At 70.5% G+C, this 56954-nt stretch carries 50 protein-coding genes, 1 tRNA gene, 1 other RNA gene and 1 pseudogene (1 of these 53 running past the window's edge); 38 read left to right on the forward strand and 15 right to left on the reverse strand.

All coding sequences use genetic code 11. The features are described from left to right. The 3 genes and pseudogenes from BGN98_RS10010 to BGN98_RS10020 all read left to right on the forward strand — a co-directional run. Positions 1-456: pseudogene (locus tag BGN98_RS10010) on the forward strand (squalene cyclase); the annotation flags it as partial. 103 nt (positions 457-559) lie between these two features. Continuing rightward, positions 560-1870 carry an O-acetylhomoserine aminocarboxypropyltransferase/cysteine synthase family protein gene (locus BGN98_RS10015; RefSeq protein ID WP_061682666.1) on the forward strand — a complete coding sequence of 437 codons (1311 nt, stop codon included), beginning with the start codon at positions 560-562 and terminating at the stop codon, positions 1868-1870. After that, positions 1867-3183 carry an LLM class flavin-dependent oxidoreductase gene (locus tag BGN98_RS10020; protein WP_288121248.1) on the forward strand — a complete coding sequence of 439 codons (1317 nt, stop codon included), beginning with the start codon at positions 1867-1869 and terminating at the stop codon, positions 3181-3183. The genes BGN98_RS10015 and BGN98_RS10020 overlap by 4 nt, the downstream gene beginning before the upstream one ends. Positions 3184-3315: 132 nt before the next feature. On the opposite strand, the gene BGN98_RS10025 is transcribed toward BGN98_RS10020, so the two are convergent. The 4 genes from BGN98_RS10025 to BGN98_RS10040 are packed head-to-tail and all read right to left on the reverse strand — an operon-like array spanning position 3316 to position 6505. Then, entirely contained in the window at positions 3316-4245 is a 930-nt protein-coding gene (locus BGN98_RS10025) for an ABC transporter substrate-binding protein (RefSeq protein WP_288121249.1), read from the reverse strand. A 36-nt stretch (positions 4246-4281) separates the two neighbouring features. Beyond that, positions 4282-4995, reverse strand: a complete 714-nt coding sequence (locus tag BGN98_RS10030; RefSeq protein ID WP_204947621.1) for an ABC transporter permease — start codon at positions 4993-4995, stop codon at positions 4282-4284. Further along, a complete protein-coding gene (locus tag BGN98_RS10035; RefSeq protein ID WP_204947619.1) occupies positions 4992-5684 on the reverse strand; it encodes an ABC transporter permease in 693 nt (230 codons plus the stop codon). The genes BGN98_RS10030 and BGN98_RS10035 overlap by 4 nt, the downstream gene beginning before the upstream one ends. Next, positions 5681-6505, reverse strand: coding sequence for an ABC transporter ATP-binding protein (locus BGN98_RS10040; RefSeq protein WP_204947617.1), 825 nt, complete (start codon positions 6503-6505; stop codon positions 5681-5683). The genes BGN98_RS10035 and BGN98_RS10040 overlap by 4 nt, the downstream gene beginning before the upstream one ends. A gap of 93 nt (positions 6506-6598) precedes the next feature. Between BGN98_RS10040 and BGN98_RS10045 the strand changes: the two genes are divergently transcribed. Then, entirely contained in the window at positions 6599-8026 is a 1428-nt protein-coding gene (locus BGN98_RS10045) for a dihydrolipoyl dehydrogenase family protein (RefSeq protein ID WP_288121251.1), read from the forward strand. Positions 8027-8054: 28 nt separating this feature from the next. Here BGN98_RS10045 and BGN98_RS10050 read toward each other — a convergent pair whose 3' ends face one another. Then, positions 8055-8915 (reverse strand): NmrA family NAD(P)-binding protein, encoded by an 861-nt coding sequence (locus BGN98_RS10050; protein ID WP_005051352.1) that lies wholly within the window; start codon positions 8913-8915, stop codon positions 8055-8057. A 95-nt stretch (positions 8916-9010) separates the two neighbouring features. Between BGN98_RS10050 and BGN98_RS10055 the strand changes: the two genes are divergently transcribed. Beyond that, on the forward strand, positions 9011-9373 hold the full coding sequence (locus tag BGN98_RS10055; protein WP_288121252.1) for a winged helix-turn-helix transcriptional regulator: 363 nt from the start codon (positions 9011-9013) through the stop codon (positions 9371-9373). 9 nt (positions 9374-9382) lie between these two features. Here the strand turns inward: BGN98_RS10055 and BGN98_RS10060 are convergent, their stop codons facing one another. Then, entirely contained in the window at positions 9383-10051 is a 669-nt protein-coding gene (locus BGN98_RS10060) for an NADPH-dependent F420 reductase (protein WP_288121343.1), read from the reverse strand. 49 nt (positions 10052-10100) lie between these two features. On the opposite strand from BGN98_RS10060, the gene BGN98_RS10065 reads away from it, so the two are divergent. Together BGN98_RS10065 and BGN98_RS10070 are read left to right on the forward strand one after the other, a co-directional pair. Beyond that, complete coding sequence (locus BGN98_RS10065) at positions 10101-10481, forward strand: DUF3054 domain-containing protein (RefSeq protein WP_016464421.1); 381 nt, start codon at positions 10101-10103, stop codon at positions 10479-10481. Positions 10482-10508: 27 nt separating this feature from the next. Next, positions 10509-11789, forward strand: coding sequence for a M18 family aminopeptidase (locus tag BGN98_RS10070; RefSeq protein WP_288121254.1), 1281 nt, complete (start codon positions 10509-10511; stop codon positions 11787-11789). Between the two features lie 12 nt (positions 11790-11801). On the opposite strand, the gene BGN98_RS10075 is transcribed toward BGN98_RS10070, so the two are convergent. After that, positions 11802-13037: an MFS transporter gene (locus tag BGN98_RS10075; RefSeq protein WP_204947608.1), complete on the reverse strand. Its 1236-nt coding sequence runs from the start codon at positions 13035-13037 to the stop codon at positions 11802-11804. 246 nt (positions 13038-13283) lie between these two features. Between BGN98_RS10075 and BGN98_RS10080 the strand changes: the two genes are divergently transcribed. The 3 genes from BGN98_RS10080 to BGN98_RS10090 all read left to right on the forward strand — a co-directional run bounded on the left by BGN98_RS10080 (position 13284) and on the right by BGN98_RS10090 (position 16484). After that, on the forward strand, positions 13284-14612 hold the full coding sequence (locus BGN98_RS10080; RefSeq protein WP_233449542.1) for an MFS transporter: 1329 nt from the start codon (positions 13284-13286) through the stop codon (positions 14610-14612). Positions 14613-14674: 62 nt separating this feature from the next. Next, positions 14675-15571 (forward strand): SDR family oxidoreductase, encoded by an 897-nt coding sequence (locus BGN98_RS10085; RefSeq protein WP_061682689.1) that lies wholly within the window; start codon positions 14675-14677, stop codon positions 15569-15571. 79 nt (positions 15572-15650) lie between these two features. After that, positions 15651-16484, forward strand: coding sequence for an SDR family NAD(P)-dependent oxidoreductase (locus BGN98_RS10090; RefSeq protein WP_061682691.1), 834 nt, complete (start codon positions 15651-15653; stop codon positions 16482-16484). Between the two features lie 72 nt (positions 16485-16556). Here the strand turns inward: BGN98_RS10090 and BGN98_RS10095 are convergent, their stop codons facing one another. Beyond that, positions 16557-17591: a lactonase family protein gene (locus BGN98_RS10095; RefSeq protein WP_061682693.1), complete on the reverse strand. Its 1035-nt coding sequence runs from the start codon at positions 17589-17591 to the stop codon at positions 16557-16559. A gap of 36 nt (positions 17592-17627) precedes the next feature. On the opposite strand from BGN98_RS10095, the gene BGN98_RS10100 reads away from it, so the two are divergent. From BGN98_RS10100 to BGN98_RS10120, 5 genes are all read left to right on the forward strand, one after another. Further along, complete coding sequence (locus BGN98_RS10100) at positions 17628-18275, forward strand: NAD(P)H-binding protein (RefSeq protein ID WP_061682695.1); 648 nt, start codon at positions 17628-17630, stop codon at positions 18273-18275. A 37-nt stretch (positions 18276-18312) separates the two neighbouring features. After that, positions 18313-18492 carry a hypothetical protein gene (locus BGN98_RS10105; RefSeq protein WP_036286225.1) on the forward strand — a complete coding sequence of 60 codons (180 nt, stop codon included), beginning with the start codon at positions 18313-18315 and terminating at the stop codon, positions 18490-18492. Positions 18493-18562: 70 nt separating this feature from the next. Next, positions 18563-19117 (forward strand): NYN domain-containing protein, encoded by a 555-nt coding sequence (locus tag BGN98_RS10110; protein WP_036286430.1) that lies wholly within the window; start codon positions 18563-18565, stop codon positions 19115-19117. Positions 19118-19202: 85 nt separating this feature from the next. Next, positions 19203-19775, forward strand: coding sequence for a PadR family transcriptional regulator (locus BGN98_RS10115; RefSeq protein ID WP_036286431.1), 573 nt, complete (start codon positions 19203-19205; stop codon positions 19773-19775). Between the two features lie 6 nt (positions 19776-19781). Continuing rightward, complete coding sequence (locus BGN98_RS10120) at positions 19782-21467, forward strand: ABC1 kinase family protein (RefSeq protein WP_061682697.1); 1686 nt, start codon at positions 19782-19784, stop codon at positions 21465-21467. 5 nt (positions 21468-21472) lie between these two features. Here BGN98_RS10120 and BGN98_RS10125 read toward each other — a convergent pair whose 3' ends face one another. Then, entirely contained in the window at positions 21473-22372 is a 900-nt protein-coding gene (locus BGN98_RS10125) for an ATP-grasp domain-containing protein (protein ID WP_061682702.1), read from the reverse strand. A gap of 105 nt (positions 22373-22477) precedes the next feature. On the opposite strand from BGN98_RS10125, the gene BGN98_RS10130 reads away from it, so the two are divergent. The 3 genes from BGN98_RS10130 (at position 22478) to BGN98_RS10140 (ending at position 23954) form a co-directional block, all read left to right on the forward strand. Beyond that, entirely contained in the window at positions 22478-23182 is a 705-nt protein-coding gene (locus BGN98_RS10130) for an NUDIX hydrolase (protein WP_061682704.1), read from the forward strand. Positions 23183-23400: 218 nt separating this feature from the next. Next, complete coding sequence (locus BGN98_RS10135; RefSeq protein ID WP_051498752.1) at positions 23401-23742, forward strand: hypothetical protein; 342 nt, start codon at positions 23401-23403, stop codon at positions 23740-23742. Between the two features lie 123 nt (positions 23743-23865). Further along, positions 23866-23954: transfer RNA gene (locus BGN98_RS10140), tRNA-Ser, on the forward strand. A 1-nt stretch (position 23955) separates the two neighbouring features. Here the strand turns inward: BGN98_RS10140 and BGN98_RS10145 are convergent. Together BGN98_RS10145 and BGN98_RS10150 are read right to left on the reverse strand one after the other, a co-directional pair. Continuing rightward, complete coding sequence (locus tag BGN98_RS10145; RefSeq protein ID WP_231860835.1) at positions 23956-24303, reverse strand: GNAT family N-acetyltransferase; 348 nt, start codon at positions 24301-24303, stop codon at positions 23956-23958. Beyond that, positions 24300-24647: an ArsR/SmtB family transcription factor gene (locus BGN98_RS10150; protein ID WP_288121261.1), complete on the reverse strand. Its 348-nt coding sequence runs from the start codon at positions 24645-24647 to the stop codon at positions 24300-24302. Before BGN98_RS10150 ends, BGN98_RS10145 begins: the two co-directional genes overlap by 4 nt. A gap of 88 nt (positions 24648-24735) precedes the next feature. On the opposite strand from BGN98_RS10150, the gene BGN98_RS10155 reads away from it, so the two are divergent. The 3 genes from BGN98_RS10155 (at position 24736) to BGN98_RS10165 (ending at position 28108) form a co-directional block, all read left to right on the forward strand. After that, positions 24736-26058, forward strand: a complete 1323-nt coding sequence (locus BGN98_RS10155) for an FAD-dependent oxidoreductase (protein WP_288121263.1) — start codon at positions 24736-24738, stop codon at positions 26056-26058. Positions 26059-26077: 19 nt separating this feature from the next. After that, positions 26078-26482, forward strand: coding sequence for an arsenate reductase ArsC (locus BGN98_RS10160; RefSeq protein WP_005051312.1), 405 nt, complete (start codon positions 26078-26080; stop codon positions 26480-26482). Positions 26483-26695: 213 nt separating this feature from the next. Next, positions 26696-28108 carry a dicarboxylate/amino acid:cation symporter gene (locus BGN98_RS10165; protein WP_016464432.1) on the forward strand — a complete coding sequence of 471 codons (1413 nt, stop codon included), beginning with the start codon at positions 26696-26698 and terminating at the stop codon, positions 28106-28108. 22 nt (positions 28109-28130) lie between these two features. Here BGN98_RS10165 and BGN98_RS10170 read toward each other — a convergent pair whose 3' ends face one another. The 3 genes from BGN98_RS10170 to BGN98_RS10180 are packed head-to-tail and all read right to left on the reverse strand — an operon-like array spanning position 28131 to position 32641. Continuing rightward, positions 28131-30371, reverse strand: a complete 2241-nt coding sequence (locus BGN98_RS10170) for a transglutaminase TgpA family protein (RefSeq protein WP_288121265.1) — start codon at positions 30369-30371, stop codon at positions 28131-28133. Next, on the reverse strand, positions 30358-31647 hold the full coding sequence (locus BGN98_RS10175) for a DUF58 domain-containing protein (protein ID WP_288121267.1): 1290 nt from the start codon (positions 31645-31647) through the stop codon (positions 30358-30360). Before BGN98_RS10175 ends, BGN98_RS10170 begins: the two co-directional genes overlap by 14 nt. Positions 31648-31660: 13 nt before the next feature. Then, a complete protein-coding gene (locus tag BGN98_RS10180; protein WP_288121269.1) occupies positions 31661-32641 on the reverse strand; it encodes an AAA family ATPase in 981 nt (326 codons plus the stop codon). Positions 32642-32723: 82 nt separating this feature from the next. Here BGN98_RS10180 and ffs point away from each other — a divergent pair. From ffs to BGN98_RS10205, 5 genes are all read left to right on the forward strand, one after another. Next, an RNA gene (gene ffs, locus BGN98_RS10185) (signal recognition particle sRNA small type) lies at positions 32724-32820 on the forward strand. Between the two features lie 129 nt (positions 32821-32949). Beyond that, the gene (pta, locus tag BGN98_RS10190) at positions 32950-35100 is read left to right on the forward strand and encodes a phosphate acetyltransferase (protein ID WP_061682718.1); all 2151 of its coding nucleotides are present in this window, start codon (positions 32950-32952) and stop codon (positions 35098-35100) included. Beyond that, positions 35097-36287 (forward strand): acetate/propionate family kinase, encoded by a 1191-nt coding sequence (locus BGN98_RS10195; RefSeq protein ID WP_061682720.1) that lies wholly within the window; start codon positions 35097-35099, stop codon positions 36285-36287. The genes pta and BGN98_RS10195 overlap by 4 nt, the downstream gene beginning before the upstream one ends. Before the next feature lie 35 nt (positions 36288-36322). Then, positions 36323-37063 (forward strand): HAD family hydrolase, encoded by a 741-nt coding sequence (locus BGN98_RS10200; RefSeq protein ID WP_061682722.1) that lies wholly within the window; start codon positions 36323-36325, stop codon positions 37061-37063. A gap of 29 nt (positions 37064-37092) precedes the next feature. Further along, positions 37093-39636: a glycoside hydrolase family 65 protein gene (locus BGN98_RS10205; RefSeq protein ID WP_288121274.1), complete on the forward strand. Its 2544-nt coding sequence runs from the start codon at positions 37093-37095 to the stop codon at positions 39634-39636. A 6-nt stretch (positions 39637-39642) separates the two neighbouring features. Here the strand turns inward: BGN98_RS10205 and BGN98_RS10210 are convergent, their stop codons facing one another. Continuing rightward, complete coding sequence (locus tag BGN98_RS10210; RefSeq protein ID WP_288121276.1) at positions 39643-40794, reverse strand: NAD(P)-binding domain-containing protein; 1152 nt, start codon at positions 40792-40794, stop codon at positions 39643-39645. Positions 40795-40865: 71 nt separating this feature from the next. On the opposite strand from BGN98_RS10210, the gene BGN98_RS10215 reads away from it, so the two are divergent. The 12 genes from BGN98_RS10215 to BGN98_RS10270 all read left to right on the forward strand — a co-directional run. Beyond that, positions 40866-43025: a DNA polymerase III subunit gamma and tau gene (locus BGN98_RS10215; protein WP_288121277.1), complete on the forward strand. Its 2160-nt coding sequence runs from the start codon at positions 40866-40868 to the stop codon at positions 43023-43025. Positions 43026-43028: 3 nt separating this feature from the next. Next, positions 43029-43622 carry a recombination mediator RecR gene (recR, locus tag BGN98_RS10220; RefSeq protein ID WP_036286253.1) on the forward strand — a complete coding sequence of 198 codons (594 nt, stop codon included), beginning with the start codon at positions 43029-43031 and terminating at the stop codon, positions 43620-43622. Continuing rightward, a complete protein-coding gene (locus BGN98_RS10225) occupies positions 43622-44536 on the forward strand; it encodes a DMT family transporter (protein ID WP_288121280.1) in 915 nt (304 codons plus the stop codon). Before recR ends, BGN98_RS10225 begins: the two co-directional genes overlap by 1 nt. A gap of 150 nt (positions 44537-44686) precedes the next feature. Beyond that, entirely contained in the window at positions 44687-45187 is a 501-nt protein-coding gene (locus BGN98_RS10230; RefSeq protein ID WP_061682733.1) for a hypothetical protein, read from the forward strand. Further along, positions 45184-46887 (forward strand): protein kinase domain-containing protein, encoded by a 1704-nt coding sequence (locus tag BGN98_RS10235; RefSeq protein WP_288121282.1) that lies wholly within the window; start codon positions 45184-45186, stop codon positions 46885-46887. Before BGN98_RS10230 ends, BGN98_RS10235 begins: the two co-directional genes overlap by 4 nt. A 184-nt stretch (positions 46888-47071) precedes the next feature. Next, positions 47072-48091, forward strand: coding sequence for a phosphate ABC transporter permease subunit PstC (pstC, locus tag BGN98_RS10240; RefSeq protein ID WP_112930905.1), 1020 nt, complete (start codon positions 47072-47074; stop codon positions 48089-48091). Next, positions 48091-49368 (forward strand): phosphate ABC transporter permease PstA, encoded by a 1278-nt coding sequence (pstA, locus tag BGN98_RS10245; protein WP_005051275.1) that lies wholly within the window; start codon positions 48091-48093, stop codon positions 49366-49368. The genes pstC and pstA overlap by 1 nt, the downstream gene beginning before the upstream one ends. Continuing rightward, positions 49365-50921: a phosphate ABC transporter substrate-binding protein PstS gene (gene pstS / locus BGN98_RS10250; RefSeq protein ID WP_005051273.1), complete on the forward strand. Its 1557-nt coding sequence runs from the start codon at positions 49365-49367 to the stop codon at positions 50919-50921. Before pstA ends, pstS begins: the two co-directional genes overlap by 4 nt. 209 nt (positions 50922-51130) lie before the next feature. Continuing rightward, positions 51131-53662 carry a hypothetical protein gene (locus BGN98_RS10255; RefSeq protein ID WP_288121284.1) on the forward strand — a complete coding sequence of 844 codons (2532 nt, stop codon included), beginning with the start codon at positions 51131-51133 and terminating at the stop codon, positions 53660-53662. A 62-nt stretch (positions 53663-53724) separates the two neighbouring features. After that, positions 53725-54885 (forward strand): hypothetical protein, encoded by a 1161-nt coding sequence (locus tag BGN98_RS10260; protein ID WP_005051268.1) that lies wholly within the window; start codon positions 53725-53727, stop codon positions 54883-54885. 37 nt (positions 54886-54922) lie between these two features. Then, positions 54923-56521, forward strand: coding sequence for an Ig domain-containing protein (locus BGN98_RS10265; protein ID WP_288121286.1), 1599 nt, complete (start codon positions 54923-54925; stop codon positions 56519-56521). Between the two features lie 240 nt (positions 56522-56761). Continuing rightward, positions 56762-56954 carry the start of a COG1470 family protein gene (locus BGN98_RS10270; RefSeq protein WP_231860836.1) on the forward strand. The gene runs 863 nt beyond the window's last position, so only the first 193 of its 1056 coding nucleotides appear in the window; its start codon is at positions 56762-56764; its stop codon lies off the right edge, out of view.

Raw genomic sequence — 56954 nt, forward strand, 5'->3', positions numbered from 1 at the left:
TCGGTGCGCTCATCGTTCCACTCGACGATCAATGCCGTGCGCGGCCTGCTCGCGTACGAGGAGCTGACCGGTGACAGCTCTGTGGCGGCCTCGCGGCGACGAGGCGAGGAGTACCTGCTCGCCCGGCGTCTGCGCACCCGACTCTCCACGGGCGCACAGGTCGGACCGTGGACGGACCTGCTCGTCTATCCCTACCGTGCGCCCTTCAGCGCGCTGAAGGCGGCCGATCATGTCACCGCCGCAGCGGCGCACGACGGCATCCCGCTCGATCTGCGTGCCGCGGACACCCTCGAGATCGTGCGTCGCGCACGTCAGAGCGACGGTCGCTGGCTGCAGGGGTTTCACTTTCCCGGCGAGGTGTGGTTCCCCTTGGATGTCGAGGTCGGTGAGCCCTCCAGATGGGTGACGTTCCTCGCGCTGCGCGCGCTGTCGCGGGCGGGAGCGGCGTCGGCCTGAGTGGGCCGTCACACGACGAAACGCGATTGGTCCTCCACCTCGCCTGACCGCGACGATGGGTCGGTCATCGACGCCCGATCCGTCGATGCCGACAGGAGGACCCGTGAGCAGGCGAGCATTCACCACACGGCAGCTGCATGACCGGCCGCGGCGAGACGACGGCGCGATCGCGGCGGCCCGTGCGACGCCGATCTATCTCACCGCGGGGTTCGAGTTCGGCGAGTACGACGACGCCGCCGCGCATTTCGGTCGGGGAGAGGGCTACGCGTACACGCGCATCGGCAACCCCACGATCGACGCGGTCGAGCACACCCTCGCCGCGCTGGAAGGCGGCTCGCAGGCGCTGCTGCTGGCCAGCGGACAGGCGGCCACGACGGTCGCGCTGCTCTCGCTGCTCGAGGCCGGCCAGCACATCGTCGCCTCGACGCACATCTACGAGGGCACGCGCGGGCTGCTGCGCGAGAACCTGCCGCGCTTGGGCGTGACGACCGACTTCGTCAGCGAGATCGACGACCTCTCCGCGTGGGAGGCCGCCATCCTCCCGACGACCCGTGCTCTGTTCGCGGAGTCGATCTCGAACGCGAGCAATCGACTCGTCGACATTCCGGCGCTCGCCGCGCTCGCGCATCGGCACGGGATCGTTCTGGTCATCGACAACACCTTCGCCACTCCGTACCTCGTCCGGCCGCTCGAACTCGGCGCCGACGTCGTCGTCCACTCGGCGAGCAAGTTCCTCGCGGGCCACGGCAGTGTGCTCGGCGGCGCGATCGTCGACAGCGGCCGGATCGACGCCGCCACGGTCGCGCACCGGTACCCGCATCTGGTCGCGGCGGGTCGCGGCGGCGCGCCGAGCCTCTTCGAGCGGGTGGGACAGGACGCGCGCATCGCCTATGCCCGTGAGTCGGTCGCCCCGCGATTCGGGCCCACGCCGTCGCCGCTGAACGCCTTTCTGATCGGGCAGGGCATCGAGACGCTCAGCCTGCGCGTCGAGCGCCAGAGCGCCAACGCCCAGGCCCTCGCCCAGTGGCTGGAGAGCCGCCCGGAGATCGCTTCGGTCGACTACGTCGGCTTGGCCTCGCATCGCGACCACGAGCTCGCGGTGCGAGACCTCACAGACGGGTTCGGAGCCGTGTTCAGCTTCACCCTCCGTGGCGACGTCGAGACGGCGCGCCGGTTCGTCGAGGCTCTCGAGGTCTTCACGCACATGACGCACCTCGGCGATGTCCGTTCGCTCGTGCTGCACCCGGCATCCACCTCGCACGCGGCTCTGACCGACGCCGAGCGCACCGCCGTTGGCGTGCACCCCGGAACGCTGCGGGTTTCGATCGGCATCGAAGATGTCCACGACCTGATCGACGACCTTTCGCAGGCGCTGTCGGTCGCCAGCGACGTTCCCGTCGCGGTGCTCGCGTGAGCCGTCTCCAGCACTTCGGATGGTTCCTCGCGCGCGGCTTCGGCCCGCACGGCTGGGGCCATCCGTACCTGGACTGGAACTGGCAGTGGACGCGTCCCGAGCTCTATCAGCAGTCGGCGCGAGAGCTGGAGCGTGCCGGTTTCGAGTTCGTGCTGATCGAGGACGCCCCGTCGCTCGGTTCGCCCGACACCATCGACCTGCGGGTGCGGCACGCCTTCGGCGGTCCGAAGCTCGACCCGCTGCTGCTGGCCCCGTACCTCTTCCAAGCGACGACCCGCCTGGGTGTGATCCCGACGGTCAACCCGGCCGCGTACCTTCCCTACACGGCCGCCCGCCAGTTCGCGACACTCCAGCATCTGAGCGGCGACCGGCTCGGCCTCAACGTCGTGACCGACACCGGAAGCGCCCGCCATTTCGGCGACGCCCCGCAGCTGAGCCACGACGCCGCCTACGACCGCGCGGAGGAATGGCTTGACGGCATCCGCGCGCTCTGGAACTCCTGGGGAGAGGGCGCACTCGTGCGCGACACCGCGACCGGCGTCTACGCCGACGGCACCAAGCTGCGTTCGGTACGCCACCGCGGCGAGTACTTCGCTTTCGACGGTCCGCTCAACGCCGTGCCGTTCGAGCGCGGCGAACCCGTCATCGCCTCACCCGGCGGTTCGGGGCGGGGTCTCGGCTTCGCGGGCGCGAACTCCGACGTCCAGCTCGCCCTGGCGCCTCTCACCGAACAGAGCGTGCGCGCCTACCGGGCCAAGACCCACGCCGCCGCGATCGAGCGCGGGCGCTCACCCTCGGACATCACGATCATGTTCGCGATCCAGCCGGTCATCGTCTCCTCGCCGGAGGAAGCCGACCGCGTCGTGGCGGCGTCGGCCCACCCCGACGATGCGGTGTTGCGCGTGATCGCGCAACGGCAGTCCAGCGACCTGGAGACCGACCTCACCGTGCTCGATCTGGACGCCCCGCTGCCGGAGGGACTGTTCGCCGAGCATGTCTCGCAGGGCTCGATCCGCCGGCTGATCGGAGATCGGGATGCCGCGACGGCGCCCCTTCGCGCCCACTTGACCGCCCTCGCGCGAGCCGGGCGCATCTCGGATCGCACCGGCTTCGTCGGAACCGCCGAAGAGTTCGCCGACATGATCGAGGAACTCGGCGAGTGGGGCAACGACGGCGTGCTGCTGTGGGGCGACCTGCACCCGGTCACGATCCACCGCACTCTCGACGATCTCGTTCCGGTGCTTCGTCGCCGCGGCATCCTGCGCGACGAGCTGTCGGACGGCGGCCTGCGAGCGAGTCTGCGCTCGTTCTGAGCCGCGACCGGGGGTGGTCTGCGTTTCGACGCGCTGCCCGCGCTCAACGACCGGGGGATGGAACCCCGGTCGTTGAGCGAGGAGCGCAGCGACGAGTCGAAACGCAGACGAGTCGAAACGCGGCGCGACGGCTCAGCCCAGGCCGTTGGCCTTCAGCCAGGAAGCCGCGATGTCCTTGGTCGACTTCTGGTCGACCTTGGACTCGACGTTCAGCGCGATCAGGCCCTCGGGGGTGAGCTTCGCGTCGACCGCGTTGATCACATCGGCCGCGTCGGCGGGGAAGGAGCTGTTCACGAGCGGCACGACGTGCGACGCGAGGAAGAGACCCTTCGGGTCCTCGAGCGTGACGAGGTTCTTCGTCTTGATGCTCGGGTCGGCGCTGTAGACGTCGGCCAGCTGGATGCCGCCCGCGACGAGCTCGTCGACGGTCGTGTCGGCCGTGGCGCTGAAGCTCACCGTGACGCCGTAGATGTCCTTCAGCCCGGTGGGGCCGTACGGGCGCTGCTCGAGCTCGGGCGCGCCACCGAGCACGAGGTTGGGCACCGTGGCGAGATCGGCGATGCTCTTGAGGTTGTGCTGCGCCGCGAACGCCGCCGTCACGTTGTACGAGTCCTGGTCGGTCGCCGACGCCTGGTCGAGCACGCTCAGTCCTTCGGGGAGTGCCTTCTTGAGGGCCGCGTACACGTCCTCGGTGGTCGTCGCGGTGGTGCTCTTGTCGAAGTACTGCAGAAGGTTGCCGGTGTATTCCGGGGTCAGCGAGATGGTGCCGTTCTGCAGCGACGGCACGATCGCGTCGCGCTGGCCGATGTTGAACTTACGGTCCACCGTGAAGCCGGCGCCTTCGAGTGCCTGAGCGTAGATCTCGGCGATGATCTCGTTCGAGTAGTACGCCTGGGAGCCGATCGTGATGGTCTCGGACGAGCCGGTCGCACCGCCGGTGGCGGCGGGCTGCTCGAGTGAGCTGCTGGAGCCGCAGCCGGTGAGGGCGAGGGCGGTGACGGTGAGCGCCGTGGCCGCCAGGGCCAGGCGCGCTCCGACGCGGGAGGTGCGCAGTGCGGACATGAGGGGTGCCTTTCGTTGGGTGCTGTGGAGAGGAAGTCAGGATGCCGTGGCAGCCCGGGTCGCCGCCCGCGGCCGGGCGGAGCGCCCGGCGACCCCGGGGGGCACGACGATGCGCTGCAGCAGCGCGAAGACGCCGTCGAGCACGAGCGCGAGCGCGACGACGAGGAGCGAGGCGCCGAGGATCTGCGCGGTGTCGCGCAGCTGGATGCCCTGGATGATGTAGAAGCCGAGCCCCCCGAGGCCCACGTAGGTGGCGATCGTCACGGTGGCGACGACCTGGAGGGTCGCGGAACGGATGCCACCGATCAGCAGCGGCAGCCCGAGCGGGACCTCGACCTTCCACAGGATCTGGCGGCCGGTCATGCCGACCGCGCGCGCCGCGGAGATCGTGGAGCGGTCGATCGCTTCGAAGCCCGCGTAGGCGCCGGCGAGGATGGAGGGGATCGCCAGGATGACGAAGGCCACGACGGCGGCCTGGCTCTTGTAGACGACGCCCACCAGCAGATACAGCAGCACGACCAGACCGAGCGTCGGGATCGCGCGCGCCGCTCCGGACAGGGCGACGGCGAACTCCCGTCCGCGTCCGGTGTGGCCGATCGCCCAGCCGGCCGGCACGGCGATGAGCGCGGCGAGGAGCACCGAGCCGAAGGTGAACGCGAGATGCTGAGCGATCGCCTCGGGCAGGGGGAGCGAGCCGGTGAGGCGGTCGGGGGAGAAGATCCACGCGAAGGCGTCGACGAAGAGGTTCATGCGACCCCCTCCGACGCGAAGCGCCGCAACGCGCGACGCTCGGCCCGACTGCCGTCGCGGTGGGGCGCCCAGGGCATGAGCAGGCGGCCCGCCAGGACGAGCATCAGGTCGAAGAGGAGGGCGATCAGCACGACGATCACCACGCCCGCGAGCACTTCGGGGATGATCCGCCGCTGCAGGCCGTTGGTGAACAGGTACCCGAGGTTCTCGACGCCGATGAGGATGCCGACCGTCGCCAGCGCGATCGTGGAGGTGGCGGTGACGCGCAGACCCGCGAGCAGTACCGGTCCCGCCAGCGGCAGGTCGACGGTCCAGAACCGTCGCCAGGGCCCGTAGCCGACCGCGATGGCGGCCTCGCGGGTGGCGGCGTCGACGGAGTCGAGGCCATCGGTGACGGAGCGTGTCATGATCGCGACGCCGTAGACGGTCAGCGCGATGTTGAGGTTGTTCTCCGACAGGTAGGGGATGCCGAAGACCGCCCACAGCAGCGCGAACAGCCCCAGCGAAGGGATCGTGTACAGCAGGCCGATCGTGGTGAGCACCGAGCCCCGCAAGGCCGTGTAGCGCCACGCGACCCAGCCGAGGGGAAGCGCGATGACGAAGGCCGCGACGATCGCGATCGCGCTCTGGCGCAGATGCGCGAGGGTCAGCCCGCCGATCAGATCGAGGTTGTTGACGACCCAGTTCATGGCGCTCCGTCGACCAGCACGCCCTGTGCGCGGCCCGCGGCATCCACGAGCACGGTGCCGTGCGCGGTCTTCTTCGCGGTGAGGGCGCGTGAGCCCCGCTCGACGCCGACGAATTCGGCGACGAACTCGCTGGCAGGCGCGGCGATGATCTCGTCGGGGGTGCCGACCTGGGCGATGTGGGCGCCCTTTTCGAGGATGACGACCTGGTCGCCCAGCAGGAAGGCCTCGTCGATGTCGTGCGTCACGAAGACGACCGTCTTGTCGAGGTCGCGCTGCAGGCGGATGGTCTCGGCCTGCAGTTCCTTGCGCACGATCGGGTCGACGGCGCCGAACGGCTCGTCCATCAGCAGGATGTTGGGGTCGGCGGCGAGACCGCGGGCGACGCCGACGCGTTGCTGCTGTCCGCCGGAGAGCTGACGGGGGTAGCGATCGGCCAGAGACCGATCGAGCCCGACGATGTCCAGCAGCTCGAGCGCACGCTCTCGCGCCTGCTTCTTCGGCGTGCCGTTGAGGATCGGAACCGTGGCGACGTTGTCGACGACGCTGAAATGCGGAAGCAGTCCCGCGTTCTGCAGCACATAGCCGATGCCGCGGCGCAACTGAACGGGATTCCGATCGCGGATCGGCTCTCCGTCGATCGTGATCTCGCCGCTGGTCGGCTCGATGAGCCGATTGATCATCCGCAGCAGCGTCGTCTTGCCGCAGCCCGAGGAGCCCACGAACACGGTGGTCTTGTGGGCGGGGAGGACGAGGCTGAACTCGTCCACAGCGGTGGTGCCGTCAGCGAAGCGCTTCGTGACGGAGCGGAACTCGATCGCCATACGTCCTCCGGTTCGGATGATCCACCCAACCACATCCCTCCGACACCGTGACAGGGGCTGGAATCTGGCGTCACAGTCGGATATGCGTGGGGGATGGAATCCGCAGAGTACGACCTCATCGTGATCGGTGCCGGGCCGGTGGGCGAGAACGTCGCCGACCGTGCCGTGCAGGGAGGGCTGACGGTCGCGATCGTCGAGTCCGAGCTCGTGGGGGGTGAGTGCAGCTATTGGGCGTGCATGCCCTCCAAGGTGCTGCTGCGGGCGGGCGCGGCCCGCGCCGACGCCGCTGATGCCCCGGGCGCCCTGTCCGCTGCGCCGTCGGGACCCGTCGACGTGGCGGCCGTGCTTCGCCGGCGCGACGAGATCGTGCATGACTGGAACGACTCCGGTCAGGTCGAGTGGCTCGACGGCGCCGGCATCGCTCTCGTTCGCGGCCACGGGCGCGTGAGCGCGCAGCGCGAGGTCACGGTGCGCCGGGGCGGGAGGGATGCCGTCGTCCTGCGCGCCCGCCACGCCGTCGCCGTCTGCACCGGATCGGCGGCGCTGCTGCCGGACATTCCCGGGCTTGCCGATGTCGATCCGTGGACCTCGCGCGAAGCGACGGGCGCACAGCAGGTGCCCGCGTCGCTGGTCATCCTGGGCGGCGGCGTCGTCGCCTGTGAGATGGCGACCGCCTACGCGTCGTTCGGCTGCGCCGTCACCGTCCTCGCCCGCTCCGGCCTGCTGAGGGGGATGGAGCCCTTCGCCGGCGATGCCGTGACCGCAGATCTGCGCTCGGCCGGCGTCGAGGTGCGCACCGGCGCCGAGGTCGAGGCGGTGTCGCGGGATGCCGGCACCGGCACCGTCACGGTGACGCTCGCAGACGGAGCGGTCACGGCATCCGAGATCCTCCTCGCGACCGGACGCGTGCCGCGGACGGGCGACGTCGGGCTGGAGACCTCAGGCCTCGAGCCCGGCTCGTGGCTCGACGTCGACGACACGATGCGAGTCCACGGCAGCGACTGGCTGTACGCCGTCGGCGACGTCAACCACCGGGCACTGCTGACCCATCAGGGCAAGTACCAGGCGCGGGCGGCCGGTGACGTCATCGCGGCACGGGCGCGGGGGGCCGCGGTCGACGATCAGCCGTGGGGTACGCACGTCGCGACGGCCGATCATGTCGCCGTCCCCCAGGTGGTGTTCACCTCGCCCGAGGTCGCTGCCGTCGGTATGACGGCCGCGCAGGCGCAGAAGGAGGGGCTCGCGGTGCGGGTCGTCGATTACGACCTCGCGAACATCGCGGGAGCGAGTACCCGCGCCGCCCACTATCGTGGGCAGGCGCGGGCGGTGGTCGACACCGACCGCGACGTGCTCGTGGGCGCGACCTTCGTCGGGGCCGACATGGCGGAGCTTCTGCAGGCCGCCACGATCGCGATCGTCGGCGAGGTGCCGCTGGCCCGGCTGTGGCATGCCGTGCCGGCCTACCCCACCCTCAGCGAGGTGTGGCTGCGGTGGCTCGAGGCGATCGGGCGCCCGGTCTGAGCGCGGCCGATCGCCTCGAGCCTCCGATTCAGCCCGCCAGCGCGGCGCGGAACGTGTCGACGACCGGGGTCGTCGGGCGGCCGATGAGGCGCGACAGCGTGCCGTCGGTGTCGGCGAGGACACCGCCGCGGATACCGTCCTCCATGCTGGCCACGAACTCGGCGGTCCCGGCGTCGAGACCCGAGCCCTGCAGCGCGGCGACGAAGTCCTCACGCGAGACCGGCACATAGGCGACGTCCCGTCCGAGGGCCTCGCCCGCGGCGGCGGCGAGGTCGGCGTAGCCGAGGCTCGCGTCGCCGGCGAGCTCGTAGACCCGACCGATGTGTCCGTCTTCCAGGAGCACCACCGCGGCGGCTTCGGCGTAGTCGGCGCGGGCGGCGGGGGCGACCCGGCCGTCGGCGACCGAGGCTGCGATGACGCCGGACTCGGCGGCGCGCTGCACGTCGCCGACGTAGTTCTCGGTGTACCAGTCGTTGCGCAGGATCACGGTGGGCAGCCCGCTCGCGACGAGTGCCTCTTCGGTGGCCTTGTGCTCGGCGCCCAGCGGCCAGTCGAAGCTCGTGGCCTTCGACACACTCGTGTAGACGAACTTCGAGACGCCGGCGGCGACTGCCGCGTCGATGACGTTCTTGTGACCGGCGTAGCGGCGGCCCGCCTCCGAGCCGGAGATCAGCAGCACCGTGTCGACGCCGTCGAGAGCAGCCGTGATCGTGGCGGGGTCGTTGTAGTCCAGGTGCACGGTGCGCACGCCGCGCGCGGCGAGGTCGTCGATCGCGGAGAGGGTGCGCGCGCCGGCGACGATGTCGGATGCCGTGGCGCCGCGAGACAGCAGTGCGTCGATGACGAGGTGGCCGAGGTGCCCGCTGGCACCGGTGACGAGAATGGTCATGGGAGGTCCTTTCGTTGGGGTCCGAGGAGAAGAACCGTGCCCGGCATCCCATGCATTCCTGAGATCAGGTACCCACCTTTTGGTAAGGTACCTACATGGCGGTAAGTCTCGCGGAAATACGGACAGATCACGACCAGGTCTTCACCGAGAACTGCCCCACTCGCACCGTGCTGGATCACGTGATGAGCAAGTGGGGCATCCTCGTGCTGGTGGCGCTCAGCGAGGGCACGGCTCGGTGGGGTCAGCTGCGACGAGCGGTCGATGGCATCAGCGAGAAGATGCTCGCGTCGACGCTGCGCACCCTCGAGGCCGACGGGCTGGTGGTCCGTACCGCCTACCCCGAGGTGCCGCCGCGCGTCGAGTATGCCCTCACTGCTCGCGGAGACGAGCTCATGCAGCGAGTGCTGCCGCTGATGGCCTGGATCGCCGACAACGCGGACGAGATCGTTGCGCGCTGAGGACGTGCCTCAGCGCGTCGCGCGGGCCAGGTTCGCGCGCAGCTCGTCGGCGTCCTGGCGGACGACGTAGGCGGGCTGGTCGCGCTCGACGCGCCAGCTCTCGGCGACCGATCCGATGTCGACCGTGTCGAAGCCGAACTCGTCGTAGACGGCGCTCGCGAGGGCTGCGGCATCCGCATGGTCGCTCGCGATGGCGAGAGCCCGGCGACCGGGGGTGCCCTCCGGGGCGCCGTCGGTGAGGATGGCGGCGGCGGGGATGTGGTTGAACGCCTTCACGACGTGCGCGCCGGCGAGGTGGTCCTGCACCATCTGCGTCGTGGTCGTCTGCTTGTCGTCGAGTGCGACGATGTGCCCGTCGCGCTCCCAGTAGTAGTTGTTCGTGTCGAGGACGATCTTGCCGGCCAAAGGGGCGGCCGGGATGTCGTCGATCGCCTTCAGCGGCACGGTGACGATCGCCCAGTCCGCCGCCTCCGCGGCTTCGGCGGGGGTCGCCGCGCGCGCCGTCGCACCGAGTCGGGCGACGAGGTCCGCAAGGGTTTCGGGTCCTCGCGAGTTGCTGATGACGACCTCGTAGCCGCGGTTGACGAGGCCCTCCGCGAGTGCGCTGCCGATGTGTCCTGCTCCGATGATTCCTACTGTTGTCATGTCGGTGGCAACGCCCGGTGTCCGCGCCGGCATTCCCACGCGCTGCCCGAGACCGCCGCGCGACGGGAGGAGGATGGAAGGCATGTCGCGATCCGCCTCCGTTCTCCTCTCCTTCGTCCTCGACGCCGCGCTGGTCGTGACTTTCGCGGCCGTCGGGCGTGCGAGCCACGATTCCGACGTGTGGACGGGGCTTGCGATCACGGCGTGGCCGTTCCTGGCGGCTCTGCTGCTCGGCTGGCTGATCGCGCGGGCCTGGAGGGCGCCGCGTGCGGTGGCGCGCACCGGTCTGCCGGTGTGGGCGGTGACCGTCGCGGGTGGCATGCTGCTGCGTGTGGTGTCCGGTCAGGGCATCGCCGTCTCTTTCGTCATCGTCGCGGGCATCGTGCTGGCGGTGTTCCTGCTGGGGTGGCGCCTGATCGCCCTGCTCGTCCAGCGCGCACTGACGCGGCGCCGCGCGGCGTGAGCACAGCGCCCGAACTACGCTGAGAACATGCCCGCCTCCGCTGCCGTCCGTGCCCACGCCGACGACCTCGCCGACTTCGTCGCCGCGTCCCCTTCGAGCTTCCACGCGGCCGCGGAGGTCGCACGCCGCCTCGAGGATGCCGGGTTCACCTCGCTCGCCGAGGAAGAGGGCTGGCCGCTCGTTCCGGGTGGGCGCTACGTCGTCGTGCGCGACGGTGCCGTCATCGCCTGGGTGCTGCCCCGCGGGGCAGGCGCGCGCACCGGCATCCACGTCTTCGGCGCGCACAGCGACTCCCCGGCGCTGAAGCTCAAGCCCAAGCCGACCACCGGACGCCTCGGCTGGCTGCAAGCCGGCGTCGAGATCTTCGGCGGCCCGCTGCTGAATTCCTGGCTCGATCGCGAGCTGCGCCTCGCCGGACGCCTCGTGCTCGATGACGGCTCGGCCGTGCTGGCCGCGACCGGGCCGTTGCTGCGGCTGCCGCAGCTCGCGATCCACCTCGACCGCGAGGCCAATGACCACCTCGCTCTGAACAAGCAGACCCAGACCCAGCCCGTCTGGGGACTTGGTGATGCCGCGTCCGCCGATCTGCTCGCCGAGCTCGCAGCCGCCGCCGGCGTCGACGCCGGGTGCATCCGCGGCTATGACATCGTGACCGCCGATGCCACCCGCGGTGCTGTCTTCGGCAAGGACGATGTCTTCTTCGCCAGCGGCCGTCTCGACGACCTCGCGTCGGTGCACGCCGGCGTCACCGCCCTCGTCGCCGCGCCGTCCGACACCGCGCACATCCCGATGCTCGCGGTCTTCGACCACGAGGAAGTCGGCTCGGCGACGCGCTCCGGCGCCGCCGGCCCGTTCCTGTCGGACGTGATCGAGCGGGTGCAGCGCGGGCTCGGGGCCGACCGGGACGAGCAGTTGCGTGCGTTGGCGGCATCCTGGTGCGTCTCCAGCGACGTCGGTCACTCCGTGCACCCGAACTATCCCGACAAGCACGATCCCGTCGTCCAGCCCGTCCTCGGCAGCGGTCCGATCCTGAAGATCAACGCGAATCAGCGCTACGCGACGGATGCCGCCGGTGCCGCCGCCTGGCACGGCTGGTGCGAGGCCGCGGGCGTGCTCTCGCAGGAGTTCGTCTCGAACAACGCCGTGCCGTGCGGATCGACGATCGGCCCCATCACGGCGACGCGTCTGGGCATCCGCACCGTCGACGTCGGCATTCCCATCCTCTCGATGCACTCCGCCCGCGAACTCGCCGGCACGGCCGATCTGGTTGCGCTCACCCGCGCGGCGGAGGCGTTCTTCTCCTCCTGAGCGCCGTCGACCTCAGTAGCGGCGGTGTGCTGCGGACGTCGCCAGCAGGTTGACGAGGGCGAACAGGGCGCCCGCGCCGAACAGCAGCGGATAGCCGATCATCGGGCTGAGCGAGGCGAGGACGGCGGGCACGAAGAAGCCGAGGTAGCTGAGCGAGTAGTAGACGGCGGTCAGACCTGCCAGATCGTCGGGGCCGGCGATGCGCTGCACCTCCTGCAGTCCGGTCACCAGCAGGAATCCGTAGGCCGTGCCGAGGGCTGCGGCGGCGATGATCGCGACGGGCAGCGACATGCTCACCGCAGCTCCCGCCGCCAGGGCCAGCCCGATCGTCGTCGCCGCGAATGAGGCGACGATCGTCCGCGCGCTGCCGGCCCGATCGATGCGCCGCACGAGGCTCTGGGCTGCCACACCGCATCCGAGCGCGATGAGACACAGCAGACCCGCGAACCCGACTTCGAAGCCGGGCACCTGGGCGGAGAAGAGCACGGGCAGGATCGCATAGGCGCTCGCCGCCGTGCCGAACACCCACGGGGCGAGCGGGGCGACGACGAACACGAACCGGCGGTGAGTCGCCGCCGGGATGCGGAGGTCTTCGCGCAGTCGACCGGGGTGCGCGCTGCGCGTGCGCGTCTCGGGGGCCGACCACATGAGCGCGAGAGCGAGCGCGCACAGCGCGACGTTGACGAGGTAGGGCAGCACCTCGGGAGCCGTTCCCGATTGCGCGATGGCGGCTGCCACCGCGGCTCCCAGAGCGAACCCGACCGTCAGCACGAGCGCCGCGCGGCGCGCACCGGCGCCGGCGTCGGCGTCGGCGTCGAACGGAGCTGCCGAGAGCTCTTTGATCCACGCCGTGCCCACGGCCATCACGAGACCGAGCGCGAGGCCCGAGAAGACCCGGCCTGTGAAGAGTTGCGCGGCCGACCCGCCGCCGGCGGCGAGAACGGCGGAGCCGGTGAGTGCGAGGACGGGCGCGGGCAGGGCGAGGGCCCGGCGGCCGAACCGATCCGAGAGGGGGCCGCCGATGAGCAGGGCCGGCACGATGCCGAGGACATACGCGCCGAGGAGGAGGTTCACGGTCAGAGCGCTGAGGTGCTGCTCCAGCCGGTAGGTGACCAGCAGCGGCGTGAACTCGTTGCCGCCCCATGCCACGGCGAAGACGGCGGCGCTCACCCGTACCCATGGCGTCAGGTGTGTGCGACGGGTGGCCGCAGTGACCGGAATCGGCAGGGAGGAGGTGGCGAGTGACATGCGGTGCCCATCTGTGAGGATGCGGCGCCGTTGTCGCTGGCGGTCGGGGACCGTTCGATGATACTCCGATTTCGTCGTGTGGTCAGACCGCCGGAGATATCCATCCGGTACACTCGAGTGTCATGCTCCCTCGCGGAGCGCGAAGTGCATCTACCTGCTCCACCCAGCCATCCGACCGCGGCGTCGCGGACGGCACCCGGCCCCGGATTCGTTCGGAGGGCAAGGCGGCACGTGAACAACGAGCCCATGTCCCGAAGGAACCCCGTGCACCACCCCTCGACCGCCAGCGGTCGTTCGTCGCTGATCGCGCACACCGGATGGGCCTACTGGCCGATCGCATTCGTTGCACGTCTGCCCTTTGCGATGATGACCGTCGGCGTGCTCATGCTCGTCGTCCACGCGACCGATTCGGTCGGCTTCGGCGGGCTCACCTCGGCCGCCGTCGGCATCGGCGTCGTCATCGCGGGCCCCATCATGGGCGATCTCGTGGACAGACACGGACAGCGGCGCGTGCTCGTCCCGGTGGGGCTCGCCAACGGCATCCTGCTCGCGCTGTTCCCGCTGGTGGCGACGGCGGAGGCGCCCCCGGGCGTGATCCTGGCGGCGGCTCTGGCGATCGGGCTGACCGGACCGCAGGCGGCGGCCATGTCGCGCAGCCGGCTGCTGGCCATCGTCGCCGCGCGCATCGCTCCCGAGCGGCGCACGAAGACGACCTCGCGGCTGATGTCGTACGAGTCGGCTGCCGACGAGACGGCCTTCGTCATCGGCCCGTTCCTGGTCGGCATCCTCGCAGCCCTCATCGCACCGTGGGCTCCGATCGCGGTAGCCGCAGCGCTCAGCTTCGGCTTCGTGCTCGCGTTCGCGCTGCACCCCACCGCGCGCCTGCTGCAGAGTCGCGCCGACACCGCGGCGGAGCGCGCCGCCTTCCGCGCGGTGCTGACGCCCTCGATGCTCGTGCTGGTGGCGGCGACGTTCGGGGTGGGAATGTTCTTCGGCGCGGCGCTGACGTCACTGACGGCCTTCGCGCGGGCTGCGGGCGACGAGGCGCAGGCGGGCCTGCTCTACGGGCTCATGGGCATCGGCTCCGCGGTGCTGGCCCTCGGCGTCGTGCTGCTGCCCGCGCGCTTCGCCCTGCGCCACCGTTGGCTCGCCTTCGCGGGAGTGCTGACGGCGGCATCCGTCGGGTATGCGACCTCGTCGAGCCTCGGCGTGGTCGCCGGCTGGCTGCTCGTCATGGGGCTCGGCGTCGGGCCGACGCTGGTGACGCTGTTCTCGCTCGCGGGTGAGCGTGCCCCGCTCGGACGATCGGCGACGACCATGACGCTGCTCAGCTCCGCCCTCACTCTCGCGCAGGCGCTCGCTGCGGCGGCCACCGGCTGGATCGCCGAAGAGGTTTCGCTGGGCGTCGCGATGGTCGTGCCCGCCCTGGCAGCGGCGATCGTCCTGTCGCTGGGAGTCGTGAACGTCGCGATCGCACGCCGCGGCCGCGCCGCCCCCGCCCGTCCGGCCGCAGATGTCGCTGTGGACGAGGCATGGCGGCACGACGGGACGGACGAACGCGCCCGCGCGCGCTAACACCGCCCGACGGCACTGTCAATCCACCTGCGCGGCGGCGCCCGGTCGCCGAGACTGCCGGAATGACCCGCGACCAGTACACGTTCACCGACCCGGCCGCCCTCTATGCCGACATCGAGCCGCAGAAGCAGCGGATGCCGGAACCCGGCCTCGAGGCCGAACTGACGCCCCGTCCGGACCTCGGCGAGGACACCTACCGCGGAACCGGTCGTCTGCGCGGCCGCCGCGCCCTCATCACCGGCGGCGACTCGGGCATCGGCGCCGCCACCGCGATCGCGTTCGCGCGCGAAGGCGCCGACGTCGCGATCTCCTATCTGCCCGAAGAAGAGGAGGATGCGCGCCGCGTCGCCGGGCTCATCCGCGACGCCGGTGTCACCGCGCTCACCTTTCCCGGCGATCTGAAGGATGCCGCGTACTGCCGGGATCTGGTCGAGAAGACCGTGGAGGGTCTCGGCGGACTCGACATCCTCGTCAACAACGGCGGCAAGCAGATCTTCAACGACGACCTCGCGACGCTGAGCGACGAGCAGTTCGACGCCACCTTCAAGACCAACGTGTACGCGATGTTCTGGATCACCAAGGCCGCCCTCGCGCACCTCGAACCGGGCTCGTCGATCATCAACACGACCTCCATCCAGGCGTACAAGCCCTCCGATGTGCTCGTCGACTACGCGTCGACGAAGGCCACGATCAATGCGTTCACGAAGGCACTCGCCCAACAGATCGCGCCGCGCGGCATCCGCGTCAACGCGGTCGCGCCCGGGCCGATCTGGACGGCGCTGCAGCCCACCGACGGCCAGCCGCAGGACAAGCTCGACAGCTTCGGCGAGGACACCGCGCTCGGGCGAATGGGCCAGCCCGCCGAACTCGCCCCCGCCTACGTGTTCCTCGCATCGGCCGAGTCCAGCTATGTCATCGGCGAAACGCTTAACGTCAACGGCGGCATCCCCTCGCCCTGATCCCTGCACTCCTCTCGGGTCGCGCTCGTGCAGGGGGCGGCCCGGCAGGACCCTTCGTCGGCGGACGTAGACTCCCGGGATGACCGAGAACGAGCCCCGCACGATCGTGATCACCGGAGCCAGCAGCGGCATCGGTGCCGCCGCGGCCCGACAGCTCGCCCTGGCCGGGCAGCGAGTGGTGGTTGTCGGGCGCGACCCGCGGCGGACCCGGCAGGTGGCCGAGGGGATCGGCATGCCGTTCCACGTCGCCGACTTCGCCGTCCTCGCGCAGGTGCGCGCGCTCGCCGATGAACTGCGGGCGAGCTATCCGCGCATCGACGTGCTCGCGAACAACGCGGGCGGCATCTTCGGCGATCGCACCGTCACGGTCGACGGATTCGAGGCGACCTTCCAGACGAACCATCTGGCGGCGTTCCTGCTCACCAATCTGCTGCGCGATCGCCTCGTCGACGCGGGAGCCGCGGTCATCCAGACCTCGAGCGTCGCCGCGCGACGTTTCTCGCGCTTCGACATCGACGACCTCAACGCCGAGCGGCGATATTCTGCGAGCTCGGCATACGGCAACGCGAAGCTCGCGAACATCCTGTTCACGAAGGAGATCGAGCGGCGCTGGGGCGACGACGGTGTGGCGGCGGCCGCATTCCACCCGGGCGTGATCGGCAGCAGCTTCGCGGCTACGGCCAAGGGACCGTGGCGCTTCATGTACACCAATCCCGTGACCAGCCGGCTGCTGACCTCGACCGATGTCGGCGGGGCGCGGCTGGCCTGGCTCGCGCTGGGCAAGCCGGGTCTGGACTGGGAGCACGGCGGCTACTACGTCGCCAACCGCCTGGCGCGCACCTCGCCGGTCGCCGCCGATCCGGTCATCGCCGCGCGCCTGTGGGAGCGCAGCGCGGAGATGGTCGGCCTCTGAGGCGGTTCATCCGTCCGCTCTGGTCGTCATCGGTCGGCGAATGCGGCCAGACGGGACGGACGAAGGTGGGTGTCAGTCGATGAAGCGCACCCAGTTGGCGCCGTTGCCGGTCTCGGCGCGCTGGAGCAGCTCGAGGCGCTCGCCGTCCACGGCGTACAGCGACACCGACGTCGACTTCTCGCCGGCGGCCACGAGGTAGCGGCCGTCGGCGCTCGTGGCGAAGCCGCGGGGCTGCTGCTCGGTGACGGTGAAGGTCGCGGCATCCGAGACGGTGCCGCTGGCGGCCACCGGAACCGCGGCGAGCGTGCTCTCGGTGCGCTCCGACGCCCACAGCACGCGGCCGTCCGCGCCGGCGTGCAGGTCGGCGCCCCAGATGAAGTGATGGGCGAGGGGATCGGCGCCGAACTCGCCGTGACCGAGACCCTTCGAACGGTCGAAGGCGGATGCCGCGCCCACCAGCTCCAGCGTGCCGGTCGCCGTATCGCGGGCGTAATGCAGCACCTCGCCGGAGAACTCGGTCATGACGTAGACGGCATCCTGCGTGTCGTTCACCAGCAGATGGCGCGGTCCGCTGCCGGCGGGAGCCGCCGCGGTCGCGGGCTCCAGCGGGACGAGGGCGAGCTCGTCGGCGATCGCGTACTGGGCGACGAGGTCGGCCCCGAGCGAGACGAAGTAGGCGAAACGGCCGTCGGCGCTGGGCAGCACGGAGTGCAGATTCGGGTAGGAGATCTCCGATACCGGCTCGCCGACGGTGCCGTCGGTGACGGGGGAGAGGATGCCGTAGCCGCCGCCGTAGCTTGCTCCGAGCAATGCCGATCCATCACGCGTGAGGGCGAGGTAGTTCATGCCGCCGGCGGGCAGATCGCGGCGCGAGAGGGGGGTGAGCTCACCGCTCGTGCGATCGAGCGAGAGGGTGACGATGCCGGCGGGATCGCCCTTGACCGCCGCGTAGACGAGGTCGCGCGTAGCGTCCACGGCGAACGTGGAGCACCCCGTCAGCCCCTCGGTCACGGCGAGGCGCTCCAGTGTGCCGTCGGTGAGACGGAAGGTCGAGAGGGAGCCGTCTGCAGCGTTGGCGACGAGGACGAGGGCAGTCGTGGCGGTCATGGTTCCAGCGTAGGTGGCGCCGCGTACGCTGGAACCATGGCACGCATCCTCATCATCGGCGGACACGGCAAGGTGGCGCTGAAGGCCGAGCCGCTGCTCGCTCAGGCCGGCCACGAGGTCAGCGCGGTCATCCGCACCGCGGGCCACGTCGATGACGTGACGACGGCGGGTGCGCATCCCGTGGTGGCCGACGTTGCGAGTCTCGACCTCGCCCAGCTGACCGACCTCGTCCGCGGGTTCGACGTCGTCGTCTGGTCGGCGGGCGCCGGCGGCGGCGATGCGGCACGCACGTACGCCGTCGACCGCGACGCCGCGATCCGCACGATCGATGCCGCCCTGGCGGCGGGCGTCGACCGGTTCGTCATGGTGTCGTACTTCGGTGCCGGGCCCGACCACGGCGTCGACCCCGACAACGGCTTCTTCGCCTACGCCGAGGCGAAGGCCGCTGCCGATGCGCATCTGCGCGCCAGCGGCGTCGAGTACACGATCCTGGCGCCGTCGACCCTGACCGACGATGACCCCACCGGGATGATCGAGACCACTGCCCCGTCGGGCACCTCGGTGTCGCGCGCCGACGTCGCCGCGGTGCTCGCGGCCGCGGTCGACGAGCCGGCGACGCGAGGGCGCACCGTGAGCTTCAACACCGGCTCGACGCCGATCGCCGCCGCGCTGGCGGCCGCTTGACGCGCGGCGCGACGGCGCACGCCCCTACGCTGGAGGCATGAGCAAGAGCACTCTCTGGAGCATCGTCGGCGTGATCGTGGCGATCGCGATCGCCTGGGTGATCGTCAACGTCATCTTCAGCGTGCTGTGGTTCGTGGCGAAGCTCGTCGTGGTGCTGGTCGTCGCGGTGATCGTCTTCTTCGTGCTGCGGCGGCTGTTCGCCCGCAGCGACCGGTGAGTCAGCGCGCCCCTGCTAGCGTCGAAGGGCGCGGCCCGGGTGGGTGCGCGCGGATGCCGAGGGAGGCAACGTGACGGATCGCACCAGCTGGATCCTCGTCGACGGCGAGAACATCGATGCCACGCTCGGCGGATCGATCCTGGGCCGTCGCCCGCAGCCCGACGAGCGCCCCCGGTGGGATCGTCTGCTGAGCTTCATCGAGGAGCGCTGGCAGCAGCCGGTACGCGGCCTTTTCTTCCTCAACGCGTCGACGCATCTGCCCATGCCGTTCGTGCAGGCGCTGCTGGCGCTCGGCTACACCCCGGTGCCGCTGTCGGGTCCGGCCGACGCGAAGGTCGTCGACCTCGCCATCCAGCGGACGCTCCGGGCTCTCGAGGATCGCAGCGGCGACGTCGTCCTCGTCAGTCACGACCGCGACTTCGTCGACGACCTCGCATCCCTCGTCGACGATGACCGCCGCGTCGGGCTGATCGGGTTCCACGAGTTCCGCAGCAGCGAGTTCGCCGCCGTTCCCGGCATCGAGTTCTTCGATCTCGAGTACGACGTGCACGCCTTCGACGCCCAACTGCCGCGCGTGCGCGTCATCCCCATCGAGGAGTTCGACCCGGCCGAGTTCCTCGGCTGAGGACGCACGAACTCACGGCGCGAACACAGGTGAACGATATATCGTTCACTATCGCCGAGTGGTCGGCGCGATTTCGGGAGGCATCATGAACGGTTCATTCTCCGGTCCGGGCTTCGGCGGACGGGGGTTCGGCTCCGGCCCCTTCGCGGCTGGGTCGGCTGGCATGTGGGACGCGATGGAGAATCTCCGCGCATCCTTCGAGCAGCGCACCGGACCCCGCATGGGACGTGGCGACGTACGCGCCGCGGTGCTGGCCCTGCTCGCCGAGCAGCCGATGCACGGCTACCAGATCATCCAGGAGATCGAGCAGCGCAGCGACGGCGCCTGGAAGCCCAGCGCCGGCTCGGTGTACCCGACGCTGCAGATGCTCGCCGACGAGGGCCTGATCGTCGCCGAGGAGGCGAACGGCCGAAAGACGTATGCGCTCACCGACGCCGGTCGCGCCGAGGCAGAAGCCTCCGCGGACCGTCCGGCGCCCTGGGAGACACCGAGTCAGCGCGACGGCGGCCGCATGAGCGCGCTGCCGAAGGCCGGCTTCGCGCTCGCGCAGGCGGTCGGGCAGGTGGGGCGCACCGGCACGCCCGAGCAGGTGCAGAGCGCCGTCGAGATCCTCGACGAGGCCCGTCGCCGCGTGTACGCGCTGCTCGCACAGGGCTGATCGGCGGTGCAGTCCGGCTCACGCGCGCGGTACCGGCGCATCCTCCGCTTCGCCGCACTTTCGCTGGCGCAGACCTGGTGGTACGACCTGTTCCTGCCGCGCGTGGGCCTCGGGCGCCTCGCCGAGCGGTCGCGCAGCGCGCGGATGCAGCGCATCGCCCGCCGCTTCCACGCGCTCGCCGTCGACCTCGGCGGTCTCATGATCAAGGTCGGCCAGTTCATGTCCTCGCGCCTGGACGTGCTGCCGCCGGAGATCACGAAGGAGCTAGAGGGGCTGCAGGACGAGGTGCCGCCGGTGCCGTTCGCGGACATCCGTGCCGCCGCCGAGGCGCAGCTCGGGATGCCGCTGGAGCGCGCGTATGCCTGGTTCGACGAGACTCCTGTGGCCGCGGCATCCCTGGGGCAGGCGCACCGCGCCCGACTGACGCCGGCAGATGCGACGCTGAGCGGATTCGGCGCCGTCGTCGTGAAGGTGCAGCGGCCCGGGATCGACGAGATCGTCGACGTCGACCTGGCGGCCCTCCGTCGCGTCGCCGGGTGGCTGAGCCGCGTGCGACTGGTCTCGGATCGCGTCGATGCGCCCGCGTTGGCCGAGGAGTTCGCGGCGACGTCGCGCGAGGAGATCGACTACCTCCACGAGGCGCAGAACGCGGAGCGTTTCGCGGCAGACGTCGCGGATGATCCCGTCGTCGCCGTGCCGGAGGTCGTCTGGGAGCGCTCGACGCGCAAGGTGCTGACGCTGCAGGATGTCACCGCGATCAAGATCTCCGACGTCGCCGCGCTGCGTGCGGCCGGCATCGATCCCGCCGAGGTCGCGCACGCGTTCGCCACGACGATGTTCACCCAGCTGTTCCGGACAGGTTTCTTCCACGCCGACCCGCACCCGGGGAACGTCTTCGTGACGCCGCGGCCGGTCGGTGCGGATGCCGCGACCCCGGCGTGGACGCTGACCTTCATCGACTTCGGGATGATGGGCACGGTCGACGAGCGGCTCCGGTCGGGGCTTCGCACGGTGCTGTTGGCGGTCGCGGCCCGCGACAGCAAGCGACTGGTGCAGGGCATTCTCGACGTGGGCGCTCTCTTGCCCGGCGCCGACACCCGCGAGCTCGAGCGCGCGTACGCGAAGCTGTTCGCCCGCTTCGGCGGCATGGGGTTCGCGCAGCTGCGCGAGGTCGATCCGCGCGAGTTCCGCGACTTCGCCGAGGAGTTCGGCGATGTCGTGCGGAGCCTGCCGTTCCAGCTGCCGGAGAACTTCCTGCTGATCGTGCGCGCGATCTCGCTCACCTCGGGCGTCTGCAGCACGCTGGAGCCCGAGTACAACATCTGGGAGAGCATCGAGCCGTTCGCCGGTCAGGTGCTGCGCGATGAGGGCGGCAACGTCGTGAAGGACGCGCTCGCGCAGGTCGCGGAGGTCGCCACGACCGCGTGGCGTCTGCCCGGACGCCTCGACGGGCTCATCACGGGTTTCGAGGAGGGCACGGTGTCGGTCGACATGTCGCGCCTGGAACGCCGGCTCGACCGCCTGGAGCGGATCGCCCAGCGGGGACTCGCGGCGGTGGTCTTCGGCATCCTGCTCATCGGCGGCATCCTGCTGCGGGTGACCGACGAGGTCTTCGGTGTGGCGATGATGATCGCGTCGCTCGTCCCGCTCGTCGTCAGCCTCCTGCCGCGCGGTCGGCGCCGGCGCCGCTAGGGCGCTCAGCCCGTTGCCGCGGTGAGCAGCGCGTCGACCACGGCATCGGTGGCGTGCGGCGCGACGTGCAGGTTGAGGGCGGGTTCGACGAGTTCGACCTCCAGCAGCGCCAGCCCGTATGCGCGCGAGCGCACCGTGTCGACGCGGGCGTACAGGGGGAGCGGGCCGCCGGTGACCGTCTGCACGGCCTGCACGACGGCGGTGGCGAAGGCGATCTCGTCGTCGTAGGCGGGCACCTGCTCGGGATGTTCCTCGTAGACGCCGCCGATGAGTCCGCCGCCCACCTCCAGCAGCGCACCCTTGGAGATGGCGTGCGTGAAGCGTCCGTCGATCAGGTAGAGCGCCTTCTCCCACCCGCGGGACAGCTCGGGCACCTCGGGCTGGATCATCGCGGTGCCGCCGGCCTCGATGATCCGTGTCGCCAGCTCGAGCGCCCGCTCGTCGTCGGCGTCGAACAGGCCGGTGTCGCGCGCCCCCGCCGATACCGCCGGCTTCACGACGACCCGGGCGTGCGCGGCCAGCGCCGCGCGGACGTCATCGACGCTGTTCGCGTACGCGGTCGGCACCACGCGGATGCCGGCGCCTTCGAGGTCGGAGAGGTAGTGCTTGTCGAGGTTCCAGCGCATCGTCGCCGGAGCGTTGACGACGCGGGTGGATGCCGCCGCGCGCTCGAGCCACGCCTGGAACTCATCGGGACGCTCGGGGTGGTCCCACGGAGAGCGGACCGCGAGCAGATCGAAGGCGGCGAGATCGACGGTGGCGTCGTGCCAGACGACGGCCTCGGCCGCCGCGCCGCGAGCACGGAGCGCGTCGAGGAGGATCGGCGTGTCGTGGTCGGGGTCTTCGTCGGAGTAGAAGGCGGTGTCGGTGACGACGATGCCGATCCGCGGTGCAGGCGAGGTCACGAGAGACCACCCTACCGAGGGCGTTCTCCTTGACCGGGCCCCTCCTTTCGCTTCGGGTGAGTTCCGTGCGTCGCCGTAGCGGTCGGCGCGTCGTAGCCTGAACGGGTGCCCTCCGACTCCGCCGCTCCCGTCGTCGGGGCACGCGCCGAGCTGACCGCTCTGGCTCGCGATGGCCGGGACTGGGCAGCCCCGCTGCGGCACCTGCCCGCAGGCGTCTCGCCGCGCGCCGCCGCGGTGCTGATTCTGTTCGGCGTGCTCGATGACGTACAGAGCGCACACGCGGCGCAGGATGCCGCGGTCTCGCGCGATCTCGACGTCCTGCTGCTCGAACGGGCGACCACGCTCCGCGCTCATCCGGGACAGGTTGCGTTTCCCGGAGGACGCCTCGACCCCGCGGATGCCGGGCCCATCGCGGCCGCACTGCGCGAAGCCGAGGAGGAGACGGGGCTCGATCCGGCCGGCGTCGAGGTGCTGGGCGCGCTGCCGCCGGTGCCGTTGGAGTTCTCCGGGCACCTCGTCACGCCCGTGTTGGGGTGGTGGCGGCATCCGTCGCCCGTGCGTGTCGTCGACGATGCGGAGTCCGCTGCGGTGTTCCGCGCCCCGGTGGCCGACCTCCTCGATGCGCGCAACCGTGGGGTGACCGTGATCGAGCGCGAAGGGCAGACGTGGCGCGGGCCCGCCTTCGAGGTGCAGGGCCACCTCGTCTGGGGTTTCACCGCGATGGTGATCGACGCGCTGTTCGACCGGCTCGGCTGGACCGAGCCGTGGGACCTGGGCGCCCAGACCCGGCGCATACCGCTGCCGATCTAGGCTGCCGATTTAGGCGGGGCGCCCTGTGCCCGCGGCGGCGCGGGCCCGGAACGGTGGCGCGATCTGCGGTGCGCGCGACGTCGTGAGCGCCGTTTGCGACCCCGCGTTCCGTGTGGCTGCTGGGCGTTTCGTCAGCACGCCCGATGAACCTGCTCGGTCCGTGGAGTTGGCGCGGACCGGCGTGTGACGATCGGCGAGCACGATCGGAGAAGGAACACATGGACGAACGTCGGCAGGCGCGCGACGCACTCTCGCGACGGACCCTCCTGACCGCGGGCGTGGGTTCTGCAGCGGCGCTGACGCTCTCGGCGTGCTCCGCGGGGAGCAAACGCCCTGCGCAGACGGTGACGCCGCTGGCCGCGAGGTTGGGGCTCGCTCTGGAGACGACGTGGAAGAAGGACGACACGGCCGCGCTTGCCGCGGCGCTGCGTACGACGACGGGGTGCACGCTCGTCGCCTGGGAGCACGAGCTGATCCCCGACATCCTGAGCCACCTCGGATCGATCGACCCGCCCCCGCCCGCCGCGTGGCCGGGGGATCGATTCGACCTGGTGTGGTGACTCAGCCCCGCGGATGCCGGGGCGTGGCGGTTCACGCAGGTGCCGCAGCTGCCGCTGGCCGGGGACCTTCTCGCGACCGCGTGAGCGACAACGGCCGTCGCGGCGGCTGATAGGATCGTCGACGGAAGTGTGTCCGAGCGGCCTAAGGAGCATGGCTGGAATCCATGTAGGCGGGGTAACTCGCCTCGCAGGTTCAAATCCTGTCACTTCCGCTCAGCCGAGAACCCCGTCCACGCGAAAGCCTGGGCGGGGTTCTCGCGTGACGGCGCTCCGTCGGGGCGGCGACGTTCGACCAGGATCGGTGTCGCGCCACTGACCCGCGACGACGCCGCGGTACACCGCGCGGGTCGAGACGGCGGATGCCGCGACCCATCCCGTGACGCCGCCGTCGGCGTCGACGGCGACCAACCGGCCGACGCCGAGCTTGCCGGTGTCGAAGGCCTCCCAGGTGGGCGGCTCAGCCTCGAAGCTTGCGTTTCCCGTGGCGAGGCCTTCGTGATAGATCGCCTCCACCTCCGGCCAATCTTCGGGCCGCATCGCGCGGATCGCGACCGTCTTCACGGGCGGAGCGCGTTCGCGGCCTGGTCGAGGGCATCGGTGACGACGCGGAAGTACGCCCAGCGCCCGCGCTGCTCACGCGTGGCGAGCCCGGCATCCACGAGAAGCTTCATGTGGTGGGACACGGTCGGCTGGGACAGGCCGACCGGTGCGGTGAGGTCGCAGATGCAGGCTTCACCGCCCGGCGATGCGGCGATCAGCGACAGCAGGCGCACCCGCGTGGGGTCGCCGAGCGCCTTGAAGGTGCGGGCGAGGATCTCTGCATCGTCCGTCGTCAATGCATTCGCGGGCGCGGTCGAGCGGCACCCGTCGGCGGTGTTCGTCAGGAGGGGCAGCAGCGTCGGCATCTTTCGATTGTGCACCTCGTATTGACATCTGTCGATGCATGCCGGAATCTTTACCCATCGACAGATGTCGATACGAAGGAGGAGTCCGGTGGATGACGCACTGCCCGTCGTCGTGATCGGCGCCGGCCCCCAGGGGCTCGCCGCCGCCGCCCATCTCGTCGAACGCGGGATGCCGGTCGTCGTGCTCGAAGCGGGAGACACTCCGGCCGCTGCGGTGGCTGAGTGGGGCCATGTGCGGCTGTTCTCCGACTGGTCCGAGCTCGTCGATGCCGCCAGCGCTCGCCTCCTTGACGCGACGGGCTGGACACCGCCGCCGAGCGGCTACCCCACCGGCGCGCAGTGGATCGGTCGCTATCTCGCACCGCTGGCCGACGCACTCGGCGATCGTGTTCGTTACGGCGCGCGCGTCGTCGGCGTCTCGCGGTCGGGACGCGACCGCCTCGTCGATGCCGGCCGCGGCGATCAGCCCTTCACGGTGCACGTCCGACCGACCGGAGGCGACGACTATCGCCTCGCGGCACGCGCCGTCATCGACGCCTCCGGTACGTGGGAGACCCCCAACCCCGCGGGTGCGGACGGTCTGCCGGCTCTCGGCGAGCGCGCGGCGGCCGACCGGCTCAGCTACCGCATCCCCGATTTCCGAGATCGCTCCGGATTCGAGGGCAGACACACCGTCGTCGTCGGTTCCGGGCATTCCGCCCTCACCGCGGTCTTGGCCCTGGCACGGATGGCGCGCCGCGACCCGTCCACGACGGTGACCTGGGCGCTGCGTCGTGCGAGCGCGCGGAAGGCGTTCGGCGGGGGTGAAGCAGACGAGCTGCCCGCGCGCGGAGCCCTCGGCATCCGGGCGAAGGAGTTCGTGGATGCCGGTCTCGTCTCGCTCGTGACGGGGTTCCGCGTGGAACGCGTCACGGATGCCGGTGATGGCGTGGTCCTCGTGGCGGAGGACGGTCGTCACCTCGCTGCCGACAGGGCCGTCGTGCTCACCGGGTTCCGCCCCGACTTGTCGTTCCTGTCGGAGCTGCGTCTGGAGCTCGACTCCACCTTGCAGGCTCCCGTTCGCATCGCCGCCGAGGTGGACCCGAACGTGCACTCGTGCGGCTCGGTCGCCGCCACCGGCGCCGCCGACCTCGCCCACCCCGAACCGGGTTTCTTCATCGTCGGCGCGAAGTCGTACGGCCGCGCGCCGACCTTTCTCGCGCTCACCGGGTACGAGCAGGTGCGCAGCGTCGTGGCCGACGTGGCGGGCGATCACGAGGCCGCACGGCGTGTCGAGCTGGTCTTGCCCGATACTGGCGTGTGCGGCGGTGCCGGGCTCTTCGACGCCTCGGGCGCTTCGCGTGGCGGCGCCTGCTGCGCACCGCCGCCTCAGCCCGTCTCGATCATCCCGACCGCGCCCGCCCTCTCCTGACACCCGAACGAGGAATGCCATGACCGACTCCACCAAGCCCGCCGTCCTCTTCGTCTGCGTGCACAACGCCGGCCGCTCTCAGATGGCCGCCGGATACCTCCGTGCGCTCGCCGGCGACCGCATCGATGTGTTCTCGGCCGGCAGCGAGCCGGGCAACGCGGTCAACCCGGCCGCCGTGGCCGTGATGGCCGAAGAAGGCATCGACCTGTCCTCGGCCACCCCGCAGATTCTGACCACGGACGCCGTGCGCCAGGCCGACGTCGTCATCACGATGGGATGCGGGGATGCATGCCCCATCTTCCCCGGAAAGCGCTACGAGGACTGGCAGCTGACCGACCCGGCGGGCCAGCCCGTCGAGGTCGTCCGCGGGGTGCGTGACGACATCAAGGGGCGCGTGCAGGAACTCATCGCCAGTCTGAGCTGAGAAGCTGCGGCTCTCGAGGGGAGCGGGAACCGAATCCCGACCGCCGGGAATGCACCGGTCATCGCCGTCGTTGGGCTGACGGGCGGTCCGCGCTCGCGTGTCACCCGCGTCATCGTGCGTCATCGTGACTCGCGAGTGCGCCGGCCGCGACGTAACGTCGACACCCTGCGAAGTTCCACCCGGCATCCGCCGAAACAGGAGATATCCCCCCTCATGAGTTCCACCTCCACCACCGCGCCCGCCGCGAGTCCGCCCCAGCCGAAGAAGCCCTTCTACCGGTCGTTCGGCTTCCAGATCACGGTCGCGCTGATCGCCGGCATCCTGCTCGGCATCCTCGCCCTGAATCTGGGTCCGGATGCCGCGGGCAATCCCAACGGCCTGGCCGCGACCCTGTCGACCATCGGCTCGTCCTATGTCACGCTGCTGAAGGCGGCCGTCGTCCCGCTCATCTTCCTCGCGGTCGTGGCCAGCATCACGCAGCTGCGAAACGTCACCAACGCCGCCCGCCTGGCGGGTCAGACGCTGCTGTGGTTCGGGATCACGGCTCTGATCGCGGTGACGATCGGCATCGTCCTGGGCATCACGATCCAGCCCGGCAACCGCGTCGCGCACGACCAGCTCACGACCGGCGCCCCCTACACCGTCGGCACGTGGTGGAACTTCCTCAAGGGCCTGATCCCGCAGAACGTGCTCGGCCTCACCGTGTCGAGCTCGGCGAGCGAGTCGACCGGTGCGATCACCTCGACCGTCGGCTTCAACGTGCTGCAGGTCATCGTCATCTCGGTCGCCGTCGGCATCGCGGCGCTCAAGGTCGGCAAGCGCGCCGAGCCGTTCGTCTCGTTCACGCAGTCGTCGCTGAAGATCGTGCAGCGGGTGCTCTGGTGGATCATCCGCATCGCGCCCCTCGGCACGCTCGGTCTCATCGCCTCGGCGGTCGTGCAGTATGGCACGGACAAGCTGCTCACGCTCGTCTGGTTCGTCGTGGCCGTCTACGCCGGACTCGTGCTGGTGCTGTTCGTCGTCTACCCGATCCTCGTCAAGAGCCACGGCCTGTCGATCAAGCAGTACTTCTCCGGCGTCTGGCCGGCCGTGCAGCTCGGCTTCGTGTCGCGCTCGTCGATCGGCACCCTGCCGCTGACGCAGCGTGTGACCGAGCGCAACCTCGGCGTGCCGCGCGAGTACGCCTCGTTCGCGGTGCCGCTGGGCGCCACGACCAAGATGGACGGCTGCGCCGCCATCTACCCGGCGATCGCCGCGATCTTCGTCGCCCAGTTCTTCGGCATCGAGCTGAACATCGTGTCGTACCTGCTGATCGCCCTCGTTTCGGTCGTGGGCTCGGCGGCCACGGCCGGCACCACCGGCGCGACGGTCATGCTCACGCTGACCCTCTCCACCCTCGGCCTGCCCCTGGAGGGTGTCGGTCTGCTCCTCGCGATCGACCCGATCCTCGACATGGGACGCACGGCGGTCAACGTCGCGGGCCAGGCCCTGGTGCCGACGATCGTCGCCAAGCGCGAGGGCATTCTGAACCGCGAGCTGTACGACGCTCCGCGCGACGGCGAGCCGTTCGCCGACGACTCGGCCGACGACGTGGACGAGCAGGCCCCGGCGCTGTCGCGCAGCTGACGCCGGATCGCGGCGCGCCGGTTCAGACCGCCGCGCCGCGATCGGCGAATCCCGAGCCCGGCCGCACCACCAGCGACCACGGCAGCGCGAGCGTGCGCGCCCGCCGCGCCGCCGGCATCGCCGCGAGCATGGCGGATCGGATGCCGAGGGCGGCGCTCATCGCTGCGGCATCCGGGCCCCCGCTCGCGGCGTCCGCCGCGTAGTTCGCACGCTCGACGGCGGCCACGAGCCGCGACATCTCCTCCGCGGGCGCGCCACCGGCGGCCACGAGGAAGGCGCCGAAAGCACGCGGAGAGCGCGACGACGGCACGGGAAGTCCCGCATCGATCGCGGTGTCCTGCACGAGTCGCCAGGCGGCGGCGACCGTTGCGCGCCGGCGCAGCATGAGCCGCCGGACCGCCCCGGCCAGTCCCGGCAGTGCGGCGACCACGACGACGCCGCCCAGAACGGTGAGGAGCGGACGGAGGTCCATCAGGGTGGGCCCGGAGCCCGCGGCATCCGTCTGCGCCCCCTGCTGCGAGTCGTTCACGTCGGCCGGCGGGGCGGTCGTGGCCGCGGAGGTCGTCTCTGGACGGGGCGACGTCGTCGGCGCCGCGGTCGGGGCCGAGGCGGCGCTGTCGAAGCGCGTCTCGGTGCCGAGGCTCTTGGTCGGCTCGAACGGGACCCAGCCGATGCCGCGGAAGGAGACCTCCGGCCACGCGTGCAGCTGGCGACCCGTCACGTCGATGACGCGCTGACCGTCGACGACCTGGCCGGTGAACGAGCCCGGGAGGAACCCGACGACGATGCGGGTCGGCATGCCGAGGCTGCGTGCCATGAGGGCGAAGGCGCCCGCGAAGTGCACGCAGTATCCGCTCTTGGCCTGGAGGAAGGCGGCCACGGCGTCGACGCCCTGCCCGTCGAAGCCCTCCTGCACGGGCGCGTCGAGCGAGTACGTGAACTCCGGACCGCGGAACCAATCCTGCAGCGCGATGAGCTTGTCGTAGTCGGTGTCTGCCTGCGCGGTGACCTGACGGGCGAGCTGCGCGATGATCGGCGGGCTGCCGGCGGGGAGGGAGTCCACGTCGAGGCTCACACCCGCGCCTCCCGCCGACGACGCGCGGATCTGCTCGAGCGTCGGCTGGGCGATGTCGGAGACGACGGTGTACTCCTGGCCCTGCGTCGCCCCGGCCGCGCCGGCGACGGTGCGGTTGTACGGGGCGAACTGCCACGCGCCGGCCAATCCGTCGACCTCGGTGGCCGGGTAGGGGACGGGCGCGTAGGCGGACGCCAGGTTCTTGATCGAGACCGTCGTGCGCGTCGGGGTGAGCGCGATGTCCGGGGACACATCGACGGGCTCGAGCGGTGCCGCGCTCAGATCGACGGTGCTCGTGCGGTCGGGCTGCCAGACCGTGCCGTCGAACAGCGACAGCGTCGCCACGCGCAGGTACGGCACACGGGTGCCGTCGGTGCGCAGGGTGAGCACGGTCGCACCGTCCTGACGGCGCAGGTCCTTGCCGAGATCGAGCGACGGATCGATCATCGTGGAGGTGCCGAACCCCGCCGCGGGCACCGACGCCTGCAGCGTGGGGCCGACGGCGAGAGCGGCGATGATCGCGACGGCGCCGATCGCGGTGGCGACGACCGTCACCCCTCCCGCGTTGACCGTGCGCGCGGATGCGCCGGCGGTACGCGCCTCGCGGGTGCGGGTCTCGGCGCGGATGAGCAGCAGCACGGATGCCGCGAGCACCACGAACGCCACGATGTCGACCCCGGCCGGCACGGCGATGGCGGGGATGAGCCAGACGGCGACCAGGGCGATGCTGGCCAGAAGCGGCATCCGCGCCGTGACGACGACGTGATCGAGGGCGACGGTCAGAAGCCCGAGCGATGCGACGATGACGAACACGAGCGGCCGCGTCGGCGCCAGGGGAGCGACACCGTCCGTGATGAGAGCGGATGCCGTGGTGATCATCCGGGGCAGCGCCTCCACGACGCCGCCGGTCGGGATCACACCCAGAAGGGCGTTCGCCGGGAAGAAGACGGCGGTGACCGTGCCGGTCCACGCGGCGAGCTCGATGATCGTGACGACGATGACCGGCAGTCGCAGCCGGCGCAGTCCGTAGCCGAGCGCCAGCAGCGCGAACGGCAGGGCGATCGCGCCCCACAGCCACGAGCCGCTCTGCACGACGCGGGTGAGCGGAACGAGTGTGCTCAGGATGCCGAGCCACAGCGCCAGTGCGAGGCGCAGCTCTCCGTGGCGGCGCCGCTCACGAGGCGGCACGGTGCACGCTCCGGGTCTCGCGCGACGCCAGGGCGTCGCTCCAGGCGGCCGCGACGTCGCCGCCCGCGGTCAGCGCGCCGACGCGCCACCCGGTGTCGGCGGCGGCCGCCAGCACCTCCTGTGCCTCCGACACGAGGAGGAGGATCGGCATGGTGCTGTGGTGCGGCACGGGTGCGAGCGCGACGACATCCGCAGCCGCCAGGCCACCGGTCACGACGATCACGGGACCGGCCGCGATTCCCGTGAACAATCGGGCGAGCGCCTCGAGGGGGAGATCGCGCCGTGCGGTGATCGTGGCGAGGGCGACGGCGAGACGCTCGACGCCCGCCGTGTCGCCGCCCTCGATCGGGTCGCACAGTACGGCGCCGTCGGCGTCGATGACGGTGACGAGGTAGCCTTCGCGGACCAGTCGCGCCGTCGCCGAGACGCAGGCGGAGACCGCCGTCTCGAAGGTGGGGTCCGCGCCTGCGGCGCGCCCGGCGGCGGGCGACCAGCGCGCCGCGCCGCGATCGAGCACGACCACGGCTTCCGGGGTGGTCTCCTGCTCCTCCTGACGCACCATCAGCTCGTCGCGGTGGGCGCTGGCGCGCCAGTGGATGCGTCGCATCGAGTCGCCGGGCGCGTACGTGCGCGGGATGAGGTTGTCGGCGCCCTGGCCCATCCGATCCGTCACGCTGCGGGTGCTGCCCCCGGCGTCGCCGGGGAGGTCGTGCAGCTCTCCGAGATCGACGATCTCGGGCACGATCACCAGCGGCGAGGTGTCGCCGACCGTCCGGCGCCGCCGTGTGAAGCCGAACGGATCGGTCGTCACGAGTGCCAAGGGCCCCACGCGGCGAAGTCCACGGCGCTCGGCGCGCACGGCGTAGTCGACCTCGACCTGCGACGGGCCGGCGATCGCCGACCCGGTCGGCGGCAGCACGCCGTCCGGCGCGGCGCCGGCCGTGGATGCCGCGACCACGCCGTCGGGCACGGCGTCACGCCACCGCGCCTCGCTGGTGGGCAGAGAGGAACGGATCTCGACGGTGAGGCGCACCCGCACCTCACTGCCGGCGGCGGCGACGTCGGGGGAGAAGGCGCGGGTCGCCCGCGCGGAGCTCGGGAGCAGGTACAGGGTGGCGGCGCTGACGACCACGGCTGCCGCCAGCAGTGCGCCCACGTAGGCGAGCTCCGCGATGCCGAAGCGCTGGGCCAGCATGCCGCACACCGCGGCGAGCACCAGTGCGCCCAGGCCGCGCAGGGTCAGCGGCAGGCGAGACAGCAGGGGCCAGCGGGGCATCGGGCGCTCTCGATCAGCGGGTCGCGAGCGGCACGCGCACCGCGCCGACGATCGCGCGCAGCACGGCGCCGATCGTCTCCGTGCTGGAGCGGCCTCGAGCCGACGCGGTGCCACGCGACCCGATCAGTCGATGAGCGAACACCGGCTCGACGAGCGCCGCCACGTCATCCGGAATGACGAACTCGCGTCCGTCCAGCGCCGCGCGCACCTTGGCGGCGCGCACGAGCTGCAAGGTCGCACGGGGGCTCGCCCCGAGGCGCAGGTCGGGGTGCTCGCGTGTCGCCCGCGACAGCCCGACGGCGTACTCTTCGACGGCGGGGGAGACGTGCACGGCGCGCACCCAGGCGATGAGGGCCCTGACGTCGCCGGCGCCGAGCACGGGAGTGAGCGCGTCGAGAGGGTTGATGCGCTCGCGCTGACGCAGCATCAGGACTTCGCTCTCGGCATCCGGATAGCCCATGGAGATGCGCATCATGAAGCGGTCGCGCTGCGCCTCGGGCAGGGCATACGTGCCCTCCATCTCGAGCGGGTTCTGTGTCGCGACGACGAGGAACGGGTCGGCCAGCGCGTGGCTGGTGCCGTCGACGGTGACCTGATGCTCCTCCATCGCCTCCAGAAGAGCCGACTGCGTCTTCGGTGAGGCCCGGTTGATCTCGTCGGCGATGACGATCTGAGCGAAGACGGCACCCGGCTTGAATTCGAACTCGCGATCGACCGGGTTGTAGACGCTCACCCCCGTCACATCGCCCGGGAGGAGGTCGGGCGTGAACTGGATGCGACGCACGCTCGCGTCGACGGATGCCGCCAGCGCCCGCGCCAGCATCGTCTTACCGACCCCGGGCACATCCTCGATGAGGAGGTGTCCTTCGGCGAGGAGGCAGACGAGGGCGGCGCGCACGGCATCCGGCTTGCCGTCGATGACGCGCGTGATCGAGGACTCGACGGCCTCGGCCGCGCGGGCGAACGATTCGGCGGTGAGCGGGTGGTCGGGCATGCGTCTCCCTGTCTCAGCGGCGGTGCTCGCTCGATGCTAACCCGACTGGCGAGGCGGGAGCCCGTCGTCGGGTAAACTCGCATACAGCTCTCCGCGAGGCGGCACCCAGGCCAACTCCCCCAGGACGGAAACGTAGCAAGGGTAACCAGGCTCTGCCGGGTTCGCGGAGAGTCTTTCTTTTGCCCGGGGGCTTTCGGCGCGTGCGTCGGCGTGCGCCACCCGTCCGGATCGCTGCTTCCGTCCCGGCGGAAGGTTTTCTCCGGCAGATCCCTCCCGGCCTCCAGCGACCCCCACCTAGGCTGGAACCCGTGGCGCAGAGCATCTACATCACCTCCACCGAGGGACTGTCCGGCAAATCGACCATCGTCCTCGGAGTGCTCGACGCACTGACTCGATCCACCCCCCGGGTGGGCGTGTTCCGGGCCATCGCCCGTTCGATCGACGAACGCGACTACGTGCTCGAGATGCTCCTCGATCACATCGGCGTCGACCTCGACTACGAGGAGGCCGTGGGCGTCACCTACGATGACGTGCGACGAGACCCGGATGCCGCGCTCTCGCGCATCGTCGAGCGGTTCAAGGCCGTCGAGGCGAAGTGCGACGCGGTCGTCGTGGTCGGCAGCGACTTCACGGACGTCGGCTCGACCAGCGAGCTCGGCTACAACGCCCGCATCGCGGCGAACCTCGGCGCTCCCGTGCTGGTCGTGCTCAACGGTCGGGCAGACCAGGGCGACCGCCTCGGGGTGAGCGTTCCGCGCACGCCACAGCAGCTGGCGCAGCTCACCGAACTCGCCCTCACCGACATCACGCACCAGCGCGCCGAGCTGTTCGCGGTCATCACCAACCGCGCCGACCCCGCGCACCTCGACGAGATCAACGCGGCGATCGGCGACGTCGTGCGCGGCGTGCCCGCGGTCGACGGCAATCGTGAGGCCGAGGTCGCGGTGTGGTCCATCCCCGAAGACGTGTTCCTCGTCGCCCCGGCTGTCCGCGACATCATGCTCGCCCTCGGCGGCACGCTTCTTCGTGGTGACGAGGCGCTGCTCGTGCGCGAAGTGCTGGACGTGGTCGTCGCGGGCATGTCGCTCAACAACATCCTCCCGCGCCTCACCGAGGGTGCCATCGTCATCGTGCCGGCCGATCGCACCGAGGTGCTGCTCGGACTGCTGCTGGCGAACTCGTCGGGCACCTTCCCCTCGATCGCGGGCATCATCCTCAACGGTCCGTTCCCGCTGCCGCCGGCCGTGCAGGACCTCATGGTGGGACTGGACTCGCCGCTGCCGATCATCCAGACCGACCTGGACACGTACGACACCGCCGTCCGGGTCATGAGCACCCGCGGCCGCCTCGCCGCCGGCTCCCAGCGCCGCTACGACACGGCGCTGGCCCTGTTCGAGCAGCACGTCGACACCGACGAGTTCACGCGTGCGCTCGGGCTCGCCCACTCCACCGTCGTGACGCCGCTGATGTTCGAGTACCAGCTCCTGGAGCGCGCCCGTACCGGCCGTAAGCGCATCGTGCTGCCGGAAGGCGGCGACGACCGCGTGCTGAGGGCGGCGGCCACCGTGCTCGCCCGTGGCATCGCCGACCTGACGATCCTCGGCGACGAGGCGGAGGTGCGTGGTCGCGCGGTGGAGCTCGGCCTCGACCTGAGCGCCGCGCAGGTGCTGAGCCCGTTCGACCCGCAGATCGTGCACCGCTTCGCCGAGGAGTACGCCGAGCTGCGCAAGCACAAGGGCATCACGTACGAGAAGGCGGCCGACACCATCACCGACGTGTCGTACTTCGGCACGATGATGGTGCACCTGGGGCTGGCCGACGGCATGGTGTCGGGTGCCGCCCACACGACGGCGCACACCATCCGACCCGCGTTCGAGATCATCAAGACGCGCCCGGGCGTCTCAGTCGTCTCCAGTGTGTTCCTCATGGCGCTCGCCGACCGCGTGCTCGTCTACGGTGACTGCGCCGTGATCCCCGACCCGACCGCCGCGCAGCTGTCGGACATCGCCATCTCGTCGGCCGCCACGGCACGTCAGTTCGGCATCGAGCCGCGCATCGCGATGCTGTCGTACTCCACCGGCGAGTCCGGGTCGGGGGAGGACGTCGACAAGGTCCGCGAAGCCACGGCGTTCGTCCGCGAGCGCGCCCCCGAGCTGCTGGTCGAAGGCCCGATCCAGTACGACGCCGCGGCCGACGCTGCCGTCGCCAAGGCGAAGATGCCCGACTCCGCCGTCGCGGGACGGGCGACCGTGTTCGTCTTCCCCGACCTCAACACCGGCAACAACACCTACAAGGCGGTGCAGCGCTCCGCCGGCGCGGTCGCCATGGGGCCGGTGCTCCAGGGACTCAACAAGCCCATCAACGACCTGTCGCGCGGTGCGCTGGTCGAAGACATCGTCAACACGATCGCCATCACGGCGATCCAGGCGCAGAACCAGCAGCAGGGAAACAACGCATGACCGTCGTCCTCGTCATCAACAGCGGCTCCTCGTCGTTCAAGTATCAGCTCGTCGACGTCGAGTCCCAGACGGCGCTCGCGTCGGGTCTCGTCGAGCGCATCGGACAGGAGACCGGCTCGGCCCGCCACAAGGTGGGGGATGCCGATCACTCGCGCGAACTGCCGATCCCCGACCACACCGCCGGCTTCCGCGTGATGCTCGACGCGTTCGAGGAGTACGGTCCGTCGCTGGTCGAGACCCCGCCGTCGGCGGTGGGGCACCGCGTCGTCCAGGGCGGCGCCCGCTTCTTCCGCCCGACGCTGATCGACGATCTGGTCGAGATCAACATCGACGAGCTGTCGGTGCTCGCGCCGCTGCACAACCCCGGCGCGCTGCAGGGCATCCGCGCAGCCCGTGCGGCCTTCCCCGCGCTGCCGCACATCGCGGTGTTCGACACGGCGTTCCACCAGACCCTCCCGCCGGCGGCGTACACCTATGCGATCGACCAGACGATCGCGCGCAAGCACCGCATCCGCCGCTACGGCTTCCACGGCACCAGTCACAAGTTCGTCAGCGAGGCCGCCGCGGCGTATGTGGAGCGGCCTCTGCGAGAGCTCAAGCAGCTCGTGCTGCACCTGGGCAACGGCGCCTCGATCACGGCGATCGACGGTGGGCACTCCGTCGACACCTCCATGGGACTCACGCCGCTGGAGGGCCTCGTCATGGGGACCCGCTCCGGCGACCTCGATCCGTCGGTGCTGCTCGTGCTGGCGCGCCGCGAGGAGATGAGCCCGGGCGAACTGGACGAGTTCCTCAACAAGCGCAGCGGCATGGTGGGCCTCGCCGGCGTGTCCGACATGCGCGACATCGAGGACCGCCGTGCCGAGGGCGCGGGGGCGGCGATGCTCGCCTTCGACGTCTACATCCACCGGCTGCGAGCCTACATCGGCGCTTACATCGCCCAGCTCGGCGGCGTGGATGTCATCTCGTTCACCGCCGGGGTGGGGGAGAACTCGCCGCTCGTGCGCGCGGAGGCGATGGCGACCCTGGGCTTCCTCGGCATCCGTCTCGATCCGGAGCGCAACGAGGCGCGCGAGCGCGGCATCCGCACCATCTCCGCCGACGACTCCTCGGTCACCGTCCTCGTGGTCCCCACGAACGAAGAGCTGGAGATCGCCCGGCAGACGCTCGCCGTCGTCGCATCGTGACGCGCGGGTCACACCCGGGCCACTACGCTGAACCCGTGACAGCCGAGCTTCCCGAGCTTCCCGACCTGCGCGCACTCGACGGCGTGCTCTTCGACCTGGACGGCGTGCTGACGCCGACGGCCGACGTGCACATGCACGCGTGGCAGTCGATGTTCACCGAGCTGTTCAGCTCGTGGGGGATCGAGCCGCCGTACACGGAGGACGACTACTTCCGCTACCTCGACGGAAAGCAGCGCTACGATGGCGTCGCGAGCCTCCTGCGCTCCCGTGACGTCGAGGTGCCGTGGGGCGACCCCTCCGATCCGATCACCGCCGACACGGTCTGCGGCATCGGCAACCGCAAGAACGAGGTGTTCGCCCGCGTGCTGCGCACCGACGGCATCGCCCCGTATCCGGGCTCTCTCGCGCTGATCGAGCAGCTCCACGCCGCCGGCACCCCGATCGGTGTGGTGTCGAGCTCGAAGAACGCCGAAGAGGTGCTGACGATCGCAGGGATCCGCGACTTCTTCCCGGTCGTCGTCGACGGGGTGGTCTCGGCGCGCGAGGGGCTGCGCTCCAAGCCCGCCCCCGACATGTTCGCGGCCGGTGCCCGCATGCTCGGCGTCGATCCCGCCCGCAGCGCGGCGGTCGAAGACGCCCACTCCGGCGTCGCGTCGGCGGCGGCCGCCGGCTTCGGCCTCGTCGTGGGCGTCGACCGCGGCGCCGGGGCGCAGGCCCTCCTCGATCTCGGCGCGACGCTCGTCGTCGACGATCTCTCGGCTTTCGTCACCCGATGACCGGCCCTTCCGACGAAAGGATGGACAGGATGGATCGCGACCGTTTTCCGATCGACCCGTGGCGCCTCGTGGAGACGCGCTTCTCCCTCGAGGACGTGGGGGTCACCGAGACGCTGTTCGCGCTCGGCAATGGCTATCTGGGCCTGCGCGGCAATCAGCCCGAGGGACGGCACGCGCACGAGCACGGCACGTTCATCAACGGCTTCCACGAGATCTTCCCGATCCGTCACGCGGAGCAGGCGTACGGTTTCGCCGAGGTCGGGCAGACGATCATCAACGCTCCGGACGCCAAGGTCATGCGCGTCTATGTCGACGATGAGCCCCTGTCGTTCGACGTCGCCGACGTCCGCGAGTACGAGCGCGCGTTGGACATGCGCGCGGGCACGCTCACGCGTCACATCCGGTGGATGACGCCGAGCGGCAAGGACGTCGTGATCGACTTCGAGCGGATGGTCTCCTTCGAGGAGCGTCATCTCGCGGTCATGCGCGTCACCGTGACGGTGCTCAACAGCGACGCCCCGGTGACGGTGAGCTGCCAGATCGTCAACCGTCAGGACGGGCAAGACGTCTACGGCGGCTCGGCGCCCGGGGGCGCTGCGAAGAAGGGCTTCGACCCGCGCAAGGCGGAGAAGATCGAAGATCGCGTCCTGCACCCCGAGGAGTACTGGCAGGACGGCGACCGCGTCGCGCTGTCGTACCGGGTGAACGCGTCGGGGATGACGATGGCGGTCGTCGCCGACCACGTCGTCGACACCGAGAACGAGTACTCGTCCCGCACGCTCATCGAACCCGACATCGCGAAGAACGTGTATCGCGTGCAGGCGAAGGCGGGCGTGCCGGTGACGGTCACGAAGCTCGTCAGCTACCACACGTCGCGCGGCGTCCCCGCGCGCGAGCTCGTCGATCGGGGTCGCCGCGCGCTCGATCGCGTGGGTGCCGAGGGCGTCTCTCGGCAGTTCGAGCGCCAGCGGGCCTGGATGGACGCGTTCTGGGACCGTTCCGACGTCGCCATCGGCGGTCACGACGACCTGCAGCAGGCGACACGCTGGTGCCTGTTCCAGCTCGCGCAGGCAGCGGCCCGCGCCGACGGTCAGGGCGTTCCCGCCAAGGGCGTGTCGGGCTCGGGGTACAGCGGTCACTACTTCTGGGACACCGAGATCTACGTGCTCCCGTTCCTCATGTACACGACCCCGCTCTGGGCTCGCAACGCGCTGAGGATGCGCTACCTCATGCTGCCGGCCGCGCGTCGTCGGGCCGCTCAGCTCAACGAGGCGGGGGCCCTCTTCCCGTGGCGCACGATCAGCGGTGAAGAGGCGTCGGCCTACTACGCCGCCGGTACCGCGCAGTACCACATCAACGCCGACGTCAGCTTCGCGCTCGCCAAGTACGTGCGTGCCACGGGCGACGACGAGTTCCTGTACCGCGAGGGCGTGGACATCGCCGTCGAGACGGCGCGGCTCTGGGCCACGCTCGGGTTCTGGCGCTTCACCGAGGACGGCCAGCCCGAGGTGTTCCACATCCACGGCGTCACCGGTCCCGACGAGTACACGACGGTCGTCAACGACAACCTGTTCACGAACGTGATGGCGCGCTTCAACCTGCGTTTCGCGGCGCGTATCGTGCGTGAGATGGCGCAGGATGCGCCGGAGCACTACGCGCAGATGGTGGAGCGGCTCTCGTTCGACCCGGCGGAGGCCGACGCGTGGGAGGCCGCCGCGGAAGCGATGCACATCCCGTACAGCGAGGGCCTCGGCATCCATCCTCAGGACGAGGTGTTCCTCGAGCGTGAGGTGTGGGATCTGGAGAACACGCCGCCGGAGCAGCGCCCGCTCCTGCTGCACTTCCATCCGCTGGTGATCTACCGCTATCAAGTGCTCAAGCAGGCCGATGTCGTGCTGGCGCTGTACCTGCAGGGCAATCACTTCACCGACGAGGAGAAGCTGGCCGATTTCGAGTACTACGACCCGCTGACGACGGGAGATTCGACGCTGTCGGCGGTCGTCCAGGCGATCCTTGCGGCCGAGGTCGGGTACCAGGATCTGGCTCTGGAGTACTTCTCGCAGTCGATCTTCGTCGACCTCGGCGACCTGCACCACAACGCGTCCGACGGGGTGCACGTGGCCTCTGCCGGCGGTGTCTGGACCGCGCTGGTCGCCGGCTTCGGCGGCATGCGGGATCACTACGGCGAGCTGAGCTTCGATCCGCGCCTGCCCAAGGCCTGGCCGTCACTGTCGTTCACCCTGCACTGGCAGGGCACGCCGCTGAAGATCGAGATCACCGCGGAGCAGCTGCGCGTGGATGCCGGTGCCGGCGAGCCGGTCTCCTTCTCGGTGCGCGGCGAGACGTTCGTCGTCGGAGCGGAGTCGACGCTGACGGTGCCGCTGCGCGGTCAGGGGCCGGAGCTGTCGGGTCGTCCCAGGATCAGCGACATCGGCGACGCCCTGCGCGAGGACGGCACGTTGCTATCGGCTTCCGTGCCGACGATGACGACCTCGATTCCGGTGATCACCGGCAGCATCCCGATCGTCGGGGCGATGCCGGGCGACGACGGGAACCTCGGTATCGACTCCTGAGTCCCGTCACGCCGTCGCGGAGGCGACGGTGCGCGACACCGATGGGCCCGCACCAGGGCTGCGGTGCGCATCCGTCTCGGCCGCGATGGCGCGCACCGCGTCGCGCCCGGCGCGGTTGGCCCCGACGGTCGACTGGGAGGGGCCGTAGCCGATGAGAAACAGTCGCGGGTCGTCGATCGCGCGGCCGTTCGCCACGCGGATGCCGCCGGCGCTGGTCCGCAGCCCGAGCGGGGCGAGGTGGGCGATGTCGGCCCGGAAGCCCGTGGCCCACAGGATGACGTCGGCCGGCTCGAACGTGCCGTCCGGCATCCGTACGCCGTGCTCCTCGATGCGCGCGAACATCGGATGCCGCACGAGGACGCCGCGCTCGTCGGCGCCGCGGGCCCACGGCGTCCAGTGCTGTCCGGTCACCGAGATGACGCTCCCGGGCGGCTCGCCGCGCCGCACGCGCTCCTCCACGCCGGCGATCGCCGCCACACGGGCCGCGGTGTCGAACTCCGCGGCATCCCACCGCACCTCGCGCCGCGTCACCCAGAAGGTGTCGGCGACGCGCGAGATCTCCTCCAGCAGCTGCACGGCGGAGATGCCCGCGCCGACGATGACGACCCGGCGACCGGCGAACTCCTCGGCCGACACGTAGTCGTGGACGTGCAGCTGGCGTCCGGCGAAGTCCTCCTGGCCGGGGTAGTGGGGCCAGAACGGGCGTCGCCACGTGCCGGTCGCGTTGATGACGTACCGCGCGAACCATACGCCTCGGTCGGTCTCGATGCGCAGGAGACCGTTCGGGTCGTCGTCGACACGGCGAACCGCGCGCACGATCACCGGACGGTGCACGCGCAGATCGAAGCGACGCTCGTAGTCCGCGAAGTACGCGGGCAGCACGTCCGCGCTCGGCGCCGTCGGATCGGCGGGCGGCACGGGTGCGCCCGGAAGCTCGTAGATGCCGTTGACCGTTCCCATGCGCAGTGACCGCCAGCGATGCTGCCACGCCCCGCCGGGGGCGGCGTCGGCGTCGAGCACCGCGAAGGTGCGGGCGTCGCCGTCGCCGGGCGCGGGGACGAAGCCGCGGCGACGCAGATGGTAAGCGGCCGACAGGCCCGCCTGGCCGGCACCGATGACGATGACGTCCACCGTCGCGGTGGGGACGTCGATGCTCATGTCCTCTTCAACGCCCCGCACCCGGCGATGTTCCCGACCTGGATGTCGGGAGCACACCGTAGTCTGTTCTGGTGACCACCGCCCTGTACCGCCGCTACCGACCGGAAACGTTCGGCGAGATGATCGGGCAGGCGCAGGTCACCGAACCGCTCATGACGGCGCTGCGCAGCGACCGCGTCGGCCACGCCTACCTCTTCAGCGGTCCGCGCGGCTGCGGCAAGACGACGTCGGCCCGCATCCTCGCGCGCTGCTTGAACTGCGCGGCCGGCCCGACCGACACGCCCTGTGGTGTCTGCGACAGCTGTGTCGAGCTCAGCCGCGGCGGCGGAGGTTCACTCGATGTGGTCGAGATCGACGCGGCATCACACAACGGTGTCGACGACGCCCGCGATCTGCGCGAGCGCGCGATCTTCGCACCCGCGCGCGACCGCTTCAAGATCTTCATCCTCGACGAGGCGCACATGGTGACCGCGCAGGGCTTCAACGCCCTGCTCAAGCTCGTCGAGGAGCCGCCGGAGCACGTCAAGTTCATCTTCGCCACCACCGAGCCCGAGAAGGTCATCGGCACGATCCGCTCGCGCACCCACCACTATCCCTTCCGCCTGGTCGCACCCGCGGCGATGCTCGAGTACGTCGAACAGCTCTGCGTCCAGGAAGGGGTGCAGACCGAAGCCGGCGTGCTTCCGCTGGTGGTGCGGGCCGGCGGCGGCTCGCCACGCGACACCCTGTCGCTGCTCGATCAGCTCATCGCCGGCTCCGACCCCGTGGACGGCGAGAACGGGGCGACGGTGCGGTACGAGCGCGCCGTCGCGCTGCTGGGGTACACCCACGGCGCGCTGCTCGACGAGGTCGTCACCGCATTCGCTGCGCACGACGCGGCCGCCGCCTTCGCTGCCATCGATCGGGTCGTGCAGACCGGGCAGGATCCGCGCCGGTTCGTCGACGATCTTCTCGAACGGCTGCGCGACCTCATCATCGTGGCTGCCACGGGAGAGGGTGCCGGGGCGGTGCTGCGCGGCATCCCCGCCGACGAGCTCGAGCGGATGGGCCGTCAGGCCTCTGCCTTCGGCACCGATCGTCTCTCGCGCATCGCCGATCTCGTCGTCGGTGCCCTCGATGACATGAGCGGGGCGACGTCTCCGCGCCTGCAGCTCGAGCTGCTCGTGGCACGGGTGCTGGCCCACACCGCCGATGCCGCCGCCGTGCCTGCCGCGACGCCCGCTGCGCCTCCCGCGACGCCCGCCGCGCCTCCCGCGGTGTCGGGCGCCCCCGAGGCGCCGGTGGTTCCGGTCGTTGAGCGAGCGAGCGCACCGAGCGAGTCGAAACGCCCCGAGCCCGAGCCCTCGCCCGCCCCGGTCGCGCCGAGCGGCCCGGTCACCCTCGCGCAGGTGCGCGATGCGTGGCCGGAGATCCTCCAGCGCCTCGAGCCCGTGAGCCGATCGTCGTGGATGATCGCCGTCGACGCCACCCCGGTCGCGTTCGCCGACGACGTGCTGACGCTGAGCTTCCGCACCCAGGCGGATGTCGCCGCGTTCAAGAAGCTCGCGGCGGGCAAGGGCCCCAGCGAAGACCTGCGCGGTGCGATCCGCGAGGTTCTCGGCATCCGCGTGAAGTACGTGGCGCGGTTCGACGCCGATGCGACCGCCGAGCCGCCCGCCTCGGGTTCTCCGACTCCACCGGCCGACGGGCCTCGCGCCGACGGCGGCTCCTCTGGAGCGACCCGTTCCGACGGCGGTGAGCGGCCTCGATCGACGCCGACCATCGCATCGTCCGCTGCCGCGCCGGTAACGGAGTGGGCAGTGGCACGGATTCCGAGTGACCCCGCGCCACAGGCTTCGGCGCCGAGCGAGCCCGCGGGGGGTGCGACGGCGGCGTCCGCTCTCGCCACCGTTGCTCCTGCCGCGGTCGGGCTGGCAGTCGACGAAGAGCCCGAGGACGCCACCGCCGAGACGGTGCGTACATTGACGATCCCGCGGGACGGCACCGTGCTGCCCGCGACGACGGAGTACGCGCACACCGACGACGACGCCCCCGACGAGGACGAGTTCCCGCCGCCGCTCGACGACGCCCCGCTGCCGGCCCGCGCGCCGGTCGCCGTCGAACGCCCCGCCCCGCCCCGCGCACTCCGTTCCGGCGGCATCGAACGCGTCGGTGAGGCGGTCGTCCGCCAAGTGCTGGGGGCGACGTTCGTGCGCGAAGAGCCGTACACACCGCCGACGAGGTTCAGCTAAGCCATGTACGACGGCATCGTCCAAGACCTCATCGACGAGTTCGGCCGCCTTCCCGGCATCGGGCCGAAGTCGGCGCAGCGGATCGCGTTCCATATCCTTCAGACTCCGACGTTCGACGTCGCGCGTCTGTCGCACCTGCTCGGTGAGCTTCGCGAACGCGTGCGCTTCTGCGAGATCTGCGGCAACGTGAGTGAGCAGGAACGCTGTGCGATCTGCCGCGATCCCCGTCGTGATCAGACCTTCATCTGCGTGGTCGAGGATGCGAAGGACGTTTCGGCCATCGAGCGCACGCGCGAGTTCCGTGGGCTCTACCACGTGCTCGGCGGCGCCATCAGCCCGATCGCCGGCATCGGACCCGACGACCTGCGCATCACACAGTTGATGCAGCGCCTCGCCGACGGCACGGTGCAGGAGGTCATCCTCGCGACGAACCCGAACCTCGAAGGAGAGGCCACCGCGACCTACCTCAGCCGGCTCCTGCACACCCTCGAGATCCGCGTGACCCGGTTGGCGTCCGGTCTTCCGGTGGGCGGCGACCTCGAGTACGCCGACGAGGTCACCCTCGGGCGCGCCTTCGAGGGGCGCCGGGCCGTCTGATGGCGTCGGCCGTCTCCGGTCGTGCCTGGGCGCTGTACGCGCTGATGGCGGTGCTATGGGGCATCCCGTACCTGTTCATCAAAGAGGCGGTCGACTCGCTGACACCAGCCGCCGTCGTCGCGGGCCGCACCCTTCTCGGCGCGGCGGTGCTGCTGCCCATCGCGCTGCGACGCCGAGCCCTTCGGCCGGCGCTGGCGCTCTGGCCGTGGGTGCTGGCCTTCGGGGCCATCGAAATGGCCGGGCCTTTCCTCTTGCTGGGGCACGCGGAGCAGACGCTGCCGTCCGGGCTCACTGGTCTGCTGGTGGCGACGGTGCCGCTGTTCGCCACCGGGATCGCCCTCGTGCGCGGCGACCGGTCCGCTCTGAGTCCGGCCCGCGCCGTCGGACTCGTCGTCGGCTTCGCCGGCCTGGTGGTCATCGTCGCCGGCCCCGGACTCGCCGTCGCCGAGCCGGCGCAGGCGCTGGGGGCCATCGCCCAGGTCCTGCTCGTCGCCCTGCTCTACGCGATCGCGCCGTTCATCATCGCCACCAAGCTCGCTCACGTCCCCTCGCTCGGCACCATCACCCTGTCCCTGCTCGCGGTCGGCCTCGCCTACCTGCCGTTCGCGCTGCTGACCCAGCACGAGCTTCCCACCGTCCGCAGCGGGCTGTCGCTCGTCGCCCTCGGCATCCTGTGCACCGCGCTGGCCTTCCTGGGCTTCTTCGCGCTCATCGGCGAGGTCGGTCCCGTGCGTGCGCCGCTGTTCACGTACGTCAACCCGGTCGTCGCGATCCTGCTGGGCGTGCTCCTGCTCGGCGAGCCGTTGTCGCCGGGGCTGCTGCTCGGCTTTCCGCTCGTGCTCATCGGCTGCTGGTTCGCCGCGACGGGAGGTCGGGTGCGTCTGCGACGTCAGGCGCCGCCGTACGCGCCCTAGGGTCGCGAACGTCTCCGGCTCGACGCGCTACCCCTCGTCCGCTGGATCGACGCCCGGCGTTCACCGGTTCGTCCGGTCGCTGTCGCCTCGGACCGCCACTCTTCCCTCGCGGCCGTGTGCACGACCTCCGGTGTCGCGAAAGGGAGAATCATGTCCGCGCGTCTTCTCTACGCGCATTTTCCCGCGGCTTCGCACAGGAGCGCCCTCGAGTGGATGCGCGTCGTCGCCGAGATCGCATCCGGGCATCCGGGCGTCGGGCCCTTCGCGAGTGGTCAGGAGCCGTTGCCGGCCCTCGAGCCCGCCGTCGCATGGCGTTTGGTGAGCGAGAACCGGCGCGAGATCGCACGGGGATGCCGTGTGTTCACCGATGAGGGGGCGGCCCGCATCGATCTGGCGCAGCTGTTGCGCGCGGCATCGACGTTCGAGATCCACACCAGTCCGGCGCCCCGTTTGCGCAGCACGGGGTGGTTCGTCAGCGCGCGCGGATCGCTCGTGATGATGGGCGCTCGTCGCTACGAGAAGCGCTCGGCCGCCGAGAGTGCTGCGGCTCTCGCGGTGCGCCTCATGCAGGAACTGGCCGCCACCGCGTCGCGCGGCACCGACCTCGGGCGCGGCCGGCCGGCACCGGTGGACCCGCTGATCCTGCAATGAGCGACGGCCTCATCGCCGAACGGTTCCGCCTTCGGAAGCTCCGGGGAAGCGGCGGCACGGCCGCCGTCTTCGAAGCCGATGACACACGGCACGGGCGCCGCGTGGCCGTGAAGCTGCTGCATCCGCATCTGGCCGTCGGACCGGTCGCCTGGGAGGCGTTCTTCGAAGAGGTGCGGGCTGCGCAGGCGATCGCGCATCCGAACATCGCCGAGGTCTACGACGCGGGTCTCGCGCCGGGTGATCCACCCGTTGCATGGATCGCGATGGAGCTCGTCGAGGGTGTCACTCTCGCCGACCACGTACGAGAGCGCGGGCCGTTGACCATCGCGGATGCCGTAGCCGTCTTCGCCGCCGTCCTCGACGCGACCGGCGCCGCGCACGCCGGTGGCGTCGTCCACCGCGACATCACGCCGTCGAACATCATGCTCACCTCCAGCGCGAGCGCCGACGCGGACGGCACGGTGAGCGGCATCCGGCTCCTCGACTTCGGTCTGGCCGATGTGCCGGGGCGCACGACGCGCGGCGCGGACCCGCTGCTGAGTGGTGCGGCATCCGAAGCGTCGAACGCGGGCGTCGTTGCCAGCGTTCCCTATGCCTCGCCGGAACAGCTCTTGGGTGAGGCGGTCGGAGAAGCGAGCGACATCTACCAGATCGGTGCCACGCTCTTCTTCGCGCTGACGGGACGTTCGCCCTTCGAGGGCGAGACTGCGGCGGTCGTCCGCGCGCACCTGTCGGCGCCCCCACCGGTGCCGTCGGCGCGTCGTCGCGGCATCCCGCCGGCGCTCGACCGTCTCGTCACGACCGCCATGCTGAAGCGTCAGCAGGATCGATACACCGATGCCGCCGCGATGCGCGCCGCTCTCGACGCTGTCATCGACGTGGGGCCGGGCGAGGCGAGGACCACATCGCCCACGGTGGCGACACGTGTGTACCGCACGCGGCTGCCGGGCGGCGATGTCCCCACCGGCGGCAGCGGGCTGCCCCTCGCCGCCACACCGGGGCCCTCACCCGCACCCTTCTCGCACACGCGCGAGGCGTGGAGGGCACCTCTCATCGCCGCCGGACTCATCGCCGCCGTGACTGCCGCTGCCGGCTGGTCGGCGATGGCCGCCTCGACGCCGGAGAACCCGATCGCGACAGCGGGCGCCGCCGTGACGGGGACGGCGACGTCGGCCCCGAGCGCATCACCGGCCGACACTGCGGCGGTGAGCGCGCGCCGCGCGGTCCCGGACGTCCGAGGACTCACGGTCGACGAGGCGGTGAGCACGGTGGAGCGGGCGGGATTGACGGTCGGTGACATCGGCCGCGACGACGGACCCGCCGTGCGCGACACCGTGCTCGCCTCGGTGCCCGCCGCCGGCGACGAGGTCCGTGCGGGCGCCGTGATCGCGCTGCGCGCGGCGTCAGGCCTCAATACTGTTCCCGTCGTGACGGGGATGGTGCCGGCGGAGGCGCAGGGCGCCCTGACTACCGCCGGCTTCTCCTCTCGTGTGGCCGTCGGCGGCTTGGGTGTCCCCGGTGTCGTCGCCGAGACCGCACCGGGGTCGGGGCAGGTCGCAGCGGTGGGCTCGGTCGTGGTGCTGCGGATTCCCCCCGAGGCGTCCGCGACGCCGAGCGCGTCGGCGAGCCCGACACTGACGCCCCCGCCGTCGTCGACCCCGACGGACATGCCCCCGGCGACGGAGCCTCCCCGACCATGACGGACACCTCTCGCACGCACAGCGGTCATGCGTGCGACACGATTGCAGCGGTCGTCGTTCACCCTCCCGCGTCATCCTGGCTCCGCGAAGCCCCTCCCGAGGGCTCCGCCGCGCGCGTTGCGGAACGACCAGCGTCGCTCGGCCTCGAGATCCGCCCACCCGTTCCGCACGCCAGGGAGGCGCCATGACCACTGACTCCGTGACGGAGGTCATCCCGGCATCCCCGACCCCTCGGCCGCGGTCGCTGGTCTCGCGTCCCGTACAGGCGGACCGGGTCTTCCGCGCCGTCTGCTACGCCGCCGGAGGCATCACCGTGGCGATCATGCTCGCCGTCGGGGTGTTCCTCTCCGGCCGTGCCGGCGAGGCACTCGCCCGCTCGGGGCCGGCATTCCTGTGGACCCAGGCGTGGTCGCCGGAGGGCGGAGACGGCCAGTTCGGCATCGCCGCCGTGCTCTTCGGCACCGTCACGATCGCGTTCATCGCTCTGTCGATCGCGCTGCCGCTGTCGCTGGCCACGGCGCTGCTGATCAGCGAAGTGGTGCCCGGGCGCATCAGATCCACGCTCATCTCCCTTGTGGATCTGATGGCTGCCGTGCCCAGTGTCGTGTTCGGTCTGTGGGGTGTGTTCTTCCTGCAGGCGAATGTCATTCCGGTCTCGCAGTGGATCTCCACCTACTTCGCGTGGATTCCCCTCTTCGCCGTCACCGACCCTTCGGGCGCCCGCGTGACGGATGCCGGCGCCTTCACGTCCTCGGCCTTCATCGCCGGCATCGTCGTCTCGCTCATGATCGTCCCGACGCAGACCTCCGTCATGCGCGAGGCCTTCTCGCAAGCGCCGCTGGGTGAGCGGGAGGGTGCGTTGGCCCTGGGATCGACGCGATGGGGGATGATCCGCACGGTCGTGCTGCCGTTCGGACGCGGCGGCATCATCGGCGGCACCATGCTCGCGCTCGGACGGGCGCTGGGGGAGACCATCGCCGTCGTCATGATCATCTCGCCCATCTTCACCATCAACTGGCAGGTGTTGAAGACGGGAACCAACTCCGTGTCGGCGCTGATCGCCCTTCGCTACGGCGAGGCCAGCCAATTCGGTCTGTCCGCGCTCATGGCCGCAGGCCTCGTGCTGTTCATCATCACACTGATCGTCAACTTCACGGCATCCACCATCGTCGCCCGCAGCCGCTCGGGCGCGGAGAGCAACTGATGACGATCGTCGACACAGCGCCGCGGACCCCGTCCGCGCAGGAACAGGCGCCCGCCGCGCGCACGGAGATCCCCGTCCGACGTGAGGCGGTGGGCGAGCGCCGCGACCTGCGCAGCGTGCCGCTCGACGACGCGTTCAACGTGGTCGGCGCGGTCGCGGCGGGCATCGCGGTGGCGACGCTGCTGTTCGGCTGGCTGACGCCGATGACCGGGTTCATCGGGTGGCTGGTCATCTCCTTCATCGCGTTCCTCGGCATCTACGCGGTGCTCTCGTCGCTGCGTGCCGACCGGCTCACCGTCAGCGAGCGGATCATGACGGCCCTCTTCTACTCGGCCGGGGCGATCCTGCTCGGCGCCCTCGTGTTCGTGCTCGGGTACACGGTGGTCCGCGGTGTTCCGGCACTGATCAACCCGAACTTCTTCGTCGAGACGATGAAGCTCGCCGGTCCGCTCGAACCGCTCAGCGTCGGGGGTATCGCACACGCGATCGTCGGCACGTTGATCCAGATCTCGATCGCCCTCGTCATCACGATTCCTCTCGGGATCACGACGGCCGTGTTCCTCAACGAGGTCGGTGGACGCTTCGCGAGGTTCGTGCGGACGATCTCCGACGCCATGACCGCGCTGCCGTCCATCGTCGCCGGCCTGTTCATCTACGCCGCGATCGTCACTCTCGTCACCCATCAGCGGTCCGGGTTCGCGGCGGCGCTCGCGATCAGCGTCATGATGCTGCCGATCATCATCCGCGCCTCCGACGTCGTCCTCCGCCTCGTGCCGAACAATCTGCGGGAGGCGTCGTACGCCCTCGGCACGACGCGGTGGCGGACGGTCTGGCACGTCGTGCTCCCGACCTCGCGCTCGGGACTGGTCACCGCGGTCATTCTCGGCACCGCGCGGGGTATCGGCGAGACCTCGCCCGTGCTGTTGACCTCGGGCGTGACCGCGGAGATGAACCTCAACCCGTTCAGCGGGCCGATGATCTCGCTGCCCCTGCAGGTGTTCGACTTCGTCAAGTCGCCCGAGCCGAACATGGTCGCCCGCGGCTTCGGTGCGGCCGCGACCCTCGTGCTGCTCGTGCTCGCCCTGTTCTTGATCGCACGCCTCATCGGCGGGCGGGGTCCCGGGCAGCTGAGCGACCGGCAGCGTCGGGCTGTCGCGGGTGCTTCTGCCCGCGACCTCCGACGCATCGAGGATGCCGGTGCGCGCCGCGTGCGTGCGCTGCCCTCGGCATCCCCATCGACAGAGCCCACCCATCCGATCGAGGAGAACCCGTCGTGACCGCGCGAGCCCGCTGGTACCGTTTCGCCGCCGCGACCGTCGTCGCCGCGCTGATCGCGCTGATCCCGCTGCCCGCGCAGGCGGCCGAGTCGTATGTGCCCATCTCCGGCTCCGGATCGACGTGGTCGCAGAACGCGCTGGATCAGTGGCGCAAGAACGTCGCCGGCAACTACGGCATGACGGTCAACTATTCCGGCACGGGCTCGTCGGCCGGTCGGCAGGACTTCATCAACCAGACCGTCGACTTCGCGATCAGCGAGATCCCGTTCCAAGCGCGCCCGGAGGACGGATCGGCGCCCGAGGTTCCGGCCACGACCTACTCCTACATGCCGATCGTCGCGGGTGGAACCTCGCTGATGTACAACCTCAAGATCGCGGGCAAGCAGGTGACGAACCTGCGCCTGTCGGGCGAGGTCATCGCGAAGATCTTCACCGGCGCGATCACCAACTGGAATGATCCCGCCATCCAGGCCGACAACCCTGCGCTGGCCATGCCAGACAAGTCGATCACGCCGGTCGTGCGTTCGGACGGGTCGGGCACGAGCGCCCAGTTCACGCTGTGGATGTCGTCGCAGTTCCCGAGCATCTGGACGCGCGGCATGACCTCGCAGTTCCCGTCGCTGAGCGGGGCGTTCAAGGCGCAGAGCGGATCGCTCGGCGTGGCCGGATATGTCAGCCAGAACTACGGCGAAGGCGCGATCACCTACGTCGAGTACTCCTACGCCCTGAAGTCGGGCTTCCCGGTCGCCAAAGTCCTGAACAAGGCGGGGTACTACGTCGAGCCGACCTACCAGTCGGTCGCGGTCGCGCTCATGGGAGCGGCGATCAACTCCGATCTCACACAGAATCTCGACGGTGTCTACAACAACGCCGACGCGCGCACCTACCCGATGTCGAGCTACTCGTACATGATCGTTCCCACCCAGCCGACGAAGGTCTTCACCGCGGAGAAGGGGAAGACGCTGAGCAAGTTCGCGGACTACATGATCTGCGAAGGGCAGCAGCAGGCGTCCGCGCTGGGGTACTCGCCCCTGCCGATGAACCTCGTGCAGGCGGCATCCGACGTCATCAAGACCATCCCCGGAACCGTGGGCGGCGTCGACTTCAACAGCTGCAACAACCCGACCTTCAAGCCTGGCGACTCACCGTCGAACAACCAGCTCGCCGCCACGGCCCCGATGCCGGCCGACTGCGACAAGCAGGGAACGACGCAGTGCGCCACCGGCACGGGGGGAGCGACCGTCGACACGCCCGTGACGGGTACCGGCGGATCGGGGCAGGCGACGAGCGGCTCCGGGGTGGCCGACGCCGCCGCTCCGGCGGCCGCCGCTGGCGCTGCGGCGAGCGGGGCCGACCCGGTGTACGACGCGAACGGCAACCTCGTTTCCGGCTCGACGGGGGGAGGTGCGAAGGCGGTGTCTTCGCCGTTCACCCTTGCCGCCGGTGGCTGGGGAGTGCCGCAGATCACGATGCTCGCTGCCGCCGCCCTGCTTCTCGCCGCGATCGTTCTGCCCCCGCTCCTGTCGCGCCGCCTTCGCGGGCCCAAGCGGTAACACCGCCTCTCTCCTCGAAGCGCACTCGCCTCGCCGGGAGTGCGCTGCACTGCGCTGGAATTTTTCGGCCGCTGATCTAGGAATTAGAGAGTTCTCATGTTGAGTACGAGTCGGAGCAGGCTCGTTCCCAGTGGATTCATCTGATGTCCACAACCCGCCCATACCTTGATCACATCCGGCGCAGGTCGCCGCGAATCCCTGGAGAAAACGTGAACGTGTTGCCGCGTGCCCGACGCCGCACGTGGGTCGCATCCGGTCTTACCGGCGTGCTCACCGCGGGTGTCGTCTTCGCCCTCGTGGTCGGACCGAGCGTCGTCATCGCAGCGCCGGCGCGCGCCGCCGACGTCGCCTCCAGCGCGGTCACCGTCACGGCGAAGGACCAGGATCCGGCCGGATACCAGGACGCCCCGTTTCCGGACCTCGCCGTGACCGTCTCACAGACGAAGATCCTGCGTCAGCAGGGCGTGTCGGTCAGCTGGACGGGCGCCACCGGGCACGCGTCGCTGCCCTTCACTTCCTCGAACGGCGGCAGGTGGTTCCTGCAGATCTTCCAGTGCTGGGGCGACGATCCCACCGACCCGCAGCGACCCGACCGCACGACGTGTCAGTACGGCGGCACGGCCAAGTACGGCGCCACCCGCGACGCCACGCGGCGGTACGAGTACGACGCGATCCCCGAGAAGGACAAGCAATACTCGGTCCCGCGCGTCAGCTCCTTCGAAGGCGCGTACACGTCGATCCCCTTCGTTTCGCGCAAGGGCACGGTCGTGAGCTCGATCACGACGGCCGCGGACGGCACCAAGAGCCGCGACCTTTCGGTCGACGTCAACAACAACACGCAGTTCGACGCCAACACGACCAACGAGATCCGATGGGCGGGCTCCGGCGCCGACGGCACCGGGTCGCTCTCCTTCGAGATGCAGACGACCATGCAGTCGCCGGCTCTCGGGTGCGGGGACCCCGTGACGGTCGATGGATCCGTGGAGGGCGCCTCCTGCTGGTTGGTGATCCTGCCCCGGCCCAACGCCGACAACGGCTCGTCGACGATCAACCAGTCGGGCCTGTTCTGGGACAGCTGGAAGCACGCGCTGGCGGTCCGCATCGGTTTCGAACCGGTCGGCGCGAGGTGCACCGTCGGCGCACCCGAGCGTCAGCTCGCCGGCAGCGAGATCGCCGCGCTGGCAGTGCAGTCCTGGCAGCCGGCGCTCTGCGGCCGTTCCGGCGGAGCTGTCTACTCGCACCTCACGATCGCGGAATCGGATGCGCTGACGGCGGCATCCACGACCGAGGACGCACCTCTCGCCCTCACGTCGTACCCCGCTTCGGACAACGCGACCACGCTGACCTACGCGCCGATCGCGCTCTCCGGCCTGGCGGTGACGTTCGCGATCGACCGCAACCCCGATCCCTTCGGCACCGTGCCGCCCGAGTATGCCGCGGCGGTGAACCTGCCCTTCACCGAGCTCAAGCTCACTCCCCGGCTCCTCGCGAAGCTCCTCACGAACTCGTACTGGGGCTCGCTGCCCCCCGAACTGGATCACTCGTACCTGGGGCCGAACAGCCCCGAGAACATCACGAAGGACAAGGACTTCCTCGCCATCAACGCCCCGGAGTGGGCGTACCAATCGCTCATCTCGCCGTCGCTGGCCGATACCCTCATGCCGCAGGGGCGATCGGACGCCGCGCGTGCGGTGTGGAGCTACATCATGGCCGACCCTGACGCGGCCGCATTCATGGCGGGCGCTCCCGACCCCTACGGCATGACCGTCAATCCGTGGTACGCGACCGACGCGGCCAAGAACAAGAGCGGCTCCGCCCTCGAGCTGCCCCGTGACGACTTCCCGAAGGCGGACCCCGCCGAGGTCGTTCCCCCGCAGCAGAGCCCGATCAACGTCGTCGCCTGGCGACCGTACGTGAACGACCTCGACAGCGCTGCATACCTCACCCTTCGAGGAGACGGTCAGGTTCTCGGGCCGTGGGACCCAACCTCCGCTCCGGCGAAGTACACCAAGACGGGCCGGTCGCTGCCTGGCTTCCAACGCGTTCTCGGGATCAGCGACGCTCCGGCCTCCGAGCGCTACGAGGTGCGCGTGGCCTCGCTGCGCAACCCCGCGGGGGAGTATGTCACACCGACCAGTGGCGCGCTGCTGGCCGCGGCATCCGCCATGAGCCCCGCGGCCGGCGTGAGCGGGGTCGCCGGCCTCGATCTGGGCTCCGCGGCGGCGCGGGCGTCGAAGGACGCGTACCCGCTGGCGCTGCCCGTGTACGCGGCCGCCGACCCGGCGCTGCTCAGCGCTCCCCTGCGCGCGGACTACGCCGCCTTCATCCGGTACGCGGCCGGCGCGGGCCAGGCTTCCGGGGTCGCGCTCGGCCAGTTGCCGCCCGGGTACGCGTCGCTTCCGTCGTCGTGGGTGACGGCGGCCACCGCCGCGGCCGACGCGATCGAACGCGGTCCCGCGGCCCCGACAGCCGCTCCGACCCCGTCCGATGCAGCGCCGGCCTCGTCGGCCGGCGCACCGCGATCGGCGTCCTCGGCGGTGGCCGCTTCCGCATCCACGACCGTCCAGCCCGCCACGACGCCGGCCCTGGGCGTCCCGGCGAACGCCCTGGCCGGCGCAGTGACCCCTCGAGACCCGGAGACGGGCGCCATCGCCGTCGCCGTGCCGTCCAGCCTCGTCGCCGGTGCCCTCGGCACCGGCGCCGTTCCCCTCGTCTCCCGCCTTCGCCGGCGGGTTCCGTGAAGCGCGCTCGCGCGCTTCGTCCTGTTGCACCCATCGCAGTACCCGACAAGGAGAGACACAGAATGAACCTCAAGCGGATCGCGGCCTTCGGCGCCGCCTTCGGCCTCGCGATCGCCGGCTTCGGCGCCGCGGCGGCGGCCAACGCCGACCCGGTGAGCGACGGCTACGTCGTCGTCGGTTCCGACACCCTGCAGGATGCCGTGGGCGCTCTCGCCAATGGCTTCAAGAACGGCAGCAGCACCGTGCGCACGTCCGGTCTCGGCAAGTACGTCGCTTCGTACGATGCGTTCGCCCCCGGCATCGCGGGAGGCATCGGCACGATCCAGACGCGACCCGCCGGCCCCGTCTTCCCGCGCCCCTCGGGCTCGGGCAACGGCAAGAACGCGCTTATCGCGTCGTTCACCGGCAACTCGTGGAACATCTCCAGCACAGCGCTCTACGTCAACGCGGGCCTCGCCGGCACGTACAGCATCTCCGGTCAGATCGACGCATCCCGGTCCTCGAGCGAGGGCACGCCCAACGCGACGGGCACCTACAGCTACCTCCCCTTCGGTCAGGACGCCGTCGCCTACGCGCTCAAGGCGGGATCGGGCGTCTCCGCGGCGTCGATCACGGCGGCGTCGTCGCTGACCACCGCGCAGCTCAAGGCGATCTACGAAAGCGCGAGCAACACCCCGATCGCGGGGCAGAGCGACGTGATCGTCCCGCGCCTGCCGCAGAGCGGCTCGGGCACGCGCAACTTCTGGCTCTCCGCCATCGGCGTCACGACCGCGGGCGCGGCCGCCAACCCCACGGGCACCACGCTCCCGGAGAACAACGGCTCCGTGCTCACTCCTGGTGCCGGCGAGATCCAGATCATCCCCTTCTCCGCGGCGAGCTACATCGCACAGGCGAACGGCGCAGCGGCGGCGAACACGACCTCCGGCATCACGCTGGGAAGCCCGAACGGCGTCGCGCCGATCACCGGGACCGCGCCGAACCTCAGCGGCGTGAGCTCGTACTACAACAGTTCGTTCGGTCGCACGACCTACATCGTCGTGCCGTACGCGCGCATCACGAGCGGTCAGCCCGGTTACGACCCCGGCCTCGCCGCCGCGCTGAACCCGTCCTCCTCGACGAGCCTCACCTACTGGGGATCGTCCTCGCTGCCGTCGACCTCCAAGGCCGTGAAGATCAAGTTCGGCTTCCAGGAGCCGGCGAACTCGGCTTACCGCTCCAACTGACCGCCCCACGCAACCGCCAGAATTCGGAAGGAACCCCGTGAACAAGAAGTTCAAGCTCGGCGCCGCCGGGCTGGTGACGGCAGCTCTCGCCGCCCTCGCCATCGTCACGCCCGGAGCCGCGTATGCGGACAGCTCCGTTGCTCCCGTCGTCGGCTCCGGCACCGGTCAGACCGACGAAGCCCTCTACGTGCTCGACAACGAGACCGGTGAGCCGTTCGCCGCCGGCGCGTCCCTCTCGTACGGCCTCTCCATCGTCGGTGGCCCGTCGGCGACCGACCCGGTCGCGACGTTCTCCGCCCCGGCGGGCGGCGCGCAGTTCGCCTTCACGTTCATCTCGCCGCGTGGACAGGAACGCGACTACAACGCGTGGAACGCGATGTCCAACATCGGCTCCGGCACCGAGCAGTCGCTCGTGGCGATCGGACCGTCGGCTCAGGCCACCACCGGTACCGGCACACCCGCGGGCACCGCGGCGGTCGCCGCTGCGGGCGGCGACTACTCGCTCGGAGTCGCCTGGGTGTCGAACAACGTGGTGCTGAAGACCGCATTCACCTACATCTCGGTCGTCTCCGGCAACATCGCCACCACCACGTTCACGTTCGCTCAGCCGGCGGTCGCCCCGACCATCACGACCACCGCACTCAACGCTCTGACGACGGGCGCCGCGTTCACGCAGACCATCGCGGCGACGGGCACGACCCCGATCGCGTGGTCGGTCAAGTCGGGTTCGGGTTCGCTGCCGGCGGGCCTTACGCTCGACTCGGCGACGGGTACGATCTCGGGCACGCCCACGACGGCGGGCGCGTACAGCTTCACGCTGACCGCCTCCAACAATGGGGGCTCCGACGATCAGGCCTTCAGCGGAAGGGTCGCCGCTCCGGCGCCGACGTCTCCGATCGAGCCGACCACGGGCAACATCACGATCAGCGATCCCGCCAAGGGCGCGACGACGATCACGATCCCCGCGGGTGCAGCGAACGCCAGCAAGACGTTCGACGTGTGGGCGTGGTCCACTCCGACCAAGCTCGGCCAGGCGACGACGGATGCCAACGGCAACGCGACTGTCGACATCAGTGCGCTTCCGGCCGGTGCCCACAAGGTGGCGCTCGTCCTCCCCGGCGACGCGACTTACGCGGTGCAGGCGTGGGTGTCGTTCACGAAGCCCACCAACACGGGTGACACCCTCACTCAGGACGTTTCTCTGACGGCCGCGGTGACTGCCAGCGATCTGTGGTCGTTGGCGGCGCAGAAGACCAATGTCGACTTCGGCAACGTCGCTCGTGGCGCCACGTCGGTGAAGAAGCTCGGCACGGTCACTGTGATTGACGACCGCAATGTGCTGAAGGGCTGGGATCTCAACGCGACCTGGCAGGACTTCACCGGTGCTCAGAACATCGGCAAGAGTGTCCTCACGGTGACCCCCGCGCTCGCGAGCGGATACGCAGGCAAGACGGGCATCTCGGTGAGCACGGCGGCCGGTACCTCGGGCGCCAAGAAGATCGCGGAGGGCATCGCCGGCGTCAGCACGACGACGACGGGCGCACTGTTCGACGCCGACCTCGCGTTCGCGGCGCCGGTCGACGCGGCGGCGGGTGTGTACAGCTCGACGCTGACCCTCACGCTCACCTCCAAGTGAGCTGATCGTCCGCCACTCGGAACCTCGTTTCGAGTCGTGTGGGGAGGCCTCTCGCGGTCTCCCCACACGGTGCGTTGCGGCGTCGGTGATGCACTCGTCATCGGCACGCACCTTGCTGATCATCCTCTGTTCACACCAATGACGAACTCTCGTTGACCTGACCTGCGGAGATGTACCGTGCCCATCTCGACTCCACGACCGATGCCTCGCATCCGACACGCGCTCGGTGCGGTCCTCCTCGTGCTCGCCATCGGCGTGTTTCCGTTCGCATCCGGATCCGCTGCCCTCGCCGACGACGCCACCCCGCCGCCGGGTGATGTTGGCGTGGCGACTCGTCCTGCCGGTCCCGACGGACGTCCTGATAACCGTGCGCGCTTCTCCTACACGGCCGACCCGGGCCAGAGCGTTACCGATCAGGTGTACGTCGGCAACA

The sequence above is a fragment of the Microbacterium sp. 69-7 genome, from assembly GCF_001897985.1.
Classification (GTDB): Bacteria; Actinomycetota; Actinomycetes; order Actinomycetales; family Microbacteriaceae; genus Microbacterium; species Microbacterium laevaniformans.

Coding starts and splice junctions, on each gene's coding strand:
- BGN98_RS10060 (WP_288121343.1), bottom strand. CDS start 10,051: ATGCCGGCGCGGACACCGGGCGTTGCCACCGACATGACAACAGTAGGA.
- BGN98_RS10055 (WP_288121252.1), top strand. CDS start 9,011: ATGGCGGTAAGTCTCGCGGAAATACGGACAGATCACGACCAGGTCTTC.
- BGN98_RS10105 (WP_036286225.1), top strand. CDS start 18,313: ATGAGCAAGAGCACTCTCTGGAGCATCGTCGGCGTGATCGTGGCGATC.
- pstC (WP_112930905.1), top strand. CDS start 47,072: ATGACCACTGACTCCGTGACGGAGGTCATCCCGGCATCCCCGACCCCT.
- BGN98_RS10150 (WP_288121261.1), bottom strand. CDS start 24,647: ATGCCGACGCTGCTGCCCCTCCTGACGAACACCGCCGACGGGTGCCGC.
- BGN98_RS10195 (WP_061682720.1), top strand. CDS start 35,097: ATGACCGTCGTCCTCGTCATCAACAGCGGCTCCTCGTCGTTCAAGTAT.
- BGN98_RS10080 (WP_233449542.1), top strand. CDS start 13,284: ATGTCCCGAAGGAACCCCGTGCACCACCCCTCGACCGCCAGCGGTCGT.
- BGN98_RS10175 (WP_288121267.1), bottom strand. CDS start 31,647: ATGCCCCGCTGGCCCCTGCTGTCTCGCCTGCCGCTGACCCTGCGCGGC.
- BGN98_RS10115 (WP_036286431.1), top strand. CDS start 19,203: ATGAACGGTTCATTCTCCGGTCCGGGCTTCGGCGGACGGGGGTTCGGC.
- BGN98_RS10030 (WP_204947621.1), bottom strand. CDS start 4,995: ATGAACCTCTTCGTCGACGCCTTCGCGTGGATCTTCTCCCCCGACCGC.
- recR (WP_036286253.1), top strand. CDS start 43,029: ATGTACGACGGCATCGTCCAAGACCTCATCGACGAGTTCGGCCGCCTT.
- BGN98_RS10230 (WP_061682733.1), top strand. CDS start 44,687: ATGTCCGCGCGTCTTCTCTACGCGCATTTTCCCGCGGCTTCGCACAGG.
- BGN98_RS10180 (WP_288121269.1), bottom strand. CDS start 32,641: ATGCCCGACCACCCGCTCACCGCCGAATCGTTCGCCCGCGCGGCCGAG.
- BGN98_RS10210 (WP_288121276.1), bottom strand. CDS start 40,794: ATGAGCATCGACGTCCCCACCGCGACGGTGGACGTCATCGTCATCGGT.
- BGN98_RS10090 (WP_061682691.1), top strand. CDS start 15,651: ATGACCGAGAACGAGCCCCGCACGATCGTGATCACCGGAGCCAGCAGC.
- BGN98_RS10035 (WP_204947619.1), bottom strand. CDS start 5,684: ATGAACTGGGTCGTCAACAACCTCGATCTGATCGGCGGGCTGACCCTC.
- BGN98_RS10045 (WP_288121251.1), top strand. CDS start 6,599: ATGGAATCCGCAGAGTACGACCTCATCGTGATCGGTGCCGGGCCGGTG.
- BGN98_RS10075 (WP_204947608.1), bottom strand. CDS start 13,037: ATGTCACTCGCCACCTCCTCCCTGCCGATTCCGGTCACTGCGGCCACC.
- pstA (WP_005051275.1), top strand. CDS start 48,091: ATGACGATCGTCGACACAGCGCCGCGGACCCCGTCCGCGCAGGAACAG.
- BGN98_RS10100 (WP_061682695.1), top strand. CDS start 17,628: ATGGCACGCATCCTCATCATCGGCGGACACGGCAAGGTGGCGCTGAAG.
- BGN98_RS10085 (WP_061682689.1), top strand. CDS start 14,675: ATGACCCGCGACCAGTACACGTTCACCGACCCGGCCGCCCTCTATGCC.
- BGN98_RS10260 (WP_005051268.1), top strand. CDS start 53,725: ATGAACCTCAAGCGGATCGCGGCCTTCGGCGCCGCCTTCGGCCTCGCG.
- BGN98_RS10135 (WP_051498752.1), top strand. CDS start 23,401: ATGGACGAACGTCGGCAGGCGCGCGACGCACTCTCGCGACGGACCCTC.
- BGN98_RS10235 (WP_288121282.1), top strand. CDS start 45,184: ATGAGCGACGGCCTCATCGCCGAACGGTTCCGCCTTCGGAAGCTCCGG.
- BGN98_RS10040 (WP_204947617.1), bottom strand. CDS start 6,505: ATGGCGATCGAGTTCCGCTCCGTCACGAAGCGCTTCGCTGACGGCACC.
- BGN98_RS10065 (WP_016464421.1), top strand. CDS start 10,101: ATGTCGCGATCCGCCTCCGTTCTCCTCTCCTTCGTCCTCGACGCCGCG.
- BGN98_RS10050 (WP_005051352.1), bottom strand. CDS start 8,915: ATGACCATTCTCGTCACCGGTGCCAGCGGGCACCTCGGCCACCTCGTC.
- BGN98_RS10070 (WP_288121254.1), top strand. CDS start 10,509: ATGCCCGCCTCCGCTGCCGTCCGTGCCCACGCCGACGACCTCGCCGAC.
- BGN98_RS10095 (WP_061682693.1), bottom strand. CDS start 17,591: ATGACCGCCACGACTGCCCTCGTCCTCGTCGCCAACGCTGCAGACGGC.
- BGN98_RS10025 (WP_288121249.1), bottom strand. CDS start 4,245: ATGTCCGCACTGCGCACCTCCCGCGTCGGAGCGCGCCTGGCCCTGGCG.
- BGN98_RS10165 (WP_016464432.1), top strand. CDS start 26,696: ATGAGTTCCACCTCCACCACCGCGCCCGCCGCGAGTCCGCCCCAGCCG.
- BGN98_RS10160 (WP_005051312.1), top strand. CDS start 26,078: ATGACCGACTCCACCAAGCCCGCCGTCCTCTTCGTCTGCGTGCACAAC.
- BGN98_RS10225 (WP_288121280.1), top strand. CDS start 43,622: ATGGCGTCGGCCGTCTCCGGTCGTGCCTGGGCGCTGTACGCGCTGATG.
- BGN98_RS10205 (WP_288121274.1), top strand. CDS start 37,093: ATGGATCGCGACCGTTTTCCGATCGACCCGTGGCGCCTCGTGGAGACG.